Source organism: Roseobacter weihaiensis, from assembly GCF_020622345.1.
In the GTDB taxonomy this organism is placed as follows: domain Bacteria; phylum Pseudomonadota; class Alphaproteobacteria; order Rhodobacterales; family Rhodobacteraceae; genus Roseobacter; species Roseobacter weihaiensis.
Genome location: NZ_JACNMO010000012.1, coordinates 1 through 56,851, shown reverse-complemented (window position 1 = coordinate 56,851; position 56,851 = coordinate 1). Strand labels below are relative to the sequence as shown.

Below are 56,851 nucleotides of genomic sequence, written 5' to 3'. Positions count from 1 at the left end.
AGACCAGAAACCGGTTGAAGCCCACCGCGTGGTGATGGGCCAGCCATTCCAGCAGAAAGGCAGCCTCATTGCGCACGGTCAGGACAGCAAGGCAGTTGAGGGGGCTGTCGGCAGCCTGCCAGTCATCGGTTTGTGTCATGAAATGCCCGTGCCTGCCTGCGGCGCTAATGTGCCCGTCAGCATGGCAGTTTCCGGGTTTTTGGTCAATTGAGGTGCGGGTGACGGTGTCATCAACGGTTGACGCCCCGCGCTGAGGGTGCAGTCTGGCTGTCAAAGCGCAGGAGCCAGCATGACCAGACCCGAGACAATCGACGCCGTGCAAGAGATGTTGGCCGGGCAGGGGTATGTCTGCGGGCGCGCGCTCGGCACGGTGGTGTTTCTGGCGTTGCGCCTGGGCCGTCCGCTGTTTCTGGAGGGCGAGGCCGGGGTCGGCAAGACCGAGATTGCCAAGGCGCTGGCCAGTGGCCTGAACCGCCGTCTGATCCGGCTGCAATGCTACGAGGGGCTGGATGCGTCGAGTGCTGTCTATGAGTGGAACTTCCCCGCGCAGATGGTGGCGATCCGCACCGCAGAGGCCACGCAGAGCACGTCGCGCACGGCCTTGCAGGCAGAACTTTTCAGCGATGACTACCTGATCGAACGGCCCTTGCTGCAGGCGATGCGACCGGATGAGCAGGGTGCGCCGGTCCTGCTGATTGACGAGTTGGACCGCACCGATGAACCCTTTGAGGCCTTCCTGCTCGAAGCGCTGAGCGATTTTCAGGTCACCATTCCGGAGCTTGGCACCATCAAGGCACCCGAGCCGCCCATCGTGATCCTGACCTCGAACCGCACCCGCGAGGTGCATGATGCGCTTAAGCGGCGCTGTCTTTATCACTGGGTGGATTATCCTGACTTTGACCGCGAGATGGAGATTCTGACTGCCCGCGCGCCGGAAGCGGCGGCCAGCCTGAGCCGCGAGGTGGTGGCCTTCGTGCAGGCTCTGCGCACGGAGGATCTCTTCAAGAAGCCCGGTGTGGCCGAAACCATCGATTGGGCGAAATGCCTGCTGGCGCTGGATGTGGTCACCCTCAGCCCCGAGGTCATTGCCGATACGCTGGGTGCCATCCTGAAATACCAGGACGACATCCAGAAGCTGCAGGGCTCCGAGGCGAAGCGCATCCTCGATCAGGTCAAAGCATCGTTGGAGCCTGCGTAGACGTGGTCGCACCGCTTATTCATCTTTGCAGTTGGCCGGGGGCGGGGAAGTACACGATTGGCCGGGCTCTTGCAGGGCGGATTGGTGGGCGGCTCTTGCACAATCATCTGGCGCTCGATCCCGCCAATGCGGTTTATGACCGGTCTGATCCGAGGCACGCGCCATTTCGGATTGAGCTGCGCGCGCTGATCTATCGGGAGGCTCAGGATCTGCCTGCCAATGTCCCGATAATTGTTACCGATGCTTTGGAAGAGACGCCCGATGACCGCGCGCTTTTTGCGCCGACGGAGGCATTGGCTGCCGCCCGCAACGCCCCCCTGCGCGCCTTTACGCTAACAATTGCGAAGGACGAAAACCAGCGACGTCTGATGGATCCGGCCCGGGCTGCGCGCAGCAAGCTGATGCGGCCGGAGGTGCTGGAGCGCCTGCGCGCCGATTGCATCCTGTTGCGACCGGCAGGCGCGATATCTGTCGATGTGACGGACCTGTCGCCGGACGCGGCGGCGGTGGAGATTGCCCGACGTCTCGGTCTTGATGCACAGGAATGCGATGCCTGAATACGCCCCCCTCGAACTGCCCGAGAACCCAAAGCTGGCGGGCAATATCACCCATTTTGCCCGCGCCCTGCGCCGGGCGGGGCTGCCCATCGGGCCGGGGCGTGTCATCGATGCCATCCGGGCGGTCGAGGTCGCGGGTTTTACCGAAAGGCGCGACTTTTACTGGATTCTGCATGCCTGCTTTGTGAACAAACCCGAGCAGCGGGCGACCTTTGCCCAGGTCTTTCGGCTCTATTGGCGCGATCCGCGGTATCTGGAGCATATGATGTCGATGATGATCCCGGCAGTGCGCGGCGTGCAGGAAGAACGTAAGGCGCAATCGGCTGAGAAGCGCGCCGCCGAAGCGCTGCTGGATGGCGCCGAAGCCCCTGATATCGCTGAGAAAGAGGGGGACGAGGAGGCGCAGGTTGAGATCGATGCCAGCCTCACGATGTCATCGCAGGAACGTTTGAGAACCCTCGACTTTGAACAGATGAGCACCGCAGAGATGGCGCAGGCCAAGCGGATGATTGCCCGGCTCATGCTGCCGGTGAAACCGATCCCGTCGCGTCGCGGGCAGGCCAGCCTGATCGGCTCGCGGGTTGACGCTGCGCGCACGTTGCGGGCCGCCATGCGGCAGGGCGGAGAGATGCAGCGCATCATGCTCAAAACGCCCCGCCCGCGCTGGCCGAACCTCGTGGTGCTCTGCGATATCTCGGGCTCGATGAGCCAGTACAGCCGCATGGTGCTGCATTTTCTGCATGCGGTGGCAAATGAGAAAGGGGCGGGCTGGGCCCGGGTGCATGCGTTTACCTTTGGCACCCGGTTGACGAACATTACCCGGCATCTGCGCCAGCGGGATGTGGATGCAGCCCTTGCCGCGGCGGGGGCGGAGGCACAGGACTGGGAAGGCGGCACGCGCATCGGGGCCGGTCTGGAGGCGTTCAACCGCACCTGGTCGCGCCGGGTGATGGGGCAGGGCGCGGTCGTGCTGCTGATCACGGATGGGCTCGACCGTGACGACCCGGACCGGCTGGCGCATCAGATGCAGCGGCTGCATCTGTCCTCGCGGCGGCTGATCTGGCTGAACCCGCTCTTGCGCTGGGAAGGCTTTGCGCCCAAGGCGCGCGGGATCGGCGCGATGCTGCCCCATGTGGACAGCTTTCGCGCAGGCCATTCCATCGCCTCGCTCGAAGAGCTGGGGGCCGCGATCTCGCAGCGCGAGGACACAGGCGAAAAGGCGCGCCTGATGCAGATGCTCGGCGCGGCCTGACGGTCAGGCGACCGCGTTGGCAAAGCTTTCACGGAAGGTGGCTGACAGCTCCGCCAGGGGCGCGCTGGCATGGCCCAGCCACACGGTGTCGCCGGTAAATTTGCCCACCGTCTGCAGCGTCACGCCTGCTGTGTTGGCGGCAATCATCAAGGCCTCGGCCTGATCGAAATTGCACGCGATCAGATAACGCCCCTGATCCTCGCCAAAGAGCGTGGCCGTGTCGCCCGCCTCCAGACAGAGCCCGACGCCCGCTGCCTCTGCCATCTCGAAGGCGGCCAGCGCCAGCCCGCCATCGGACAGATCGGTGCAGGCCTTGATATGGGCGCGGTTGGCGCGGATGAAATCCCCATGCGCTTTTTCGAGCGCCAGATCGACCGGCGGGGCGTCCCCTTCGATGCGGTTGTAGACCTCGGCCAGAAGGGCGGATTGGCCCAGATGGCCTGTGGTCTCTCCCAGCACGAGCGCTACGTGGCCGTCGCGCACATCGCACCCGATGATACCCTCCAGACTGTCGATCAGACCGACCGCCCCAATGGTCGGCGTGGGCAGGATCGCGGCCCCGTCCGTTTCGTTGTAAAGTGAGACATTGCCCGACACGATCGGCATGTCCAAAGCGGCCACGGCCTCACCGATGCCTTTGATGGCCCCGACGAACTGGCCCATGATTTCGGGCTTTTCGGGGTTGCCGAAGTTGAGGTTATCCGTCGTCGCCAGAGGTTTGGCCCCGACCGCCGAAAGGTTGCGGTAGGCCTCGGCCACGGCCTGCTTGCCGCCTTCGACGGGGTTGGCCTTGACGTAGCGCGGGGTGACATCCGAGGTGAACGCGAGCGCCTTGTCGGTGCCATGCACCCGGATAATGCCCGCGCCGATGCCGGGAATGCGCACCGTATCGGCCATCACCATGGTGTCGTATTGGGTATATACCCATTCCTTGGCGGCATAATTCGGGCTGGTGATCAGCGCCCGCAGCCCGTCGATGGGATCGACAGCCGGAACCTCCGCCAGCGGCGGCGCGCAGGGCGTCTCAACCCAGGGCCGGTCGTATTCCGGTGCTGTCCCGGCAAGTGTCTTGAGCGGCAGGTCGGCTTTGACCTCACCATTATAGAGGACGAGAAAGCGGTCTTCGGCGACGGTCTCGCCCACGATAGCGAAATCAAGGTCCCATTTGTCAAAGACCGCCTTGGCCTCCGTCTCCAGTTCGGGGCGCAAGACCATGAGCATGCGTTCCTGAGATTCCGACAGCATCATTTCATAGGCGGTCATCGCTTCTTCGCGCACCGGTACGTTTTCCAGATCGAGCCGGACGCCGAGGTTGCCCTTGTCGCCCATCTCCACCGCCGAACAGGTCAGGCCAGCCGCCCCCATGTCCTGAATGGAAATCACCGCCCCGGTCTGCATCAGCTCCAGTGTGGCTTCCATCAGACGTTTTTCGGTGAAGGGGTCGCCGACCTGCACGGTGGGGCGCTTTTCTTCGATTGTGTCGTCGAATTCGGCCGAGGCCATGGTGGCCCCGCCGACGCCATCGCGGCCCGTCTTGGCCCCCAGATAGACCACCGGCATGCCGACACCGGAGGCGGCAGAATAGAAAATCTTGTCCGCATCCGCGAGGCCTGCGGCGAAGGCATTGACCAGGCAGTTGCCGTTATAGGCGGGATCAAAGCGCACCTCACCCCCCACGGTCGGCACGCCAAAGCAGTTGCCATAGCCGCCGATGCCCTCGACCACGCCGTTGACCAATTGCCGGGTCTTGGGGTGGGAGGGTTCCCCAAAGCTCAGGGAGTTCATGGCTGCCACGGGACGCGCGCCCATGGTAAACACATCCCGCAGGATGCCGCCCATGCCGGTGGCCGCTCCCTGATAGGGTTCGATGTAGGAGGGGTGGTTGTGGCTTTCCATCTTGAAGACCACCGCCTGCCCGTCGCCGATATCGACCACGCCCGCGTTTTCACCGGGGCCGCAGATGACCTGCGGGCCCGTCGTGGGCAGGGTGCGCAGCCACTTCTTGGAGGATTTGTACGAGCAATGCTCGTTCCACATGGCCGAAAAGATACCCAGTTCGGTAAAGCTCGGCTCCCGGCCCACGATCTGCAGAATACGCGCGTATTCATCCGGGCTCAGCCCGTGGCTGGCGATCAGGTCTGGTGTGATGGCAGGCTCTTGCATAGGCCTTTACGTCCCCCGGGCTGGCAATTGGTGCCGTCCTCTTACAGGGGGGAGCGCTTGGGGAAAAGGGGGCGCTTGGATGTTCAGCCCAAGAACACAGTCACGGTGTGGGGCGTTCACCGCAATCCGCAGCAGATTATAGGCGTTGGGCCCGTAACAGGGCGGTTGGCAGCCCGTTGCCAAAAGTCGTCACGGGGGGTGTTGTGAAGAGGCGCGAGCGGATGAGCCCTTTCATGTATGCCAAGGGCGGCCTGCCTTTGCCCTGACACATCCTGAGGGGAGGGCGACGGGCCCCGTAGGTTGCCCGCCTTTTGGCCAGTGCGCTGATCCTTTTTGCCAGATTTTTTGACCTTTCAAAAAGGGGTGACCCGAGCGGGGAATGCGGCTCCTCGTGCCTGGCGCATGGAACGGCTGGTTCGAGCTGATTTTGTTGAAAAACTCTGGTTATCGTGGAAATAGCTGAAAAACTTGCCCATAGAAAGCCGTTCTGGAAATTCGTCGAGGGGGTCGGCCTAAGACCAGAGTTGGCAATATCTGAGGCTCTCAGAGGCCTAACCGGACACTCAGTTCCAATTTGGCTGCTGCAACGGATTCTGGCAGAAAAATATCATTGTTAGACTTACGAGTTTTTCAACAGAATCGGCCCAGAATGACCGATGCTGCATCTTGCACAGGTATCGGCTCATCTGGGATCTTGCCGAAGCTCCGCAGGGTTTTCCAGAAGCATGAGCCGGACCCCCACAGCAACAATCAACAATCCAGCCGCACGCTCCAAAGAGGCGCGTGCGCGGCGCGACCGTCTCAGGAACATACCGATCGTGCCAGAGAACGCAGCCAAGCTCACTTCAACAGCGAGTGCCACCGTCCGCATCACCAGGCCGAGGATTATGAACTGCATCGACACCGATCCGGCCCCCGGATCAACAAACTGCGGAAGAAAAGCCAGCATGAAGACATGGCCCTTGGGGTTTGCGAGGCTGGCGATGAAACCTTCTCTGATTGCAGTGCCGGGGGATACGGCTGATCCTTCCCCTGTCGGGGTATAGACCGATCCGAAGAGCATTTTGAGGCCGCGCCAAATAAGGTAGGCACCGCCAGCGTAGCGGATCAGATCAAAGACCAGCGGGCTGTTGGCCACAAGGGTCGCCAAACCGAAAGCAAGCAGCGGCACTTGCACTGCGCCAGCAAGAAAAAAACCCAACGCGGTGTAAATCGCAGCACCGCGTCCCTGAGACAATCCGCGGCCAACAATCAAAAAAAGATCCGGGCCAGGCGTTATTGCCAACAGGACCACTGCAAGTGAAAACGCAGCAAGGGTCAAAGGGTCGATCATCATATGCGGATGCTAACCTGATTGCGGCATGGCGGGCAACGCCGGAACCGGACCTTCGCGTCAGCGCTTCGGAGGTCCGCCCTGATCCGCAATATGTCAGTTTCTGCGCCGCGCGGCGAAGTCCGGGCGCGTCCATATTGCCAATTGTCGCACGACAAACGAAAGTCTGCTCTTGTTGAATGCCGGCACGAAAGCATCTGGATGAAATTGCTCAAACCCCACGTTACTTATATCCCGGCTTATGTTGACGCTCTGCAGCGGGGGTGGTCACCAGACAATTTGAGATCCGAAGCCGCACAAGAACAACTTGCAAAAATCTCGGAAGATGCGGTGTCTTTCGTCTCGGATCTGGATGATCCTGCGGCCAGTGCAGGCCCGGTAACCTTGCCGGATGGGTCCCAGGTGCCTCGCTTGCCGAGTATCCGACGCTGGATCTGGGAAGATGGGTTTTGCGGTCATATTGGCCTGAGATGGAAGCCGGGGACCCAAGAGCTGCCAGCCACATGTTCTGGTCATATTGGTTATGCCGTAGTGCCGTGGCGGCAAGGCGAAGGACTGGCCACCGCTGCGTTGAGTGCGATTCTACCCGAGGCGAAAGCCATTGGCCTGAATTACGTCGAGATCACGACCAGCCCTGAGAATCCCGCTTCGGTACGGGTAATTGAAAAGGCAGGTGGTGTTCTGGTGAAAAGCTATATGGCCGAAGAGGCCCTGGGGGGACATGAAACACTTCAGTTTCAAATCCCGCTGGCGAAATGATAGCATATTTTCAGTTGCGTTGTCTGAAGAGCAGCAACTCTTGCACTTGCGAAGCTACCGTTGGTTGTTCGAACAACCGAATGCAAAAGCGGCCATTGAGACCCCCGCCACAAACAGCTGGTTTTCCAAGGTAGACCGATAGCTGAAACGGCGCTGGTGAATGCCGAAGTCAAGAACTTTCCAAAACGGGTTGGCGCCCATTGTGGAGGTCTGGGTTCGCCGTGACAGGGGGCTCCCTCGTGGCCTTTCGGATATCACGAAGAAAGCCCTGCGTCCGGCGCTGGATTGGTGACGTCAGGTGACGGCGATCTGCCGTTTGCGCGGCATGCACCACACCACATAGACCCTCTGATGTACAAATAGGAAGGTCCGAGCGCTGCCAACACGGTCAAAATGAACCCTGCGATGTTGCGCAACTTCGCCATCAAGCATCCCTAAGGCGAGCAGACCTCCGGTCGGGCCGAATTCACAGACCGGCGGACGGAGAAGTCAGAGTGCCATCACAGGTGGAGCTCTGAAGAGATCAGGCCCTTTCCGGGTTGTCACCGGCCTGCGACGAAGGCGCAGGTGGGGCTGGCGTCATCCTTTGGCGCAGGGGCATCCCGCCAAGATGCCACCCGGATGCGGTCACGGGCAGGGCGGTGGTTTGAATGCCCATGGCGGTCGCTCCTTTCCGGCCGGGCATGGGCGTGAAGCCTCAACGCCGCACTTTGCGCCAGCGTGACATCTGCGGGATCGCGACTGTCGGTGCATCCGCCGGAATGAAACGGCTGAAGCCCCAAGTCGTCAGGTTGCTGAAAGACTCGCATCCCAGGGTCTGTCCCAAGGTTGCAGATCGCGACGACAGAAAGGACGAGACATGACCGAAACATCAAGCGCAACGTCGCCCTCCCCAATGCTCGATGACCTCTATGGCGAGTTCGACGAGTGGTCCGAGATGCCCGATGAGATCCGCGCGGACGAAGAAGAGAAATTTCAGAAGACCCTGCTGTCCCAATCCATGGCCGACGTTCAGATCATCTTCATGGCCGGCTTGTCGAGCACCAGCGAATGGGAAGGCAAGGTCGTCTGATCCCGGACGCCCAGATATCGAAAACAAGGAGAGAGAACATGACGGAGATACTCCCGGTCGTAAACATCGAAGGCAATGAAGTGCAGCTCAACCAATCCGCTGCCGAAGACTTGATAGAGGTCGGAGTCCGGCTGCAAAACGCGGCCAATGCCGATCCTGACGGCGTGATCCACACCGGCGATGCCGGGTTTGAAGAGCTGACGGACGCGCAGTACTTCTTCACGACGTCGACGCAGAATTTCAACTCGCGGGGGATTTACGGAAACGCGAACATGTCCGACTTTCTGCACGGTGCCGAATATAACATCACCAAGATGCACTTCGACGCGATGCGGACGGGTGTTTCGGCTCCTCACGTCGGCAGCTTCGGCGCGGCGCTTCAGGACGCCGGAGAGCGGGTGATGAATGCCTATACCGGCACATCCGGCCCCGACGGCGAAACACCCGACAGCGGCGGCGCGGATGGCGATAGTGTCGACATCGACAATGCCGAATTCAGCGAGATTATCGCGGCTTTCGACGATCTCGACGAGATCACCGACCCCTCTCAAAAGTCCGTAGCGCTCGACGATATCCTCGATGCAATTCTCGGGCTCGTTGATGAGGACGGTGACGGGGGAACGTCAGATGATGGTGGATCCGACGTTCCCCCAATAGACAACGAGATCGCGCCGGGCGATGATGTGATCGGCGACGATCCGGTGGACTTCGATGGTGTCTGGACCGACGCAGGGGTCGCTATCGTGCTGGGCGAGTTCGACCAGGCCAAGCAAGCCTTGCTGGACGTCGCCATCGCCCAATATGGCGAGGATTTCAGCACCCAGATCGAAGGCATGTCGATGAACGACCTCCTGGCCTCAGGCGACCCGTTCCTTAAGGCCGCAGGTGGCATGGAGTCGGCCAAATTGGACTTCGTCATTCGGGGCGGTAACCTCGGCGATGGTGCCGTCGATCAGGGCCGTCAGGAGGTTGGCGACAGGGTTGATGAGATCATCCTCGACATCGCAAACGACATTCTGAATGCCGACGGCACCGAAGACATCACGGAGATCGGTCAAATCGTGAATGACAGTCCCGAGGAACTGAAGGCCTCGGGCGATCCGATCCTTGTGGCACTCGGTGAGTTGATGGACGTCTCTGACAACATCGACAACGGCGGTCTGGGTGAGCGTGTGTCATTTCCTCCGGATTTCGGAACGACACCTCTCCCGGAATTCAGACCGACGCCACAGCCGGACCCGCTTCCTGATGTCATCCGGCTTCCTGATAACATGCGGCCTGAGCCAATCTTCGAACAGGTCACCTATTCGGCAGAGCAACTGCAAGACATGATGAGTGTCGAGAACGGATCTTTCGGCCTCCACGAGGACGGCAGCCTCATCACGGTTGGTCTCGACAAGTCGGATGAGTTCAACGCGGAAAACGGCACGCTGAAGATCAACCTTGAAGAGGGTGCCCTGCGGGCCGGGATGGTCTTTCAGGATCTCTTCACCGGCGAAAGCGATGGTGATGAGACCGTTACGGTTCAGGCGCTTGACATCGACGGGAACGTGCTCGACGAGATCACCGTGACCGGCGCCGAAAGCGGTGAGCAGTTCGCCGAGTTTGACGGTGGCGGCGTGGAAATCGCCGCGCTGTCGATTGATGCGGCCGACGATGGCTTTTCGGATTACTCGATTTCCGGCGTCGCCGTGATGCAGGAAGCCGAGATCGTTCCGAATGATCCGACCTCGGCCATCGGGGCTATCGACCCGAACGGCAGTTACCAGATGGACATCAACGACCTCATCGTGCTGCTCCGGATGCTCGAGCAGATGAACGAGAACGTCACCACGGTCGGATTGTCGAACCAGGCCGAAACGGCCGCCATTGACGGGATGGTCAACATCGGTCGGGATGCAAGCAATCTTCTCGAGGCCGGGTTCAGCGGTGAGAGCGTCTCGGGCCAAGATATCATCTCCTTCGCGCTCAAAGCGGGCGAGCTGAACGATACGGCGCAGGCAATCCTTGCCAACACTGACGCCACCTCGGACAGCCTCGGATTTGCCGACGATATCGTAAACCTCGCCACCCAGGCGACCGGTATCGTGATCCAGGCCGCGCAGGGCGCGAACACCTGATACCTCGGGGTCGCCCATTGTGGGGCCCCTTTTCATCATCACCATCGTAAAAGGAGGAACCCAACGATGAGCGGAGACAGTGGAGTAACCGGAAGCAATAACATGACTTACGAAGTTCACGACCAACAGGTCTTTGCCAATGGCCAGGGCTCTTCGATAACCGAGAACCAGAGCACGAATGATCTTGGTAACGGAAATGCCACCGGAGAGGTCAGCTTCAACAACATGAACAAAGACTTCAGCTGGACCAACATCAGCGATGACCAAGAAACGTCCGAGACGACCAAGGGTTTCGAGCACTATATGGACAAGTTCAAAGAGATGACCGAACTGGCGTCATCGCGGAACCTTGAGATGATGATCGCGCAAACCGACTATGGCACCATGCTGTCGGCGGCCAAGATGCGGGTCAACCCGGTCTAAGCCCGGACGCAAACCAAGCAGCGTGGCCCCCGGCGGGGCCACGTTTCGGCTTTGGCCGGACACACCACCACCACACCACCAACACCAAATTCTCAAGAGGTTCAACATGGTTGCCGTGCACCATCTTCACGTGCGCTCGGGCTGTCACGCGGGGGCGTCGGTCGCGCTCGACAAACCGCGCTATGTGCTTGGCCGGGACGCGGGCTGCGACATTGTTCTGTGCGATCCCGCCGTTGCCGACCGGCATTTGGAGATCGCGCGCGACGGGCGCTGCCTTTATGTCAGCGCGTATGACGCAGGTGTCGGCGTTGATGACGGCGACCGGATCGAACCGGGCTATCGCGCCCGCCTGACCGACACATCGGAATTGGACCTTGGCGGCGTCGCCCTGACGCTCGACATACCCGCGCGCAGGTTCCGGACCCTGCTGCCTCAAGCGGGTGGTCTTGGTCTCGCGCTCGTTGCTGGGCTGGGCGCTCTGGCGCTCTGGCCCGAGGTCTCGGTCGAGCCCCAGGCGGCGGCCCTGCCGGCGGCGCCTGTCATGGTCGCACCGGAGGCGAACACCGCTACCGCCCTACAGACCGCCACCGCCCTGCAGGACGTCGCGGCGGCCTCGGACCTGAGCGGACAGCTGACCGCGCTTGGACTCGACACGCTCGATGTCCGGCTGGACGACAACCGCTTCGTGCTGACCGGACGCCTCGGCGTCGAGGCCCTGGCGTCCTTCGAAGAGTTTCATCACTGGTTCGACACACGCTTTCCCGGCTACGTGCTCGAAGCCGCGCGGGTCGATATCGACCGGTCGCCCACCGCGCCGCCGCGCACGCCGATGATTGAATCGGCTTGGCACATCGACCGGGCCTATCTCGTTGTCGAGGGCCTGCGGTACTATACCGGCGATACCCTGCCCGGCGGCTGGGTGATCAAATCCATCGAACCGCATCACACCAAGCTTGAGCACGGCGGCAAGACCTATGCCGTCGCGCTTGCCACGGCGCAGCAGACCGCTGCGACGAAGCGATGAAGGTCGTGCCACTCGAGGGCTTCGAACGCGCCTCCGGGCTCGCGTCGCCCGTTGACGGCGGGAACCGGCCGGACGGCCCGGCGTCTGTCGAAAAAGCCGGACGGCGGTTCGACAAGGCGCTCGATCAAGAGGCAGAGCACCGCAAGGACGCGGCGCGCACCGCCGCCCCGCCGCGCGTTGACAGTTTGCCCGGCACCGCGCGCCTCAGCTCGGGGGTCATCCTGCAAGAGCTCACCGATCTTCATGCAGCGCTGCAAAGCATCGAGACACCCTCGCGGGCGGAGCGGGTTGCGCGCTGGGCCATCGCGGCAGAGATCAAGCGGTTCGGGGCGCTTGACGAATACATGACCGGCTTTCTGAGGGGCTGAAAGTGACACCGACCCAACGCAATATCATCGTGATGCTGGCCACAACCTATGCCGAGCTCGGGCGCGCGCGCCATGCGTTGTTCCTGCTTCTGGCGCTCGGAGAAGACGACGCCGACGACGCAACTGTCCAGAGGCTTCGGGCGCGGTGTCTGGTCGATCTTGGCGATTATGGGCGCGCGCTTGCGTTGATCGAAGCGCTGGTTGACCGCGCAGCCACGCCCCGCGATCTGGCCAGGCTTCTGTCGCTGCGGGCGCGGGCGCTCTCGGGTCTCGGTCGTGGCGACGCGGCGCGTGACATCTGGGTTGCGTGTTTTGCAACATGCCGGGCGAACGGGCTCGATATCATGGAGTTCGCATCATGAAAAAGGCACTCGCATCGCTGCCGTTCAGCAAGGACATGGCCATCGGTGTGCTGTTGTTCGTTATCATTCTTCTGATGATCCTGCCCATGCCGACGCTTCTGGTCGATGCGCTCATCGGTCTGAATTTCGGCTTTGCCATCCTGCTTTTGATGACCGGCATATATCTCTCCACGCCGCTGTCGCTGTCGTCCTTGCCGGGTATCATTCTGATCGCGACAATCTTCCGTTTGGGCCTGTCCATCACCACGACCCGGTTGATCCTTGCCAAGGGCGATGCAGGCGCGACGGTCGAGACCTTTGGTTCGATTGTCGTGGCAGGCAATGTCGTGGTCGGCCTCGTGGTGTTCTTCATCATCACCGTCGTGCAGTTCATCGTCATCGCAAAGGGTGCCGAGCGGATTGCCGAGGTTAGCGCACGGTTCACGCTCGATGCGCTGCCGGGTAAGCAAATGGCCATCGACGCGGAGTTGCGCAACGGCGATATCGACAACGTCGAGGCCGGAAAACGCCGTAAGTTGCTTGAACGCGAAAGCCAGTTCTATGGCGCCATGGACGGTGCTATGAAATTCGTCAAGGGCGATGCCATCGCAGGTCTCATCATCATCTTCGTGAATCTCATCGGCGGTTTGGTCATCGGTATCGCGCAATTCTCGATGCCCTTCGACGAAGCCGTGCATAAATACTCGCTGCTGACGGTGGGCGATGCGCTCATCTCGCAGATACCGGCACTTCTGGTGTCGGTGACGGCCGCGGTGATCGTCACGCGGGTAAAGGGGGAAGAACAAAGGAACCTCGGTTCCGACATCATCTCGCAGATCGTCGCCGATCCGCGTGCTATCGGACTGGCCGGGGTTTCTCTCATCGGAATGGGGTTGTTGCCGGGTTTTCCGACGCTGATCCTGGTGGGTCTCGGGGCCGCATTCTTCGCGGTCGGTTTCGTAAGCCGCCGGGTGCGCCTTGGTGCGGATGCAGGTGCGCAGACCGGCCCCGCCGATGGTGATGAAGCTGGCGACAGCGACGAGGTTGCGCTCTTGCCCCGTGCCGAGGCGCGCGTGGTTCTCGAGCTTTCGGAGGCGCATCATGCGCGTTTCACGCCCGCTGATCTCGCCCGTCGGGCCGAGCGGCTGGGCCAGGATGCAGGCACAGCGGCCGGTCTGAACGCGCCTTCAGTGACGGTTGCCGTGGCGCCCGCACTTGCCGACGATCAACTCCGGCTGGTCATTGACGAGGAACCTGTCCTCTGGGCACGCGTGACAGATGGGGTCGTGACCCTTTCCGATGTCCGGGACGTGCTGGCGGCGCATGACATTCCGTATACGGACAAGGCCACCGGGCTCTGGACACGCAGTCTCGAGGTCGAGGTGGCGCATAAGGCGCGCCTCGATGAAATCGGTCTGCCCTATGCGGCGGTCGAAGATGTCGTCTTCACCGTGGCAACCGACGGTCTGATCGCGAATGCGGCCAACCTCGTCGGTTTGCAGGAAACCCGCGAATTGCTGACCGAAGCCGAGGGGGAGGCGCCGGTGCTGGTCGCCGAACTGATGCGCGCGCTGCCGATCCAGCGGATTGCCGACGTGTTCCGCAGGCTGCTCGAAGAGCGCGTCTCGCTTCGCCATCGCCGGAAGATCATGGAGGCGCTTGTCGAATGGTCGGCGACCGATGCCAGTCCGGTGGCATTGACGGAATACTGCCGGATTGCCCTGCAAAAGCAGATCTGCGCGCGCGTCGCCCACGGCGACCGGCAGATCTCCAGCATCGTGGTCGAGCGCGACAGCGAGGAAATTCTCCGCGCCAGCCTGCGCGACACCAACATCGGCAGCTATCTGGTTTTGTCCGAAGAGCAGTCGCAGGGCCTGTTGAAAGCCGTTCGCGATCAGATCAGGGTTCTGTCACCGAAGGGGATCCGCCCGGTGATCGTGACCTCGATGGACGTCCGGCGGCACCTCAAGACGTTCATGATCCGTAATTCGATCGAGATCGATGTGGTGTCCTTTCAGGAGTTGAGCGACGACTACACCATCATTCCGTGCAGCACGCTGTCGCTGAAGCCTGCGCGCGCCCGAACCACGCCGCGTCTGCGCAAGTTTGCAGAAGGAGCTGAAAGCGAATGAAACTTCATCATGTCCTGACCACGGTCGCCTTCCTGCTGGGGCTGGCACCCAACGTTGGCGGTGGCACCCCGATCACCGCGGTGCGTATCACCCAGTCCGAAGGCGTCGTCATCACGCTGCCGGCGGATATGGGATCTGTTCTGATCGCCGATGCCACGGTTGCCAATGTGCAGCCGATCTCGGACCGGTCGTTCTTTCTCTACGGCAAGCAGGTCGGTGCAACGGTACTGTTTGTGCTCGATGCCTCCGACAAGATCACCTGGCAGCGGCGCGTTGTTGTCACCCGCTCGCTCAGCCAGCTTCAGATGAGCCTACGCGGAAACTCAGGCGCCGCGATCCCGTAAGTCTGGCGCAAGTCGGCAGCTGCAGAATTGCCATGGCTATTTTTTGGAGGTGCCTCATGTCCGTAAATGCTATCGACCCATCCGTCGCTCAAGCCAGCATGGCGACCGACGACCCGGAAATGACCATGACAGTTGCGTCCCGATCCTCGTTCCGCGAGATCGACGAATCCCGCCTTTCAGAGCGCGAAAGGGACGGGTTCAAGGGGTACGCGCTCGTCGTATTTGTCGAGCAAACGGCCTCGGGCATCGACGAGGTTCGTGTGTCGGTGCCGGTTTTTCAGCGTGACGGGGAGCAAGGCTTTCACGTCCTGGCGAGCGACGGCACGGAGGTTGCGCTTGCGGCCACAACGCTGGAGGCCGCAAAGGCCGAGGCTGCCGCGCTGATCTCATCGAACGGCGGCAACACCGACTTCCGGCTGCAACCGCATCATTTCAGTGCGCGCCAGACCCATGAGAGCGTCGTCGTCGGCGCAGGCAACGCACTTATCCCGACCGCGCGAACAACCGAGGCCGACGGTGCCGCCTATTACGACGCCATCAAGATGGCCAGTGAGAACATGAAATCCGTCGGGGATTTTCAGCTTGGCGATCCGACTTTCGAGGATTCCAATACGTTGATCCCAGAAGATGCGACAGACAGCTTTCGTGAAGGATTCCAGGCCCGGCAGGGGCAGGATCGGGCCGGGTTCTGGACCCTGAGCGCGCCGAATGGCGCGATGTTCTACGCGGGGGCCCTGCAGGTGCCCCTGTTCTTGCGTGCGGGACGACAATCGGCCCAGAACTTCGGGCGGCAGCCGCCGTCAGGTACATCGGGTACATCGGGTACATCAAATGACACCTCGGGTGCACATACCACCATCGACCTGACCAAACGCACGCTGCCCGACGGCACGTCTGTCTATGTCCCGAGCCAGGTTTCGCCCGGGCTGGCACTGGCGCGCACACAGTCGCTTCGCCCCACGGTGCCGCCGCAGTCGCAGGACGCATCTGCGGGTCTGAGCCGAAACGGCCAGAGCGGCGCGTCGACCCTCCGACCGCCCACCATCACACAGCCAGGGCAATTCGCCTCGCCGATGACGACCTCGCAACTGGTCTCGCTTGCCACGCAAGGCTACACGGCGCCTCAGAGGATGCTTATTCAGCCCGCGCTGGAACAGCAGCTCCACGAGCTGTCGCCGGAGGCACAGCTTGCGTTCGTCCAGAACCTGGCGCGCAATCCCGAAGCACTGGCCGATTTCGCGGCAAACGTCTCGCGCGGTGCCGTCGCTGATCAGGCCGATGCCCACCCGAAACTGCGTGATTTGCAGATCACCGCATATTCAAAGTTTGACGAGTCTGCCGCGGTCGAGGCAAGTTTCGCCCAAAACGCAGCCGTTTCGCTCAACGATGGGGAGGCGATGCACAGCCTGCCGCTGCGGATAGCGACACCAACGGGTGACGCCATTGTGGTGGTCTCCGGCACGACCCCGGAGCTGGTCTCTCTCCTTCAGTCGGAAACGGCGAAGGCGGATAGAGGGGAGCAGACGGTCTATTATGACGAAACACTCGCGCGGCGCGGCGGCAGAACCCTGGGCGGGCTTGTCAGCACGCTGACATCGCGACCCGGCGAAACCCAAGGCGGTACCGGGATCGAAAGCCGCAGCGGCGCGGGCATCACATCTCAGCATACCCCGCCCGATGTGCAGGCAACGATGTCGTCGAACACGCCTCCGGGCGGCGGCTACCTCGGCTGGACATGGTCAGCCGCCTTGACGCCAGAGGCCCGGAGCACTCTGCAGGACATCCAGACACGGTTGGACATCCGCTCGGGCGGCGCGATGGACCGGATTGCGGCGCTCGTCGGCAGCGGCACCATTTCGGTGGCAGAGGCCGAGGCGGCGCTTACCGCCTTCGTCGAAACCGGCACGCTGTCCCTGAACGGCGCGTCGCTGGTGCCCACAGGCCCTACCGCCGCCAACATGCTCGATGTGGTGAACCCGCAATACCCTGCGGGCGTGACCGCCGAGCCGGTGCCGGCAACCGGGGGAAGCGTCCCGCTCGCGGAAGCTTTCAAGAGCGTCAGGCGGTCCAACGTGGGCGTCAGCACCGATGCGGGCTACACGATGATCGTGCCGCGCGCGGATATGAGCCTTGTCAAACTGGAGAACTTGACGCTCTTGCAGGCTGTTGAACTGGCCGATCAGGCGGCGTTGGCGTTCCCCGACGTGTCGGCGCGGGATATTCTCATCAGTGGCAATGGCATCGTGCCGCCCGCGCTCGAAGGGGCTCTGAACACGCGCCAGTCGGAGGTCGTCAATCTGAACCCCTCCGACGTGCAGATCGGGCCGCCCGATGCAACCCTGCCAACAGACGGTCTGCCCGCGTGGATGACAGGTGACAAGGCGCTGACACAGGCCCGGATCGACAACGTCATTCAGGCGCTCAATAATGAGCGTGGGTTCCGTGCAAGTCTTGTTGAACCGATCGAAGCGCAGCTCCAGGACATCGCAACCGGCGACTACAACACTGCGCTCTACCGCAAGAACCCGGCCTTCTTCAACGCGAAACAGGGCCGGGGTCTTGACAGGCGCGTCAACGGAGCCGGCACAGCGCTCTCCAATATCGAGCCCCAAGCCAATGGCAGTTATTCCAAGGAGAACCTCGATGCGGCCGGCGAAGCCCTTGCGGTGATCTACCGGGACGGGGGCGTTCTCAGTTCGCAGGCCCAGAACCGTTTCGGCCAGTATCGCGCGGGCGACGAAGGATCTTTTCCCGACAACACGACCGTGATCGGCTCATATGTGCTGGGTGAAAATCAAACGACAGTCCTTGACGGACCCTACAAGACGATCTTCGATTCCATCGACGGCAGCATCGAGGCCTACGGTGTGGTCGAAAGGGCGCGCGACGGCAGCTGGCAGCCCGTGACCTTTGCCACCGATGCCGAGCGGATCGAGGCGGCGGAGGCGGTGCTCGACGGCACCGACAGCACGCGCGGCATTCAGCTACAGAAGGGCGGCGAAAACACTTGGATCTATACCTGGGGGCCGATGACGCGGCGGGACGACATGCGCCTCGGCGTGTTCCGGGGCAATCCTGACATCAATGCGAAAGGCTGGACGCCCCCCTTTGAGGCCCGCGCCTTCATCGGCATTGCGCCCGCGGTGACCGATGCGGTCACGACCGAGAACCTTCAGGTTGTGCAGGATCTCATCAACCACGGTGGCATGAACTACGACAATGGTGCCGCCGAGAATGGCGTCATCGCGCTTCTGGCTGCCAACGTGCGCGCGCTGCCGATGATCACGGACCGGTCGCAGGCCTCGAATACCATCACGAATGCGGTCGTGCTGGCCGCATCGCGTGAGGTCGTGCTTGGGAACTCCGCTTATCCAGCGGCCGAAGGCGCAGACCCCAAACCGTTCGATCTGAATGTGCCGCCGATCACGATGCCACCTGAAGACGCGCTGCGACTCCAACTCGAACGGACGCCGGTCAAAGACGCGCGCACTGATCGCACTGGTCAGGCGTACAGCGACACCGAAAAGGAAGCGGCGCTGGTTCAGGTCATGCAGGACCTCTTTCATCAGGCGCCGGAGGTCTACCGCTATATATTCGGCGATCAGCCACCGCCAACAGGAGGCGCGTCCCCGACACCGACATCAACGCCCCCGACAGACGGCGGAGACGGTGGAACGACAGGCGGCGACGACGGTGCAACGGGTGTAACACCCCAGAGCGACCCAACGGGCGAGCTGTCGTCGCAACGCCTGACGGACATGGGGTTCTCGCCCGAAATCCTCGGGCAGAACACACTTGGCAATCCATCGGCCCTGCGGGCCTCGACCGACGCCGTTCTGTCCTTTGCCGCGAGCTACGCAGACATGACGTTCGCGGTCCGTGCGCTGCGCAGCGTCAACCGGCAGCCGGTCGCGACGGCGGCGGCGCTCGACGCGCTGCCGGAGAGCCTGCGCGCCAGGCTCGACGATGCGGGGACCCTGTCGAACGCCGAGGTTCTTGCCCGCACCGACGTCTGGCTGCGCGATGTTTTCGGCGTCGGTGCCATGGACGTGATGCCAATGTTTCGGCTGACGGACATGGACGCCTTTCTCGCCCGTGTGTCGCGGCTCCCAGTGCTCGCCCAGGCCAACCCGAGTATCCTGGGATGGACTGATCCACTTTCGAGCCCGGCCTCGCTCGACGAGGTCCTGCCGCAGGATGAGAGCCTGCGGCGGCTTGCGACGGCCGCGCTCGGTGACCTCGAAGATGTGGACGACGGGCCCGCGACGCTCGATATCTATCTGACGCTCGATCAGTTCCTGCTGGAAACACAAGGCGTCTCGGTCACCGCAACCGCCGCCGTTGACCGCCGCATGACCGTCGCCGAGCTGGTGCAGCGCGCCGCCGGCCTGCGCCCGGCAACACTTCCCCCCGAGCCGAGTACGGAGGATGCCGGGGACGTGCCCGCCGAGGTCGCCTACATCGGGCCGAATGGCGAACCGATTGCGCTGTCGCTCAGGACGCTCAACGCCTCCGAGATCACCGAGAGCCGCGTCGATGCAGAGCTTGGGGGTCTGGAGGCCAGCGCATTCGAGAAGGCAATCGTCGCGGCGACGCTGGAAAAGGGGGCTGTCACGGCGACGAACGCAACTCGGCTGTCCTACTATGGCGAACAACTTCCATCCTCCATTGCAGAAGCACAGGTGGCACTGGATCGACTTGTCGACGCAGGTGTGCTCGTTCCGAAGTCAACAAGGTCCGTAACCCGCTATGTGCCCGCCTCCCTCAATTCCGATTTCCTGCCCCTCGCGGCGCAGACCCGTAAGATACTCTCGGTGTTGGCCATCGCGCCGGAGAACGTGCCAATTTCGATGTACCGTATCTCCCAGGCGATTGGCTATCAACCGGGCAACAGCGCCCTCGTGCCCAGAGAGGCGGTCGAGCAGGGCCTTGTCACCGTGACAGAGAGCGGCGTCGTCTCCAATCTCTCTATCGAGGTTCCGGACGAACCTCTGTCGACGGAGGTCAGGGGCAAGCCCATTCCCTACGAGGACATCAACTTGATCCCCCTTTATACGACGCCGCGCGGGGCGTCGGCGCGAGAGGGCGAGATCATCCGCGCGCTGCACCTCAACGGCGAGATGTCGCGGCGTGAGATTGCGGCACGCGACGAGATTCAGCGCGCCCACCTGACGACCGATCTGGAGGGGTTGATCGAACGCGGCATCGTCATTGCGCTGGGCGACGGTGCGGGAACAGCGCGGGGCGAGGCGACCTACGCGCTGGCGGCGAATGTCGATGTGTTGATCGACACCGCCTTGCCGCGCGGGACGCGCCAGCTTCTTCGCTTCATTGCCGACAACGGCCCGATCAATTCGTCCGAAATCCAGCGCGCCTTCAGTGGACGCAGCGCGCAGCAAACCGTCCAGCGTCATATCAAACGACTGCGCGACAGCAATGCGATTGTCCGGGACGCCTCCGGCGGCTGGGTGCCAAGCAGCACGGAAACCACCGCCGCGCGCGAAGTGACCTTGGGCGATACCGATCGCCAGATCCTGACCGCCCTCGAAAGCGGTGGCAAGAGCCGGCCCGAACTGGCGCAAATGATCCTCGGCGGCAGCGACGATCACGATCAGATCCGCTATCATCTCGACAAGCTTCAGGACGCCGGCCTGATCGAAAAGGCCGCGCGAGGGCGGACATATTACCTCGCGAACTCGAGCGCCGAAGCCCAGCTGTCCGACAATCAGGCTGCAGCGCTCAGTATCGTGCGGGAAACCGGCTCGACGACAGTTCCCGAGTTGGCGCAGGAGACGGGGCTGACCAAGACCCAGATCCGGCTCATTACCGATATTCTCGAAGAACGGGGCCTGATCGACCGACACGGTGCGGGACGCGGCCTCTACTTTGTTCCACAGGGCGAGATGGCGTTAAACCCCAGCCAGCTTGCGATTTACAGCACCTTGCAGGACGCCCCCAAGACAATGATGGGCATCCGCGAGGCGACGGGGCTGTCGCGCGCGGGCGCTGCAAAGATCGTCGCATCGATGCTCGAAGCCGGCACCATCGAGCGCGTCAGAAGCGGTGGCGACACAACCTACCGCATCGCCGAAGACTGAGCGCGGCGCGCGCCGGACGCGGTACGCGCGGTCTCTCCAAACCGTTTGTCCGCGTCCGACTAGCCGTCTCCGACCACGCCGATGAATGGTGGCCCATCGACCCCCATAGTTTCCGCCGCCCACGCCGCGCGCGCGCCCCCCACCTCGACCGTGTTATGTTAAATGGCGGGTCTTCGCTGACGCTTGCCATCCATGTGCTACCTTAGGTTGACCCAATTCTTTTAATCTGACAGCCATTTCTAGGTACGCATGGGAGAATGCCATGTCGAAACAACGAACTCCGACACTGTCCAACTTGCCAGCCGAAATCTTCGTCGACGCGCTGCCGGAACTTGCCCAGCTCGAAGTTGACCTGCTCGATACCACGGGTGGCATGGCGGTACACCACGTCGAAATGGAAATCTCGCACGGCGCGCAACGCTGGCGGCATCTGCCGCAGATGCCCGGCATCTCCGACATCGACCGCTCTTATCTTTTCGAAGACACAGAGTTGAGAGTACATGACTTGCGCTTTATCCGGCTACTCGAACGCCCCCTTGGCCCGTGGTACGGCACATCGGATGTGTTCACTGACGACGACATTGCTTGGAATCCGTTTTACCGGGAATTCCTGCATGCACAGGGGATCGAGAACTTTGCGGTTAAGTCGCGTTTCTTTCCGTGCGGACGCTGCTTCACTACCTATATGACGTTCCCGCGCGGCTTCGTGCCGGCAAAGGAAGCCCCGCGCGCGATCATGGCCTACGAGCTTCTTGCCTACCAGATCGCGCGGCGCCAGGACGCGCTGCACACCGCCGGCATTGCAGATCCAACGTCACTGTCTGACGGCACGTTGCCACAGGTCGGCGTGGTGGAGCTGGACCGCTTCGGTCGCATTCTCGATTTGGACAGGCTTGGGCAGGACATATTCGCCTTCGCCGACACGCTCCAGGTCATCGACGGCCAGGTTGCCGCGTTTCATCCAGCGTCCGACGTACAGATCGCGCAGATATTGACCGCCGCCCAATCTGGAAAAGGCCTCCTCGCGCCCGTCCGACTGCGTGACCGCAATGGACGTCATCGCCTCAGGGCGACCGCTATCCCGCCGGACAAGGTCGGCACGGGCACGAAAAGCATCATGCTTTTGCTCGAGGACCTCATGGATGCAACGCCGGTGTCGCTTTCGGTTGAGATCCTGAAACAGGATTTCGGGTTTACGGGCGCGGAATGCGACTTGGGCGAGTTGCTCGTTGAAGGTCGAATCCCCGCAGAAATCCGTCTGATTCTCGGTATTTCGTCAGACACCTTGCGCAAGCGCCGCGCCGTGATGCGCGACAAGCTGGGTATCGCTCCGGCACAGTCGCTGGATGAAACGTTACACCGTTTGGCATTCCGGCCATGAAAGATGTCGGGGCCGACGGTAGCACGGACGCCTCGCTGGAGCTTCTGGACCTGCTGCAGCAGACACCTGCGGTCGGCGGCTTCGCGCTCGTTAAAGGTGAAGGCACGCAGGCCTCGGAAGTGCGGTTGTTTGGTGCCGGCACCACCGCAGTGGCCGCCTTGATCCCGAAAGCCTTGTCTCGGGAGCGTCAACGTGTCGACCTTTCGAACTGCCACAGCGTCTTTCGGGACGCGACAGCACATCCCACGTGGTCGGCAGTCATCGGCTGGCGCGGGCAAGCAGGGTTGTCGCGGCGCGTCGCCGCCCAGGTCATCCGGGAGTTGCTGGTATTGCTCTCTTGGCGGGATCAGCAGGCGCGGGCCATGGTCCGGCAACGACTTCGAATCCTATCGCCTGCGGTCCCCGAAACACATTACGCATTGGTTGGTGAAAAAGGCCGGGTGACGGCGACGACGGGTCTGGCGCAGGAGTTTCTGCGTCGGGCCAATGCGTTGACGGAAACCGGCGGAATGCTGCGCGTGGCGTCGCTCGGCGGTCTTGACTGGTCGGACCGGACGCGTTCGACGACGCAGCTTCTTTGTGCCGACAGCGCGCCTTTTGCGGCCTGCAAGATCAAAGCCGTCCGGGTGCCCCTGTCGCTCGACCTGTCTCCCACGCGGATCGGAACGCTGATCGAAATCAAGCTTCTCGTCGAGGAAGTCGCGTCAGCGAAATGATGTCCACTGCCGGCAGACCCGCGAGCCGCGACAAACGGGCCGCCGCGATCTTCTCAGGCCCGCAGAACACCGAGACCTGTGACCGTGAAAGACAGCGCCGTAAATCATATTCGAACCCGTCGCGATCCCCGCGCAGCGCATGGAGCGGGATGGCAACGGGCGCGAACCTCAGGCTGATCCGCCGGTCGTCACATGCGATGTCGGGCAGGGGCGTCTCCTTGCTTTCAAATCGCGCGATCCCGTCCTCTACCACGATGTCGAAGACGGTCTGCCCGACGATCAAGGCGCCGCGCCAGTTGAGCATGTCGTCCAGACCAGGCAGGATGACGGCCCCTTCGCAGAGGGCCTCGCGCTCACCACGGCTGAGCTCGAACGCCGCGAACTCGAATGCGGCGGGGCAGGGCAGCACGCGATGAACCTTCTCAACCGGATGCAACACGTCGAGAAGCGCCCCCGCCAACGGCAGGCTTGCCGCATCGAACGACACAACCACATCGCCCCATTCGGTACCGAAGCGCCGCCTGAAATCATACGTGACCGCCGCACTGGCATTGTCGACGAAAACAGCCTTTCCCAGGGCCCCTTCGAGTTGTTCAAGCTGCTGTTCCAGCGTCAGTTCAACAAGAAACGCCATTGAGACATCTTCGAGGTCCGGTTGAACGAGGGCGCGGCGTGCGGCATTGGGTGCGTGAACGCCGACCGCCCAGGCATCCGTGCGGATTACAAGCGTTTCCACCGCGCTGTTGTCGCTCTGTGGGTCGGTGTCCGATGTCAGAACGGTGCCGTCGGCCAGTTTCTCATAGGCTGCAAGCACCCGGTTGAGTGGCACGATGTCGCTGCGGCGGATTGGCAGCGCTGGCGCGACAAAAGGACTAGTCTGCGACATCTGACATCTCGTTTTCACGGTCCGCGAAAAGCCGGTCGGTGACCGAAACAAAGAGATCCGCCAGCGCGCGGGTGTCGTCCTCGGTCTGCATGCGTGTCAGGTCAGCCGCGTCAAAACGGATCGCGAGCACCCGCCGTTCGGCATCGGGCCGACTGTCCAGCCACGCGCCGAGCGCAAGCCAGCCCGCGCCGATCCCGGCGATATCGCGCGCGTGCCGGACGCGCGGCAGATCGGACCAGGATTGCACGAAAGCAAAGGCCGCATCGCCAAAGCGCTCGCGGAGCGGTTGCGCGGCCTCCGGCGTGATGGCCTGCCGGACCGGGTCACCACAAAGCGCCGCCGCCGTTGCGGAGATCCCAAAAAGGAGATCGTCCGTCCGGTCGTCGTGCAACATGCGGCGGCGCGGACAATCTGGCAAAGCCGGGTGCGAGGGAATATCTGCGACCTTTGAAATCGCGCGTGCTGCGCGCTGCGAGAGCCGCGGGCTATCGGCGATGCGCGCGCGGAGGGCGGCGTTGATCGGTTCGTCCAGCGCCGCGCTCAGGGTGTCGAGCGATGTGATCGAGATGAGATCCGAAAGACGGAGCGTGATCGTCTTTTGCGCGTCGGACGCCGGAGCCGCGGACGGCTCATCGCCGCTCGGTGTCCAGGCTTTCATGTCATGCCTCTCGCCTCAGAACCGGGAGGTGAAGCCCGACAACGCTCCCGCCGCCGCGCCGCGTGAGGTGAAAGAGTCCGCCGCCGTGGCCACGCAAAACGTCATGCGCAACGAAGAGACCGAGACCCGACCCCTTGGCGCCCTCCGCCGCAGTGCCGCGGGTGAAGGGTTTTTGCAGCCGCGCCCATTCGTCGGGGTGCAGGCCGGGGCCGCGATCCATGACAAGCGTCGCACCGCTGGCGAGCACGACGACGTCGACGTGACTGCGGGCCGGCGCGTATTTGAGGGCGTTCTCGATCACGTTCTGAAACGCGTTGATAACGAGGTCCGGGTGCACAGTGCAGACCGCCTTTGCCGACAGGTCGCGGAGCGAGATGATCTGTTCCTTCTGCGCAGCGAGCGGGGCCAGTTCTGCACAGACCGCCCGGGGCAGGTCGGTCAGCGGCATGCGCGTTCGTTCGTCATCCGGCACCGCCCGTGCACGCCCCAGAAGCTGTATCTGATCGATGAGCCGGGAAAGCCGCGCGATGTCACTGCGCAGCGGTCGCGTGTCCACCGCCTCGGCCCCGGCAAGCCGCGCATTCAGCGCGGCGAGCGGCGTTTTGAGCTGATGGGCGACGATGGCGTTCCAGTCGAGGGCGGCGGCGCGTGGCTTGTCGGTGTCAAGGGGCTGGGCCATCAGACAGTCTCCTCGACCATATATCCGATGCCACGCACCGTCACGATTGCGATCCGCGCACCCGCGTCCACCAGCGCCTTGCGCAGCCGGTGCAGCGAAACATCGATGGCGTTCACCGAAACCTCGTCGTCGAAGCCATAACAATTCCGCTCGATCGCTTCGCGCGGGACGATACGCCCCCGCGCCCCCAGCAGTTGCTCCAGAAGGCTCAGCTCGCGCCGCGCCACGCGGATCGCGGTGCCTCCGACGATGAGGCTGCGGGCCTCGATATCCATCACGACATTGGCAATTTCGATCACGCGGCGTGACATGGCGGCGGGTCGCCTCAGGATGCTTCTGGCCCGCGATATCAACTCGTCGCGGTCGAAGGGTTTGGTAATGTAATCGTCGGCCCCCCGGTCGAGCCCGCTGATCCGCTCGGCGACCGAGTGCCGTATCGAGGACATCAGGATTACCGGTGTCGCATCCTTTGCGCGGCGCAGCGCTGCCAGAAGATCGAGACCGTCGCCATCGGGCAGGACGCGGTCCAGCAGGATCAGGTCGTAGTCATACACGCTGAGCGCCGCCTCGGCGTCTCTGACCGTCTCGACGTGATCGACCGGAAAACCCTGTTTTTGAAACGCGGGAATGGTTGTCTCGGCAATGGTCGCCTCGTCTTCCACAAACAATATCTTCATCGGAACCTCTCCAATTCTGCCAAACCGAGCCGTGCCCGATATCGGCCCAACGCCGCACAAGAGTTGGAGAGAGGTCTCCCGTGGCGATCCATCTTTCCACAAACCATTGCGGCCCTGCTCGATTCCCGCAAGGTCCAAATTCAGCGGCCCGAAACGATCAGCGATTTCCCGCTTCAAGATGGATAAGCATACCCTCCAACAGATGGACCAGCCCCGTCCGCCGGACTTTCTGGCAGCCGGTGTGCAACTGCCCTTTGCGAATTCACTGGCAAACCCTTACCCCGTTCTCCCAACGGCCGGAAACCTCCTGCGGTGATAAAGAACGGTCGGCATGCGGCTTATATGATCTCAAAAATATCATTATAAAACAGTGTATAAGAGATGTCTTTCTGCCAGGCTGCAAAAGAATCCACCGGTGTCGGGGCGTGTAAGGTTTGTGTAAGTAACCCTTCCTATCGTCCGGATGAAACCACCAACCCGTTCTCATTTCTGGAGCATTAAAATGACGGTTGAACCGACCGCAGGCTTGTCTGCAACGCTACCTGTTGAACAGTCATCCCAGGATTTGGCCCCCAATTCCGAAGCGGCAAACGAGATACAACTGGCCCCCGCAGAGCAGGCGGATCAAGGTGCAGTCGGAATGCTCGTCGACCGGATGGAAAAGGTCTCGACCGGCTTCGACCCGCAGCTCTCGACCGAGGCCCAGGGCGGCGTTGCAATTGTCGGAGAAGCAACGGCAGGCGAAGGCAGCCAAGCCTTCGCCGAGGTTGGCATCCCTCAGACCGAGATCCCGAGTTACCGCGAGTTGATGCAGAACTTTCGCGCCGCCACCGATCATGCGGTCGAGGTCACGCTGGTCGGATCGGCTGGCACCAGCATGGCCGGCTCGATGAGCAAGCTGATGTCGGGGCAATAGCCATGCGCAGAACCGGTAAAATGGCGCGCATTGCCCTGATCGCGATGCTGGCGCTGACAGCCTGTAAAACCGAGCTTTACACCGGGCTTTCCGAGGTTGAGGCCAACGAGATCGTGGCCATTCTCGCCCTCAACGGCATCACCGGCAGCAGGCAGGTGACGGACGGCGGCGGCGTCACGGTTTTCGTCGAGGAGAAGGCCTTTCCACAGGCGGTCCAGGCACTCCGCAACGAAGGCTACCCCAAGGAGCGTCACGCCACCCTCGGCGACATTTTCGAAGGCGACGGATTCGTGGTCTCGCAAACCGAGGAGCGTGCCCGCTTCATCTTTGCAATGAGCGAAGAATTGTCGCGCACGATATCCGGGATCGACGGTGTGCTTTCAGCACGCACGCATGTGGTGCTGCCCACGGCAGCCCCCCTGGCCCGCGACAGTATGCCATCGTCGGCATCGGTGGTCATCCGACACGCGGAGGCCGCCTCGGTCGAGGCGTTGCTGCCGCAGATCAAGATGCTGGTCGCGAACTCGATCGAGGGCCTCGAATACCGGAATGTTTCGGTCGTGTTCCTGCCCGTCAAGCCACGCGCATTGTCCGCCGCAGCGCCGGTCAGGACCGACGCGGTCACGCTCGATATGTGGATGATCTACGGCGGGGCAGCGGTCGCCATGGCGGTGAGCCTGGTCGGTGCGCTTCTGGCCCGGCTCAGACGTCCCGGCGGGCGGCGGCGAATGCTTCGGACGGAGCGGATGGAATGAGCGGCGCTTTCGCAGCAGACCGCGCCGCTCTTGGTGTGGAGCTTGCCGCGCGGGGGCCGTGCCTCCTGTCCTCTGACGAGGTCGCGCACCACCGCAGCGCCGCCCGGATGCTCGACAGGGCCGAGCGGATGGCGCGCCGCTGGGAGGCGGGCGGGCGCGCGGCATTCCGGCAGGCGCGCCGCGAGGGCCACCAGCAGGGGTTGGACCAGGCAGCAGAAACGATTGCCGGCACGCTGCGCGATTTCGAGATCGAAATCAGTCGGCTGCGCGCCGCCTACACAGCGTCGATTGGCGACATCCTGTCAGCGGCGCTGGCGCATTTTATCGGCGCGGCTCCGTCAACGGACCTTCTTGCGCAATCCGTGCACCACGCGCTCGACGGGCTGGCGCCCGGGTCCGTCGTCGGTGTTTTCGCAGCACCGGGGGATCTTGTCGCCGTGTCGGAGACCATCGACGGAAACGCCGTCAAAATCCAGATTGCGCCGGATGCATCGCTCGCCGAGGGGACGGTCGCGATCCGAACGGCCTCGGGTGAGATCCGGGTGTCGCTGTCGGCCCATGTCGCTGCGATCAAGGCGCTGGCCGACGAGGTTCAGCAGGACATGCTGCCATGACCGATCAAGCGGCCACAAACGTCTTCGAAGCGCTTCGCGCGAGCATCTCGCGCATGCCGGTCCATACGCTGTCCGGGCGCGCGCAGTCCGTGCAGGGCGGCAGCATCCTCGTGGACCTGCCCGGCGTGCGCATCGGCGAGATCTGCAGGCTCAGTGACCCGCAGACCGGCTGGAGCGCCGAGGCCGAGGTCGCGGGCTTCGACGGCGATCAGGCCCGCCTGACCGCGAGCGGCAGCCTGCGCGGGTTTTCACTGGCCACAGAGATCCGCCCGCTGGGCCGGGCCAAGGCGCTCGGCATTTCGGATGGCCTTCTTGGGCGCGTGATCGACAGTGAGGGACACGCGCTCGATGGCGCGGGCACGCGCGTCGTGGCTGGTGATATGCGGTCGCTCCACGCCGCTCCGGTTCCTGCGATGTCGCGCCGACCGATCACCCGGCCGCTGACCGTCGGGCTGCGTGTGATCGACGGGCTTCTGACCTGCGGCGAGGGTCAGCGCGTCGGGATTTTCGGCGCACCGGGCGCTGGGAAATCCACACTTCTGACGTCGCTTGTGCGCGGTGCCGAGGCGGATGTCTGCGTCGTCGGTCTGATAGGCGAACGCGGGCGCGAGGTCGGTGAATTCGTCGAACGGTTGCGCGCCGAGGGGCGGGGACCGAGCAGCGTTGTTGTGGCCGAGACCTCTGATCGCGCACCCATCGCGCGCGTCAACGCAGGTTATGCAGCCATGACCGTCGCCGAGCATTTTCGCGATCAGGGCAAATCGGTGCTTCTGGTCATCGACAGCCTGACCCGTTTTGCCAGATCGCTGCGCGACATTGCCCTGACATCCGGTGAACTGCCCGCCAGGCGCGGATTTCCAACCTCGGTCTTCGCGGCTCTGCCACAGCTTCTGGAGCGCGCGGGGCAGGGGACAAGAGGTGCCATCACAGCTTTCTTTACGGTCCTGACCGAAGGCGACGCTGACGACGATCCACTGGCCGAAGAGGTGCTCGGCCTGCTTGACGGGCATATCTCCTTGTCGGGCGAGTTGGCTGCGCAGGGGCATTACCCCGCGATTGATATCCTGAAAAGCCGAAGCCGCGTCATGCCCGCGATCACAAGCGACGCGCATCAGCGCATCTCCGAAGCCGTTCTGGCGCAATACGCCAAGTACCGCGAAGTCGAGTTTCTGCTCCAGATCGGCGAATACGAACCCGGTGCGGATGCGATGGCAGACAGGGCCATCGCATCCCACGATGCCATTGCGGCATTTCTCCGTCAGCGTCCGAACGAAATGGCCGATTTCGACACCGCCTGGACGACCCTGCGGGAGGCAGTCACATGACCTGCCGACCCCCGGACGCACTTAAGCGGATCGCTGAGACCCGGATGATCCGCACCGCGCGCGACACCATCGCCGCGAAAAAGGCAATGCAGGCCGCCGAAACTGAGGTGCGCCGCCTCGTCACGCTCAAATCCGAACACAGCGCTGACTGGGAGGCGGCCTGCACTGCGGCCTATTCGGACATGATGAACCGCCCCCTTGCGCCGGCGTTCTTCGTCGGCCTGCACCACGATCTCGACACCCGGCTGGAGTGGCGCCGTGAGATCACCGCCGAGCTTGAGACAGCAGAAGCAGGTGTCGCAGAATGTCACGTGGCCCAGCAGGCGGCCAAGGCGCGTTTGAGGGGCGCCGCTGCCCGGCTGCGCGCTGCGGAAACACTGTCCGAGCGGGACCTGCAGGAGCGCCGGAAAGACGCGCGGCGGGCTGCGGCCGCCCGCGAAGCGGCGCTGCTGGACACGGCGCTTTCACAGCGCCCAGGAGGGTAATCGCCATGTCTGACAGCACGTCTCAGCCAATCCGTCTCGACGCCTTTGCGCGCTGCACCGTGCCGGAGATCACCGACCGGATGTTCATGGCGCTGGCCAAAGGTCAGGTCCTGCCCCTGTGCGAGCGCCCCGAGGCGTTTCTCCTGACACTCGACCTGAACGGACGGCCGATGGCAACCGTGCGCCTCGTCACGGTCGAAGGCAACATGGCGCTCGAGGTCATGGCGGTGCACGCCGATGACTGAGAACGCCCCCGCCATCATCGGCATTCTGGGGATTGTCGTGGGCCTCGGGCTCTTGACGTTCTTTGTGGTGGCAACCACGTCCTTCATCAAGATCGCGGTCGTGCTCTTTATCGTCCGCAACGCCCTCGGAATCCAGCAGACACCGCCGAACATCGTCATCTACGGGATCGCGCTGGCGCTGACAGTCTTTGTGATGTCGCCGGTTCTGTCCGAGGTCAGTGCCGCCGTGATGCACGATCTCGACAACCTGCAATCCTTCGACGACTGGATCGCCGCCTTCGACCGTGCCAAGGAGCCGATCCGCGCATTTCTGATCCGCTTCACACCAGAGCCGCAGCGCGAATTCTTTTTGGCCGCCGCCGGGCGGGTCTGGCCCGAAGGCACCGTGAGCCCTTTCGCCGCCGACGATCTGAGCGTGCTCATTCCGGGCTTTCTCGTGGTCGAACTGGAGCGCGCCTTTGCCATCGGGTTCCTGCTCTATCTACCGCTCATTGTGGTCGACCTGGTCGTGACCACGGTTCTGATGGCGATGGGCATGTCGATGGTGACGCCGACGATCATCTCGACGCCGGTGAAACTTTTCCTGTTCGTCACGATCAGCGGCTGGACCAATCTCGTGCAGGGTCTCGTGCTGACCTACGCAACCTGAGGAGAACCGGATGTCCCTTGATGTTGCCTATTCGCTGGCAAGTGCGCTCACCATTTTCTTGACGATGGTGCTCGCGCCGTTGGGGGCCGCGCTGGTCTCGGGGTTTCTGGTCGCAGTGCTGCAGGCGGCCACGCAGATCCAGGATCAAACGCTGCCACAGACGGTGAAACTGCTGGTTGTCGTTATTGTATTCGCGGCACTGGCCGGCGCGCTGTTTCGCCCATTGGTGGCCTATGCCTCTGAGATATATAGCACATTTCATGTCATCGTCCGATGACCGAGACCGAGTTGCCCTTCGTCTCGACGTTGTTCCCGATCATGGCGGCGGCCAAACAGACGATGATCGACCTGGCATTGGCCTCGGCGCGGTTCCTGGGTCTCGTGACGGTGTTTCCAGTCTTTCGCAAAACCGAGCTGGGTCGCATGTTTCTTGCAGTCCTGGCGCTGGCCTTCGCCTTGCCGGCCTACCGGGCCATCGGTCTTGGGCTCGATTCCCTGCCGGTCGAAGACGAGTTCTTTCTCGTGCTGCTCTTTTGCAAGGAGGTGGCGATCGGGGTGGCACTGGGGCTGGTCTTTGGCGTCGGGTTCTGGGCAGTCCAGGCGGTTGGCGAGTTGATCGATCACCAGCGCAGCATCGGCGAAGCCGCGGTGCTGCAGTCTGAAACCGGCGACAACAGCGCCGTATTGTCGTCGCTTCTCAGCTTTGCCTTCGTCACGCTTTTCGTGGTTTCGGGTGGTCTGCAACAGACGGTTGCGGCGGTGTTCGCGAGCTATGGCATCTGGCCCATTGACGGTTTTTTGCCCCATTTTGACAGCGCCTCCCTCGCAGTGGCTGCAAGCCTGCTCGGTGACGTGTTGCGGATCGGGCTGTTGCTGGCGGGGCCGCTTCTTTTGATGTTCTTTTTGATGGACCTTGCCACGATCCTTCTGGGACGGCTGGCGGGGAACGTCGACGTGTCGATGCTGTTGCCCGCTGTAAAGAACCTCTGGTTCGGGGTCATCATCCTGATCTACGTGGGCGTTTTCGTCGACGACCTCGCAGCGCTCATGCCTGATCCCGCGCGTGTGCTTGATCTTCTGGAACGGATCGCGCCACGATGAGCGGGACAGAGGAGAAATCCGAGGCGGCCTCACCGCGAAAGCTCCGCAAGGCACGCGAGCGCGGGCAGATACCGATGCAGCGCGACGCGCGCCTCTTTACCGTGACGCTGGCCGGGCTGATATATCTTTGGCTCGCCGCCCCGTCGTTCATCGAATTCTTTCAGGACGCGATGACGGCGGCGATTGCGGCCATCCACGCGCCGGAGGTTTCCGCAGACCTGCACCTGGCGCAGGCGCTGACCGAGACCCAGCGGCTCATCGGGCTTCTCGTCGCGGTGCTCTTCGGTGTGACGCTTGTCACCTCGATCGTGCTGAACAAGGGCTTTGTGTTCTCGCCCCAGACGCTGGCGCCAAAGATGTCGAATCTCGATCCGGTCTCCGGTATCAAGAAGATCTTTGGCGTCCGTGCGCTGGTTGAGGTCGCCAAGTCGCTGCTGAAGATCGGCCTTGGCGGGGGGGCGGTCTATCTCGTTCTGGCCGGAGCCGTGGGGTCGGTCGTCAACGCCGCGCAATGCGGCGTGACCTGCCTTCTGGAGCTGACGGTCGTGCTCGGTCTTATGATCGTCTGCGTGATCCTGATCCTGGCGCTCGCCTTCGCGGCGGTGGATATTCCCATACAGACCTGGCTGTTTCAACGCCAGGTCAAGATGACCCATTCCGAGGTCAAGCGCGAACAGAAAGATCAGCACGGCACCCCGGAGGTGCGGCGCGAGCGGCACAGACTCCGGCGCGAGGCGGCGCGGTCATCGGCGCGGACCGGGCTCAAATACGCCAACTTCGTCGTCTTTTCCCAAGAGCGCGCCATCGCACTGCGCTATGTGAAATCCGAAAGCCGGGTGCCCATCATCGTGGCGCGCGGGTCTGGCGAAACACTCGATGGTTTTCTGGAGACGGCGCGGCAGATAGGCGCGCGACACTACCGCGATGATCGTCTGACAGCCCAGCTCTACGAGGCGGGGCGGCCCGGCAAACCGATCCCCGAACATGTTTTCCCAGACGTTGCCAGTGTCTTGCTTGCGCTCAACATGTCGTGAAGCGTCAGTCGAAGTCGTCGGCGAATTCGAGAAGCTGCGCCACAAGCGCCAGCGTCTCGGGCGGCACCTGTCCGGATGCCGCGACGGCCGCCTGCGCCGTCTCTGCCGTGAACCCGCGTTTGAGGAACATGTCGATCAGCGCGAGCGCCGATTGCGCGGCCTCGTCCTGCATCACATGGCCCAGGATCGCCATACCGAGCGCCTCGACGTCGTCCTGCGCGCGCTTGCCGTTCGGAAGATTCGGGATCGCATCGGCGTCGATGCCGAGCGTTTCCGCCGCAAGCGCGCCGACGACCGTTTCCAGCGCCGGCGTCTCGCCGGATGCAATCGTATCACCCACCGCGTTGGCAACGTCCGCGCTGTATAGCCCGACCTCGAAGGCGACCGCATTCGACAGCGCCAGAACGTCATCGCCGTCCAGACCGGTTTCGGCGGCGGAGGCACCATAATAGACGATGCGGGCAGCGTCCTCGTCGATCAGCCCCGTTGCGGAACCGATGGCACCGAAGGAGGCGATGATATCGCTGGCCTCACCGCCCGACCCGGCATCGACGGCCATACCGAGCGCATCACGGGTGCCTGCGTCGTAAACGCCGAGCGCCGCCAGCGTTTCGTTGCCGACATCGAGATAATCCCCAAGCGCCTTGAGGTCGCCATTGGCGGCACCGGACAGAAGGCCAACGATCTGTGCCATATCTTGTTCGCCGTGCTGCTTGGCGACGTCTTCGATGAATTTGGCCACGTTCTGAACGCTTCTGGACAGCGTGCTCCAATCCATTGTGGCACCACCGACGGCGAGGTTCGCATATGCACCGAACTCGCCCATATCGACGACCTTGTTCAGGATCTGCGTTGCGAACTGGACCTGTGCCGTCGTTGTGGCAAGCGCGCCGCCAGTTCCGGCGGTCATCGCCGTGGCATAGAGTGCTGCGGTCTCGAATGCCATGCCCTTTAGCTCGGCTGCGGTGATTTCGCCGTCACTTGCCTTGGCCATCCCGTCCATCGCAGCCATGGAGCCCGCGGCCATCAGGGCCCCGGTGCCGCCGGACGCGGCGCCGGCGGCGACGATGATGGCGGTTTTCATCCACGGATACTGGTCGAGCAGATCGTCGAGTACCGTGGCGATCTCGCCATAGGTCAGGCCGGTGAACGGAATGATCTCTGTTTGGGCCAGCATGACCAGCTGGTCCTCGAAGTCGAACGTCACGATGTCTTCGAGGAAATCGAACTTCGCATCGAAATCGAACGGATTCAAAACGTCGAACAGGCCCATTTTCGCCTCCTTTTGCTGACTTCTTTCTGGCGAACGAGGCTTACAGGCGACTTACAAGTCAGGCGGTGTTCCGGCGTCTTCGGCAAGCGGGGCAGGCGGCGCATCGATGGCGTTCTTGCCGCGCCACACCTGAGTGGAATCGCCTCTGACGATCAAAATGCTGCTCGTGGGCGACAGCCGCCGCCCCGGTCCCTCGCGGGCAGGCGCCCGTGCCTCCAGAAGCGCAAAGGCATTCTCGACCAGTTCGACGTAGCGCGGCGGCGCGGTGATGATCCCGATGCGCCCGTCGCCGTTCGCGCGTGTGGGAAATCTGCTGTCGGCAAGCCCGATGGCGTCCAGTGTCTCGGTCAGGTCCTGCGGCGACACCTTGGCAAAGTTCACCACGACAGAGCGCTGCGCCGAGGTTGGCGTCACGTGCAGCGTGGTGCCGTCGTAGTACCAGTCGATGCTGTTCTCGCGCGACAGCGCATCCAGAAACCCCTTTGGCGTGTAGTCGCCGTGCATGTTGCGGACCTCGCCGCGGATACTTTCGTCGATGCTGATCGGAATGCCGAAGTTCGCGCCAAACTCGGCCAGAACGCCGCTCAGGGATTGCGACATGATCGTGAAGGTTTGCCGCTCGGTCGAGTTGATGTCCGCGTAGCCCTTTGTCGCCCCGAGAACCGGCAAAAATGTCACAAGCGCCACAAGGAGAATCCGCGTCATAGCTCCGACCGATCCTTCGACGCCACCTCTTGTGCGCGGGTGCGGGTTTTCTGCCTTGCACGCGCCTGCAGGGGGCGCGTGATCCCGCCGGGTGACGCCTCGATGCTGTCGTCGCTGTCGGCCTCCCGGATCGGCGGCAGCGGCATTGGTAAGGGTGGGTCAATATCATGTGATGGCATGGGGAAACCCCCTTTCGCTGGATCAGCGCGACCGTTGCCCGCGAACCTTACCACAATCTTACGAGGTCGGTTCGATCAGATCTGCCGCAGTCGGGCTGCGGGGGTGCCGCCCAATGCGCCTCGCCGCGCGCAGCAAGGGTACCCATCCTCCCGATTTATCGCTGCGACATCCCGCTCAGGGGCAGGATCGGGGTGGTGCAGCGAAAATCCCCAACGGCGCGAGCTGCCCCTCGCCGCGGGCGCCGGGAGTTCCGACTACAACGCTGAAAATGGGCATTCAGGTAATCCAGTGCGGGCTTTCTCTTTGCATCGCCGCAAGCCTTGCATGGCGTCGCATGAGCCGATGCTTTGCGCTCTTCTGGGAAATGAAAATAGCAGGAATACCCCCCCCAGGGGATACCAAGAGTATGGTCCAGAAGAGCATCAGATGTTTTCATGAAAAGACATGGCGAAGCGGGTGGTCTTGCTGTCTTTGGTTTCGGGCCAAATGTCACACGATGCCACCTCCGGCGCCCCTCACAGCAGGTCTCTCGCCGGCCGCCCTGGCGCGATACCCGGACGCGCGGTAGGCCGCGACAGGGTCAATTGCGCCGCCCTGTTCCAGGCGTGCCATCGCGAGGATCGGTTCAACATCTGTACGAAACCCATGCTTTAGCATGGTCGTCGCCATCAGCGCATCATTGGCCTCTTGGCACGCAAAAAGGGCGCTGCGATCCACCAGCAAAGCCTGCGCGTATGCCCGTTGCACTTCGGTTGCGGACACCATCAGGCTTTCAATCGGATCCGTCACGTTGTGGCTTTGATCCAACATATGCATCGGATCGAAATCTGGATCGCTCTCAGCCTCAACCAGTTCATTGAAGACAAGAAACAGCCGGTAGGGGGCGATGCTGCCTGTGTCGAGATCATCGTCACCGTATTTGCTGTCATTGAAATGAAAGCCGCCGAGCTTGCCGAACTGGGTCAGCCGCGCCACGATCATCTCGATATTCACATTGGGTGCGTGGTGGCCAAGATCCACCAGGCATTTGGCCTTGTCGCCCATTTGCTGCGCGATCAGCAGGTTCGTGCCCCAGTCCTGCACGACGGTAGAATAGAACGCGGGTTCATACATCTTGTGCTCGGTCAGCAGCGTCCAGTCATCTGGGAGCGCGTTGTAGACCTGTTTGGTGGCGTCCAGATACCGTTCAAACTGGCGCGTGAAACTGGTCTGACCCGGGAAGTTGGACCCATCCCCAACCCAGATCGTCAGCGCCTTTGATCCGATTTGCGCACCCAATTCGATACAGGCGATGTTGTGATCAACCGCCTGCTGGCGCGTTGCCTTGTCCGTATGGGAGAGCGATCCAAACTTGTAGCTGTGTGCCTGATCGGGTTGGTCCTGAAAGGTGTTTGAATTCATTGCATCAAAGGTCAGCCCGACCTCTTCGGCCTTGCCGTTGAGGTCTGCTGCTGGCTGCGCGTCCCATGGGATATGCAGCGACACGGACGGGGTAGCGCGGGTCAGTTGCTGGATCACGCCGCAATCGTCGAGCTTGTCAAAGACATCGCGCGGCTCTCCCGCACCGGGAAACCGGGCAAAACGCGTGCCACCGGTACCGACACCCCAACTCGGAATCGCCACGCCGTATCTTGCGACCTTCGCCTTGATCGCGGTGATGTCGATGCCGCGCCGATCAAGGTGTTCCCCAAGGGCATCGTAATCCGCCTTGAGCTTGGCTTCGGCCTTGCCGTTCGCCGCTTCAATCGCATCTGATTTGATCATTGCGCCCCCTCTACCTTGTGAACGCCTGGACGTTGCCGGCGTCCACGTTGATGATGTTGCCTGTCGATTTCGACGACAGATCAGAGGCGAGGTAATAGGCAGCCTCCGCGATGTCTTCAGGCAGGACGGAGCGTTTCAGCATGGACCGGTCACGGTACATCGCTTCCAGCCCGTCCTTGTCCGTGCCGTAGGTCCCCGCGCGCTGGTCGAGCCATTCCCCCTGCCAGATCTTGCTGCCCTTCAGCACCGCGTCCGGGTTCACGACATTGACCCGTACACCCATTGGCGCCCCCTCCAGCGCCAGACACCGCGCAAGGTGAATTTCTGACGCCTTTGCGGTGCAGTAGGCGGCGGCATTCGGCGATGCGGCGAGGCCGTTTTTGGAGGCCACGAAGACTACCGATCCACCCATGTCCTGCACCTTGAACAGCTTGAACGCCTCGCGGCTGACGAGGAAATAGCCCGTCGACAAGATGGCCATGTTTTTGTTCCACAAGTCCAAAGATGTCTCTTCAACCGGCGCGGCGCTTGCGATGCCTGCGTTTGAGACGAGGATATCGACGCCCCCAAATTCGGCAGCGATGTCGGCATAAGATGCGATCACGGCATTTTCGTCGGTGACGTTCATCTTCACAGTACGCACCACATCGGCCGAGTACCGCGCCGCCAGATTTGCCGCTGTTTTCACCAAAGCTTCATCATCGATATCGGCCAACATCACGCAGGCACCTTCCCGCAGGTAACGTTCTGCGGTGGCGGAGCCGATGCCGCCAGCGCCGCCCGTGACAAGTGCGACACGACCGGCCATGGATTTGGGTGCAGGCATCCGTTGGAGCTTTGCCTCTTCCAGCAACCAGTATTCGATGTCGAAGGCTTCTTGTTCCGGCAGCCCCTGGTATTGCGACACCGCATCCGCGCCGCGCATGACATTGATCGCATTCACATAAAATTCACCGGATATTCGTGCGGTCGCCTTGTCCTTGGCAAAGGTGATCATTCCGACACCGGGCACGAGGTAAACCACCGCATTCGGATCGCGCAGTGCCGGGCTGTCGGCGCGCTTGCAGCGTTCGTAATAGGCCTTGTACCCCTCGCGATAGGCCGCTACCGCGTCAGCCAATCCGGCCAAGGTTGCATCGACATCGGGTTTGGCGGGGTCAAAGTTCACCACCAGCGGGCAGATTTTCGTGCGCAGAAAATGGTCCGGGCAGGATGTGCCGAGAGCGGCCAGCCGCTTCATGTCTTTCGCATTCACAAATTCCAGCACAGCGTCGTTGTCCTCAAAATGGCCAACCATGTGCTGCTGCCCGGACACCATGCCGCGAATGGCGGGCATCAGCCGTGCAGCGGTCGCGCGGCGTGCCTGCGCGGGCAGGCTGGTGTGAACTGCCCCGCCAAAGGCAGATTTTCCCGCCGTTTCCCTGGCAAACCAGTCCATCGCTTTCTGAATGACCGCAAGCGTCAGATCATAGCATTCCTGCGCATCGTCAGCCCAGGTAAACAAGCCGTGGCTTTCCAGGACAACACCCTTCGCGTTCGGATTCCTTTCGCAAAATTCGGACAGCCAGAGGCCCAGCTCATATCCCGGCCGCTTCCACGGCAGCCAGCCAATCGTGTCCCCGAAAATCTCTTGCGTCAGCGCCTTGCTGTCCTTGGCTGCGGCAATCGCAATAATCGCGTCGGGATGCATGTGATCGACGTGTTTGACGGGCACATAGGCATGCAGCGGTGTATCGATGCTGGCCGCGCGGGGGTTCAGGTTAAAGGTGCAATGCGGCAGGAAGCCCACCATTTCATCCTCGAATTCAGGCCCCCGATAAACACCGCGCAGGGCGTTCAGCTTGTCCATGTAGAGCGTCGCGAAGCCGTCCATCTTGATGGAACCCACGTCCCCGCCAGAGCCCTTGACCCAGAGCACTTCAACCATGTCCCCGGTCAGCGGATCTTTTTCCATCACTTTGGCCGAAGTATTGCCGCCGCCGTAGTTTGTGATTCTTTTGTCCGACCCCAAAAGGTTAGATCGGTAGAGCAGCTTCTCTGAGTCGGTCATCTTGTCGGCATGAGAAGCATCCCATTTGTTTTCAAGGTATTGCGTGGCGGGTGCTGTGGTCATTGGTGTCTCCATGGACGACAGAAGAATTTGAATTTCTGATGCGCAGGCTGGCCATGGCTGCAGGGTAAGTCAATCAATTTCAGTCACAAGCAATCATGCTGCATTGCAGAATGATTGAAGTTGACAATTTGTGATTGACAGGTCGCGACGAGTCACGGCACGGTGCGGACCAAGAAGGGGGAGATATGCACGAAAAGGACCGTCACCGCGTTATCTTATCGGCCGTTCAGGATCGGGCGCTGGTCACCGTTCTTGACCTCTGCACTCTCACCGGCGCGTCCGAAGCGACCGTGCGCCGGGACATCAACACGCTCGACGAGCAAAAGCGTCTGCGCCGGGTTCGCGGGGGGGCCGAAGCCTTGACCACCAAACCGTTCGTTGGCCTTGCCGGTCGTCCCTTTAGCGTCAACGAAACCATGAACAGTGCCGAAAAACAGGCCATCGCGGCCGCCGCTGTCGAGCTTTGCGAAGATGGTGAACCGATCATAATCAATGGCGGCACAACAACATTTCAGATGGTCCATCCGCTTGCGTCAAGACGTCTACAGGTGTTCACAAACTCTTTTCCGATCGCCGCGCATTTGCTGAAAAACACGTCAAACACCATCATGCTGTCCGGCGGGATCATCTACCGGGAGCAGAACATCATTCTGTCGCCTTTCGACAATGACGTGACGCGCAATTTCTATGCCAAGCGCATGTTCATGGGCGCTCAGGGTATCGGTCCACTCGGACTGATGGAGCAGGACCCGCTGCTGATCCAGGCGGAACAGAAACTGATCGGTCAGGCTGAAGAACTGATCGTTCTCGTCGATAGCACAAAATTCCAGAACCGCTCCAGCCTTGTGCTCTGCCCGCTGGACCGGATCAATACCATCATCACCGACGATGGCGTTGATGACCGCACCGCGACCATGCTTGAGGCGGCGGATGTCACGCTGATCGTTGTCTCGTCAGGGGCCGCACAGAAAGAGGGCGTGGCGTCCTAGCCGGCCTGATCCAAACCACTCGTTAGGGAGGAAACCATGAGTGTATTCAAGAGACTGATCGCATCGGCCACTATGGCGACAGCGATATTTGCTACCCCTGCACTTGCGCAGGATGATGTGCGTATCGCGCTTGTCGTCAAAGCGCTTGGCATCGGCTTTTTCGAGGCCGCCGCGGAAGGCGCCGAGGAAGCCGCCGCAGAGCTGGGCAATGTCGAGATCATCTATACAGGCCCGACCGACACCACTGCGGAAGGCCAGATCGAGGTCATCAACTCCCTGATTGCGCAAAACGTGGATGCAATAGCCATCTCAGCCAATGACACGGATGCCTTGGTTCCTGCCCTCAAGCGGGCCATGCAGCGCGGCATTACCGTCATCAGCTGGGATTCCGGCGTTGCCCCGGAAGGCCGCCAGCTGCACCTCAATCCGTCGTCGAACGCGCTGATCGGCAATATGATCATCAAGCTGGCCGCCGACCATCTGCCAGAGGGCGGCGATGTCGCCGTTCTGTCCGCGACAACAACGTCAACGAACCAGAACATCTGGATCGAAGAGATGAACAAGGTCATCGGTGACTATCCTGGTATTAATGTTGTTTCGACCGTCTACGGTGATGATCTGGCGGACAAATCCTACCGTGAAGCCACGGGCCTGATGCAGTCGTTCCCTGATCTGGACGCCATCATCGCGCCAACATCCGTCGGGATCGTGGCCGCCGCACAGGCTGTCGTCGACGCGGGCAAAGTCGGTGAGGTCAATGTCACAGGTCTTGGCCTGCCATCTGAAATGGCCGGTGCTATCGAATCCGGCGCATCTCAGTCCTTCGCGATCTGGAACCCGATTGACCTGGGATATTCGGCAACCATGCTGGCCTATGAGCTCAGCCAGAACGGCGTCGAAGCCGCCCCGGGTGCCGAGGTGCCAATGGGCCGCATGGGCACGCTGACCCTCGATGACAACAACGAAGGTGCGATGGCTGACCCGTTCGTTTACGACGCCAGCAACATTGATCAGTTCAAGTCGATCTTCTAGGGTTTTCTCCCGGATTGGTCCGGCACGGGTTTTCGTGTCGGGCCAAACCCTCCATCCCCCGCAGTTGGAAAGAGTGTCTACATGGCAGAGCGTGCAGCACCGGTCGATGCGCCCGTTGTATCGATGGATGCAATCACCAAGACCTTCCCCGGCGTGAAGGCGCTGGATCAGGTAAAACTGGATCTCTACCCCGGTCAAGTGACTGCCCTTGTTGGCGAAAACGGGGCTGGAAAATCCACGACCGTAAAGATTCTGACAGGCATCTATGCGCCCGATGGCGGCACGATTCGCATCGGTGGCGCGCCCGTCACGCTCAATACACCGAATGACGCATCCCGCGTCGGGATTACCGCGATCCATCAGGAAACCGTGCTTTTTGATGAGCTTTCGGTCGCTGAGAACATCTTTATCGGCCATGCGCCCCGCACCAGATGGGGCCTGATCGACAGGGCCGAGATGCACCGCGCGGCCAAGGTCTTGCTGGACGAGATCGGCGCGCCCTTTGCCACGCATGCCCTGTTGCGGGATCTTGGCATCGCCAGCAAACACCTTGTCGCGATTGCACGCGCCCTGTCAGTCGACGCCCGCGTGGTGATCATGGATGAACCCACCGCAGCCCTGTCACACAAGGAAATCGAAGAGCTTTATGAACTGATCGAAACCCTCAAATCCCAAGGCAAGGCGATCCTGTTTATCAGCCACAAGTTCGATGAGATCTTCCGCATCGCGGACCGATACACCGTCTTTCGGGACGGGGCGTTTGTCGGCGAGGGGCTGATCGCCGATATCGATGAGGATGCGCTGGTCAGGATGATGGTTGGCCGCGCCGTTGATCACATCTTCCCGGACCGTGAGCAAGCCGTTGGGGAAGACATTCTGCAGGTGGCCGGCTACGATCATCCCACCGAATTTGCCGATATTGGCTTTACGCTCAAACGCGGCGAAATCCTGGGTTTCTATGGCCTTGTGGGTGCGGGCCGGTCTGAATTCATGCAAGCGCTGTTCGGTATCACCAGGCCCAGCAAAGGTGTGACCCTGATCAACGGCGACATCAAGGTGATCCGTTCGCCTGCCGATGCCGTTGCCGCCGGCATCGTCTACGTCCCGGAGGATCGCGGCAAGCAAGGGGCCGTGATCGGTCTGCCGATCTTTCAGAACATCACCCTGCCGTCGCTGAAACGGACGTCGAAATCCGGTTTTCTGCAGTTGGCAGAGGAATTCAAGCTTGCCCGTGAATACGCTGAACGCCTTGATCTGCGGGCCGCTGCATTGGATCAGGATGTGGGCAATCTGTCCGGCGGTAACCAGCAAAAGGTGGTCATCGCCAAATGGCTCGCCACCCAGCCGCAGGTGATCATCCTGGATGAACCGACCAAGGGGATCGATATCGGGTCCAAGGCGGCAGTGCATGAATTCATGGCGGAACTGGCCAGCCAGGGCCTGTCTGTCATCATGGTCAGCTCCGAAATTCCTGAAGTCATCGGCATGTCTGACCGGGTGATCGTGATGCGCGACGGGCGGATCGTGGCCGAAGTTGCGGGCGACGAACTGACCCCGGAAACCCTTGTACGTCATGCCGCGGGCATCACCGCGGCCCAACTGCAGGAGGCCTGAGCGTTGCTGTCCCGGACCTTCCCCATACGCGAAACCATTCTGGCGGGCGCCATTGTCGTGCTTCTCGCCCTGATCGCATCGCGTTTTGCGGGGTTCATTGCCCCGTCGAACCTCGCCAGGGTATTCAATGATACGGCCCCGTTGATCATCCTGGCCCTGGGTCAGATGGTCGTCATCCTGACCCGCTGCATCGATCTGTCGGTTGCGGCCAATCTTGCCCTCACCGGCATGGCAGTGGCGATGATCAACGTCGCCATGCCGGGTCTGCCGATCCCGATTATCATTGCCATCGCCATCATGTTGGGTGCAGTGATGGGGGCGATCAACGGCGTCCTTGTGTGGAAGCTCTCGATCCCGCCCATCGTGGTCACCCTGGGCACCATGACGATCTTTCGGGGCATCATCTTCCTGATCTCCGATGGCAAATGGGTGAACTCCCATGAAATGAGCCCCGCCTTCACCGGCTTCCCGCGGGCCGAGATCTTGGGCCTTCCGGTCCTGTCATGGGTGGCAATCGTCACCACCCTGATCTTTGCCGTCATGATGTCGCGCACCCCGCTGGGCCGATCAATCTTTGCCGTCGGCGGCAACCCGCATGCGGCGGTCTACACGGGCATCGATGTCGGCAGGACACAGTTTCAGGCCTTCGTGATTTCCGGCGCTCTTGCCGGGCTGACAGGCTACCTCTGGGTCGCGCGCTATGCCGTGGCCTATGTGGACATCGCGGGCGGCTTTGAACTCGAAGTCGTGGCGGCCTGCGTGATCGGCGGCATCTCCATTGCCGGCGGGGTTGGCTCCGTGGGCGGTGCAGTGCTTGGCGCGATCTTCCTCGGCGTGGTCAAGAACGCCTTGCCCGTCGTGAACATCTCGCCGTTCTGGCAGCTGGCGATTTCCGGCAGCGCGATCCTGATCGCCGTCGCCTTCAACGCCAGCGCGGGCCGCAAGAAAGGCCGGATCATCCTGAAATCCGCCGAGGTGACCTCATGACCGACATTTCCACCGACCGGAGTGTTCCCGACCGCCTCAACAGCCGCACCTATCGCACCTTGCGCAGTTGGGAAGCGCTGCTTCTGGCCGTCGCCATTGCGATCTTTGTTGTCAACAGTTTCGCGTCGCCATACTTCCTGAATGCCTGGAACCTCAGCGATGCGACCTTCAATTTCACCGAAAAAGCGATGATCGCTTTCGCCATGGCGCTGCTGATCATAGCCGGTGAAATCGACCTGTCCGTTGCGTCCATCATTGCGCTGGCCAGCACGGCCATGGGCCTTGCAGCGCAGTACGGGGCGGGCACGCCGGAGCTGGTGCTTATCGGTCTGACTGTGGGGTTGCTCTGTGGTGCTTTCAATGCGGTCTTCGTGACAGTTCTGGGGCTGCCCTCCATCGTCGTCACCATTGGCACCATGAGCCTGTTTCGCGGTATCAGCTTCATCATCCTCGGCGATGATGCGTTTCGCGGCTATCCCGCCAGCTTTGCGTGGTTCGGACAGGGCTACATCTACTGGGTGTTCACGGTTGAGATGCTGCTCTTCGTGATCATAGCGGTGATCTACGGCGTCCTGCTGCACAAAACCAATTTCGGGCGCGCGGTCTATGCCATCGGCAATAACCCCACCGGCGCGCTTTTCAGCGGCATTCGTGTGCAACGGGTCAAGTTCATCCTGTTTCTGCTCACTGGCTTGATGTCCGGGGTCGCGGCGATTTGCCTGACCTCGCGTCTCGGATCGACCCGCCCCAGCATCGCCATGGGGATGGAGCTGGAAGTGGTCACCATGGTTGTGCTGGGCGGCGTGAACATCCTTGGCGGGTCCGGATCTATCCCCGGTGTGGTGATTGCGGCCTTTGTAATGGGGCTTGTGACCTTTGGTCTTGGCCTGCTCAACGTACCGGGCATCGTGATGTCGATCTTTATCGGCCTGCTGCTGATCGGCGTTATCGCCTTGCCGCGGCTGTGGGCGATGATCGCCGCAAGGAACAAGGCATGACTGAGCGCTACGTTTTTCGGATGCAATTGAACCCCGGTATGGAGGCGGAATACCAACGCCGTCACGATGCAATCTGGCCGGAACTGGTTGAGCTGCTTCGAGGTGCCGGGGTCCGCGATTACGGCATTTACCTGGATACGGAGACGCACCACTTGATCGGCGTGCTGATCCGCGAAGACGATCATGGGATGGACGGGTTGCCCGACCACCCTGTGATGCAGAAATGGTGGGCGCATATGGCCGATATCATGGAAACCGGACCCGACAACGAACCAGTCGCCGTGCCCCTGAAGCGCGTCTTTCACATGCCATGATCACACCGCGCCATATCGCGGTCATTGATATCGGCAAGACCAACGCAAAACTGGCACTTGTTGATCTGGAAGCGCGCGCCGAAGTTGCGGTTGTGACGCGCCCAAACACCGTGTTGCCGGGTCCGCCCTGGGGGCATTTCGACACCGAGGGGCACTGGGCTTTCCTGCTTGAGGCTCTCAAGACGTTGCACCGTAACCATGGCATCGACGCCATTTCCGTCACGACCCATGGGGCGAGCATCGTGCTGCTCGACCAAGGGGGGAACCTCGCTGCGCCCATTCTTGATTATGAACATCCGATCCCCGCCGATATTGCCCAATGCTACGACGCTATGCGCCCGGATTTCGCGCAAACCGGGTCACCGCGCCTTGCGGGGGGACTGAATGTCGGCGCGCAGCTGCACTATCAGTTCAACCAGGACCCCACGCTGCATGACCGAACAGATACCATTCTGGGATACCCGCAATACTGGGGATTCCGGCTGACCGGTGAGGTGGCCTATGATGTGACCTCGATTGGCTGCCACACGGATCTCTGGCACCCGCAGGCAGGTGACTTCTCTGATCTTGCGGACAAGATGAACATCGCTGACAAAATCGCGCCCGTGCGCAAACCCGACGACATTCTGGGCACCCTATTGCCGGAAATAGCGGGGGCCACCGACCTGCCCAAGAACACGCCTGTGGCCGTGGGCATCCACGATTCCAACGCGTCGCTTTATCCGCACATCCTCGCACAAAACACACCGTTTTCTGTCGTTTCAACCGGCACATGGGTCATTGCGATGGCCGTTGGAGGCAAAGCCAACGGCCTTGATCCCAACCGCGATACGCTCGTGAATGTGAACGCCCTGGGCGATCCGGTCCCATCTGCGCGGTTCATGGGCGGGCGCGAGTATGAGCTGATCCAGGCGGGGCGCGTGGCGATACCAGCAACCGATGATGTTGCAGATGTCCTTGCATCGCGATTGATGCTGCTGCCCGCGGTCGAACCTCTGACGGGACCATTTCAAGGACATCACATGCGATGGACCGGACAGGAACCCGCAATCGGCACCGGGCTCCGCGCGGCGGCCTTGTCGTTCTATCTCGCGATGATGACGGACACCTGCCTGTCGTTGACGGGGGCGGATGGTCCGACAATCGTCGAAGGCCCTTTTGCACGTAACCCGGGATTCAAAACGATGCTTGCCGCGGCAACAGGTCGGCCGGTTTTGCAGAGCGATGCGGCGACAGGCACTGCCATCGGTGCCGCGCTCCTGTTCGAAAGAAATAGTGCGCTTGCAAACCCGGCCCATGCCGATCTTCGAGCCATGTCGCCGGACCATGGTACGTACGCCTCCGAATGGCGCCACCTTGCCAATTCCGCTGGTTGAGAGGTGGATTGCACCCAGAAGGCCCTGCAACAGGGTACAAGGGCGGTCCGGCACGCCTTGGAAGCGGATTGACACGGTGAACTGTGGAGGAGAAGATCCCGGCCTTGGCCGTGCGCGTCTCACCTGTTGACGGCTTCATCGACTTGATGAGGGTACCTTTCTGCGAATGCCAGCAATGGCTAGTCATTCCGGCCGATATCGGTGCCGTCCATCATGTCTTTGAGCCGATCGAGAACCATCTCCCAATGTTGAAAGAACAGCAGATAGCCCGCGCCCTTGATCCGTTCGAAGCGGATGTGGGGCCACTCCAACTCCCATTCGTTTACGGTCTGCGGCGGGGCGTGCTGGTCCTGGTTGCCTGTCAGGAAGTGCGTCGGGATCGAGCGACAGGCGCGGACCGTGTGTTTCCAGTTGAGCGTCTTTGCGAACACCTCGCGGGCAAAGGCGTTGTGGGCGCTGTGCGCTTTTGAAAGAGCAATCTCGGACCCCGACAGGATCGCCTCCAAAATCTCCGGCTGTTCGATTGTTGCGAGGTCGGCGGGGCTGTCACCGTAGACCGCCTGCAGAAAGCTGCGACGACCGATACGGCGCGCAAGACTGAAACCGGCTTTCACCATGAAGGGAAAGACCGTCGGGGCATAGCGTGCGTTGGCCGTGATGAAACGATGCCACTTGCCCATACGCTCGTACTGTTTCGCTTCCGTCATCGGCAGCGTTCCGGCAGCCATGAGAATCGCGGTGATGCGGTCGGGGTGAAGGGCTGCAATGTGATGCGCATACCAACTGTCGTTTCCAAGTGAGATGATTGGGCACGACCTGATGTCGAGATGGTCGAGAAGGGCATGCACGTCGGCTGCCAAGGTCGGGCCATAGCTGGCGGCTCCAACCTCGCGGGGCAGAGATGTCGAGCTGCCAAACCCTGCTCTGATGGGGACCACAACCTGCAATCCACGTCGTGCGGCCTCGGCCTCGGCCCCGGCAGGCCAGCGTATCAACCCGTAGTCGAGCGGCAGGAAAAGAACAGGTCGCCCGCCGGTATCGCCAAGGATGAGGTAATCGAAGCGACGTCCGTCCGGTCTCTTTATTGTCCGAAACGGACGTGGCTCAAGCCGGGCGCTGCCGTTGCTCGACCGCAGGACGAGCTCATTGGTGGCCCCGGTGACGGCGACGATGTTCATCAGCGACAGGCAGACCCGGATCAATTCGGCTTGCCCGTGTGTCTGGGTCTTCTGAAAAATTGCCTTGAGCTGGGTGCGCACCGTTTCAACCGAGCGACCGCGCTGTTCGGCGATCTCTTTGATGGTCGATGTTTCAACCAGTCCGCGGATCACGATAAGTTCCGACGGCGTCAAGCCGAAAGCCTCGGACAGTATTGTGTCGAGCGTGGCTGGCCATTCGAATTCGGGTGTCACGACCAGGGCGAATGGATCGGCCCCCGGCAGGATGCGGATCTGAAGAAGCGCCATGCGGTTGGATCTTGTCGACCGGACCCGCATCTGAAGCGTCTGCGGCCCGCGCCCCGCGAACGCTCTTTCAAGATCATGCTCAAGATGTTCGTGGGCTTCGGTGTCGAATGGCAACGCCGACAGCGGCATTCCCGACCGCACGCCCAGCCAGATTTCGGCGGTGGGGTTGACACGGCTCACCCTGAGCGAAGGGTCGATAATGAAAGCGGCTGCCGTCCGGAACTCGGCCAAGAGTGCGTCGCGGGGATCGCTGGATGCCTCCACGCGATCAAGAAACACATTGGCTCTTTCACAATGAGCTTCAATCTCGTGGTCGGTGAATATCTGGCCCTGAGCAACCGACCCCGGGCGTATGTCACCGACCCGTTTCTCCCACACATCAAGCAGTTCCTCGTAGCGTGTAGGGTCTAACGCGACATCATAGAGGCGGCTGATAATTTCGGAACGGGCGGCGCCAGGCGGCGGGCTCTTCTTCATCTTACAATACTCCAAACACTCGTGAAAACGCGTGGCATCGCACACGCCATTCAACCAAATCCATCTCGAAAGATGGAAAAGCATACCGCTTTTCCCAAAAGCTCGAAGCTCGCCCAGCACTGTGATGTCGCCTTGCGTCGCCGAGTGGCGAATTGCCGCTTTTCGACCGGCCCAGTCGGCGGGTTGCCGCTGAAACTCCGGGTGCAACCGGATGTTCCAGGGCCGCATTCACCCGTTTGGGTGACGCGGGGCTGACCTGCGGCGTCCTAGTGTCTTGCCACGTGTGGTGCGCTCCATGGCCGGACGGAATGCCGTCCCGTCAATGACGGTGTGTGAGATGGGTAAATGTTACATTAGATGGAGATTTGTCATGAAAACTGTTTTGGTCTCGGTCGTGTTTTCGATGTTTGCGGCGGCCGCTTCGGCGGCCAATGTGACCATGGAAAACGGTCGTATCCTTGTAAGCGGCGAATTCATCTGGACGGCTGGCGCAGGGTACATTGATCCCGTGCGCTCCGCTGCCACATACACCTTTGAGCTGCCAATGGCAGGAACGCCGTTCGATCCGGCATTCGCACCACCCCCCGGTGCAAGGCAGCAGCTCCCTCCAACGATCGGGCACGGATTGCCTGTTTCGGTCGGTGATCCCCAGACCCGCGACACCCAGCGCGAGGGCGAAGTGTCAGCGTATCTATTCAACTGGCAAAGTCCGCGTGTTCAGATCCTGCGCCCCGACAATGCGGCCATTGATCCGCAGCCGGTGCTGACGGATCAGTACATCGGCTTAGGGGGTCTTCGCTACGTCACAGATGGCGCGAATGGGACCAGCAACGTCAGCTACATGAACTTTTTCCTCAATTTCAACGAGGACTACAGCCAACTTCTTTCAATTTCGGCGACACAGGTTATCGAATCGTCAATTTTCGTTCCGCTCCCCGGTGGTGATTCCGTCAGCGAACTTGGTGTCCTGGTGGCTCTGGCCGTCGACGAGTTCGATCCCATCAATGTCGCGGATATCTACCAAGAGGAATAGTCCCGCGGCGCGCATCGGCAACAAAAGATCGTCTCGTTTTGCCGTGTAATTGAGCATGGCGAACGATCCCTTGGTCACTCGACAAGCCGATGCCACCGCCACTGGTGACGCTCATTCAAAAGGAAAAACCATGGCTCGGCCAATGTATCATCTTGCCCGCGTTCGGGCGTCCCTCTCATCAAATGCCCGGCGTCATAAACAGAGTTTGCGGGCCTTGCGGCCGCCAAAGCCCTCGGGTCCCGCCCGATCACTGGATGTGCTGCCTGACAAACTGGTCTTTGACCGGTCTGACTGGGTGTCGGCCTGGATCGACCCGCGCAACATGACCGTTAGCCCCTGCGGGACGGTCACGGCCTGTCGAGCGATCTCGACCGCAGGGCGCCTGCTGTGGGTCGTGCGCAAATCCGGGTTGAAGCGGGCCTATCACTCTCGCGAAAAAGACGCGCAGGCGGCGATCGCAGATGCCGAAAACGCCTGGCAAAGACGGCACGATCAAAAGGTTTTCAAACCGCAGGTGCGGGCCATCGTCTCGGATCTGCGCTGGCTGCGCGTTCGGCATCCGGTGCTGATCGATGATGCCTATCGCTCCCCGCTCTGCGATGAAGGTATCGATTGCTTTTTGCGCGCCCTTCGAATTTCGGGGTTCCGGTCCTATCCGGGATGGCTGGTGGGGTGGTTGTTCGCCATCGACAGGCAAGTTGGTTTCGTTTTGTGGGAAGCGCATTTGCGCGTGTCCGCGGCGGCAGGCGACAACAAGGTGACAGACCTGCAGGACCTTTCTTGTCCCGCGAAAAAGCACGGGTCGATCTGATAGCCCGCCTTTTCCGCGAGGCTCATCTGACCGGCTCTTCGACCCGAAGCGTCCCGACCTAAAGGTGACCCGGGCCCTGCCCATAAACTGTCTTTATCTCCTTGGGCATTTCTTGAGAGGCACATTCGATGCCGTGTCTCGCTCATCCTCTTCACCCCCATCAGGGCAACCATCGTCCCGAGGGAACACAGGCCAATGACGCAGGACCATGCAAAGTGAACGACCGACGTGGTGCTGATCGGAAGTCGGCTGGTCTCGTGCATCGGACTGCTGTCGGCGCTGGACGATGATCCTGCCAGTACCGCAAATCATAGGCCAATTTGCGGGTGAGGGGCTTTGGAAATAGCGCTCGGACGACCCTGGGCAGTTGACGGTGCCCTGAAAGAGCCCAATCGTTGAATCTCGCCGGTAAGCAGGCAGGTCGAACGAGGGGATGGCACAGGATCCCAGAAACCCTTGCCTCGAAATCCTGATGCAGCGGGAGGCGGCGAATGCCAGTCAATGGAATCCGCAACGTGATGCCGGAGATAGCAACTGGATTTTCCCGCCGGTTTTGCTTGTTGCATGTTCAAAAACAGCGGCAGATTGTGGTCTTGCAGGGAGAGTAATCTTGCCGATTTTGCGCTCCGAAGGCGGCGAAACCTCGCCTAGGCCATGCGCTGTATTTGGACTCTCCTGCTATGCATATCAAAACAAAAATTAAATCGGATTCTAGGTGGGATATGCCACGGTGGCACCGAGATGTTGAGAGTGGGCCGGGCTGAGATAAACTGTGTGCGGGTCGTTAAACGATTCCTCTATTTAACTGTAAAAAAAGGAAATCTTATGCCTGCCAGCGCGAATTATTTATTAGGTAGCAATCAGGGAAACGATCCCATCAGTGACATCAACAAGGCCCGCATTTTCAAATGGCTGTCCGGTGGCAAGGACTGGGTCAAGACCCTCTCGGAAGATGCGGTGGCCAGGGAGGTACAGAACGAATTTCCCGAGCTTGACGAAAAACACGGCGAACTGGCATTGCGCGCTGCGATTGCAGAATGGGCACAGAAGGCAACCATCAATTTCCCGGCGATCTCGGACCCTGTGCATCCGGCCGATCTACCCAAAATAGGCCTGTCGGATCGCGGAAAATCGCCCAGGCTGTTAAAAGGCCTGGAATTGACCCTTTCAAAGGGCCTCCAGATGACGCCGGGTGAGTCGATGGTGGTGGTGAAGATGAGTGGCGCGTCATTTCGGCCGTTCATGCGCAGCAATTTAGACCCGACGTTGACGCATAATTTTCCCAATCCGCTCGACTGCTCCGACTACGAACCCGAAACGAATCTCAAGATGAATATCGACAAGAGCGCGTTGTCGAGCAGCTACAATTGGAGCAAACAGAAGGCGGCGCTGGACTGGTCGTCTGAAAAAGCATTCCGCAACAGTAAGTTTGGCGCGGGTGTAACCCATGATTTCAAGGAAAAGATTACCGAAGTGAAGCTCAGTGGGCAGGTCGACAAATTCCATCTCAAAGCGGTGTTGTCGGAAAAAACCCAGAGCTTCTCGCTCATCTATCCGACATCCAAGGCCCACAGGTTGTCGCGGTGGGATGTCGTGCATAACGTCGCCAGGATGCATGAAGCAAGCAACAGTATTTTCGAAAAGGCACGGAACCAGGATGTTCGGCGCGATCCCAAGGGTTTTTACGACGACATCTGCAAAGAGGTGAAAACCGTGCGAGGGGTTGTGACATCCATGAACGAGGCGATGAAGTTCTACAGTCAGGATCGCCCGCAATTGTCAGTGTCGTTTGATGTCAAACTGGGCGATTTCAACACCCCGGATTACGCTAGGCAGCCAGTCAACGTCGGGTTTATGCCAGAATACAACATGCCATCGGTCGGAACCGGTGCGGGGGTGACCAATGGGTGGCTTGTCGGGTTCAATTTGCACCTCACCTTCTGACTAGGAGGTGCGGCTTGCGTGGCGGGCCAACGCCGGGGTGGACACCAGCCGTTTGACGGGCCGGATGGTTCAGAGCGTTTGTTGTCTGCGAAATCTCCCGATACGGTACATCTGTCGCATTTTTCTGTCCACCCGGACCGGCTGCAGATCCCTGGCATCTTGATTAAATGACTTTTGATCGCATTGAGCTATCGAGAGTCGCTTTGGTCAATTGCACGTCAGGGCTGCATATTTCAGCGCTAGCACAGAAAAAACAGCTCTCCGCCATCTCGGCTTGTGCCGCTTGAACGGTCATATTGAAAGATGGATGTATGGCGATACTCTCCACCCGATATCTGATGTTGGTGACAAGGCAGAGACAACGCACACTGCGGTTCGGCAGTTTGTTGCCATCTGAGAAGGGATCGTTTTTCCGGCCGGGATCCCTGTGGTATTTTGGATCTCATGTAGCTCAAAAAATCAGTATAGGTGCCCCATGACAAGTCCACATTCGCTTGGTGATTTCGAACTGAAACTGCGGTCCATACTTCCGCCGCCTGCCTCGTTTCAACGGCCCAACTGGAAGCTCTTGCAGGAAAGCCAACTCCGACAGTTGATCCGCAGCCCGTCCGCCCGGCCTTTTGGGAGCATGCAGCAGCCTGCTGGTCGTGCGCCTGTCAAGACTGCACCACTGCAGTCGCCTTTTTACAAACCAGGTGGACCCAGCGCCCCGGATGCAGCACCGCTTCGTCCGGGGGACCTGACCGATTTCCTGGATGCTTCTTGGAAGCTACCGCAAGTTCAGGCGTCTGTGAAACGACTTCAGCAGGAGGCCGAAAAACGCCTGCGTCAATCAATGGCCGGCCTGAGTAGGGGTGACCTTGCCGTGGTCTCTGTCGGGCTTGGAATGATCATGGGCGGCGCGCTCGCTGGGGCGGCCAGCCACGAGACAACGCGCCTCGAAGCGCTAAAACTTGTTTCGGGCAAGAAAATAACGGTGCCCCATCCCGCCCCGGAGGGTCTGCAGATTGAGTTCATCTTGAAGAGGGGCGATGATCTGAAACGCACCGAGATCGGTGGGGCCGTCTATTTTGACCTGATGCCGCACCTGCGCAAGCTCCGCCCCTAGCTAGCAGGGGGCCAAGGCGCGCTGTGTGTCATCTGTGGCGGACCGCGCGCGGGGGGTTACCATGAACATGATTGTCAGATTTTGGTCACGGCTGCCCTTATCCCTGATCTGGACAAGCTCGGCGTTCCCAGAACTACCTTTTATCGCCGCCTCTCGGTGAATGCTTACATTCACCTGTCGGTCAACGGGATATGACCGGTATCTGGCTGGAGGCCCCGAGGCACTCGAGGATCGCAGTCCCAAACCGTCACTGGTTTGGAACCGCATCCCTGAACCGATCCGAGAGAAGATCAAGGACTTGGCGCTGAAGGAAAGCGATCTGTCGCCGCGCGAGTTGGCCGTGTGCTTTACCGACACAGAAAAGTATTTTGTGTCAGAGGGTAAGGAGAATCAGTAATCCGTCCAGTGGACGGATCACTCGACGAACGGGTATCGTATCCTCAAATCCTATGACCTCATCACCAGGCCGGCTTACGTCGTTCTGTCCGCTGCCGACGAGTTCAGGGACAAGACTTCACGCCCGAACCAGCTCCCCCTCTCTTCGCCGCAAGCGGCGACTGCCGGGCAGCGGGCAAACCGACTTCACCTATCTCAAAGTCATCGGCTGGGGTTGGTTCTATCTCTCTACGATCCTCGACGATTACAGCCGGTACATCATCGCCTGGAAGCTCTGCACGACAATGAAGGCCGAAGATGTGACTGATAAGCTGGACGTGGCACTGCGGGCTTCGGGCTGCGATCACCTTCGGTGACACGCGTCTGGCGCAGTGCGGCGCGAAGAATTTTGCCGTCTCGCACCAGCAGGACAGGGGCATTTTGAACTGCAGTGTCCAAACGATCTGATCTTTGACGCGCATACGCGACGCTGAACTGAATCGCAAAAAGCGCAGCCATTGCCGTCACCGTTTGCAAGAGATCGACCCATTTGCCGGCTTGGGCAGCACCCGCCGGCAGCGACCCCATCAACCCCGATGGCGTCGCGGTGCTCCTCGATAAAGGCAATCATGTCCTGGACCGGCGGTCGAGCTCCGTCTCGCTGCGCGGCAGTCGCCGCTTGCGGCGATGAGAGCGGGGGCAAAATATGCCGATGCCTTTCGAAGGATCTCATTGGCCTGCTTCATCCAAGGCCTTCGTTTGGGCCTTCAAATGATCCCCCGGATCATTTGATCGCTACGCGACCGCCCCGCACTCTCGGCCATCGCCGTCGTGATGCCGGCACGATCACCCCGATCAACCTCGGCCTTCTTGACCCACTCGTTCAGAGTCTGCGGCGCGCAACCGATCTTCGAAGAAATCGACAGGATCGCCGACCAGCGGCTCTCATGCTGCCCTGCGTTGTGCACGACCATGCGAACAGCTCGTTCGCGGACTTCGAGGGAATACTTGTTCGTTGTCTTGCTCATGATGCTCCATCCTACTCAGGAGTTGGAGCCTCCGGAAAACCCGGCGCGGTTCATTCCCTCCGTCAGCTTGACTTACACCGAAGATACGGCCTCAACTTAAGTTGAGGTCAAGCGTGAAGGAGCAAAACTTTGACAGCAGAAATGACGATAGTAGAGGTGTCCAACTGCACTGGCGTGTCCGTTTCAGCGCTCCATTTTTACGAACGCAGAAATCTAATCCAGTCTGAACGTAGCGCATCAAATCATCGGGTTTAATCGATAAATATTGCGATCCGTGATCGGAATGATGCACCAGTTGGTCCTGCGCTTGTTTGCGTTGATGAATGGCCCGTTCCAAAGCATCCAGAACAAACCCTGCATGTGCCGTGCAGCTTGCTCGTCAAACTACAATCCGCCGCGCAAACACATCAATGACAAAGGCCACATAACCTAATCGTCAAGCCGCGCCCTGTCGCGAGCAAAATCTACGAGCATGTCAATGAAGACGCGAACCGCCGGAACGCTTGCTCGCTTTGGAGGAAAGCACGCGAAGATCTCGACATCCGGACCAGACAGATCCGGACGGACCCTCACGAGGTCACCACTTTTTTCCAGCGGCTTTGCAAAGATTTCCGGCAGGAATGACACGCCTTGTCCGGGTTTGATGATGCCCAATGCGACTGAAGGGTCTCCAACCGTCGATTTCGGCGCCTCAGTTATGCCCTGTTCTTTCCCGACAAGACACCGGCAGCCACTGCGTTTTCTACCACCGCTATCACATTGTCTGGTCAACTAAGTATCGCTATAAGGTGCTAACCGGCTGTATCCGGCTGCGGGTCCGTGACATCTGCCGCCAAGTCTGCCGAGAAAGGGGCGTGGATATTATCTGCGGTGTGCTGTCGGTCGATCACGTCCACATGTTCGTATCGGTGCCGCCAAAGCTGGCGGTGAGGGACTTGGTGCGGCTGCTTAAAGGCAGATCGTCCCACAAAGTGCAGCGCGCGTTCCCGCAGCTCAAAAAGCGCTACTGGGGCAGGCGCTTTTGGGGACGTGGGTATTTCTCACCGACCAACGTGCCATCAAGGAAGACATTGTACTTCAGTACTTGGCGCAGCATATCGCAAATCCCACCAGCGCAAGCCCGTAGGTGGGTTATTTTTTGGTTTTCATCGATGAGAAGACGCTGTCCATCGCGGCAGTGTCCCAAACGTTGCCAGAGCGGCTCATCGCGCATGTGATGCCGTGGTCTGCCATCAGCCGTTGGAATGGGGCGCGGGTATATTGGCTGCCCTGGTCCGCGTGATGGAGCAGCTCCTTTGGTCGAGCTTTGCGCCAGATCGCCCTTATCAAGGCGTCCGTGACCATCTGAGACGTCATTTGATCGCTTATCCATTGCCCGGCAGGCGATTGCGCAGCAATCTGCCGGGAGGGGTCAGCCGACGGTGAGCCATTGATGCGCCATTGGTTCAAGCCCAATGGCGCACCCGCGAGAACAGATCGATGACGGCCGCACCATAGAGCCAACCGTCCGCGGTCCAAACACATGTGAAGTCTGCCCCCTATTCCCTGACAGGCGATGCTTGCATCGCCGAGAGGGCATGTCTGGTTCGGGCCATCTGCCTCGAACTCTCGCGCAAGCACGTTTGCAAGCGACCGACCTCGTGCCGTCGGGTGACAAGCCACGCCCCGGACGATCATGTGGATGTGAGGATGGTGCGTGAGCGCGGATCCCGTCGCGCCATGGGCGCGCCAAATAAGAATAGAAGACGCACCTCTGGTGCGATGTGCGCAGCACGCTGGTGATGCCCCCCTTTGCGCCGAGGTGCTTTGGACGGGCTCTGAAGGCCGCTTGCCGCATCAATTGCTCAACGCAATGCAGACCACAGGAATAACCTTCTTCGAGAAGATCGTGCCAAACCCGCCGCGCCCCATAGGTTCGATCCGAGCGTAGAAAGCTTGCCCGGATCGCCGCAGATAACT

The 56,851-nt window shown here is 61.0% G+C and carries 52 protein-coding genes and 5 pseudogenes (1 of these 57 cut by a window edge); 39 read left to right on the top strand and 18 right to left on the bottom strand.

The window, feature by feature from the left end; genetic code table 11:
• Positions 1–139: the start of a glycosyltransferase family 2 protein gene (locus H7847_RS14870; protein ID WP_227270267.1), read on the bottom strand. Its footprint begins 956 nt before the window's first position; 139 of the gene's 1,095 nt are visible here — the first part of the coding sequence; the start codon lies at positions 137–139; its stop codon lies off the left edge, out of view.
• 150 nt (positions 140–289) lie between these two features.
• Between H7847_RS14870 and H7847_RS14865 the strand changes: the two genes are divergently transcribed.
• The 3 genes from H7847_RS14865 to H7847_RS14855 are packed head-to-tail and all read left to right on the top strand — an operon-like array spanning position 290 to position 3,007.
• Complete coding sequence (locus tag H7847_RS14865; protein WP_227270266.1) at positions 290–1,198, top strand: AAA family ATPase; 909 nt, start codon at positions 290–292, stop codon at positions 1,196–1,198.
• Between the two features lie 2 nt (positions 1,199–1,200).
• Positions 1,201–1,755: a hypothetical protein gene (locus H7847_RS14860; RefSeq protein ID WP_227270265.1), complete on the top strand. Its 555-nt coding sequence runs from the start codon at positions 1,201–1,203 to the stop codon at positions 1,753–1,755.
• Positions 1,748–3,007 (top strand): vWA domain-containing protein, encoded by a 1,260-nt coding sequence (locus H7847_RS14855; protein WP_227270264.1) that lies wholly within the window; start codon positions 1,748–1,750, stop codon positions 3,005–3,007. The genes H7847_RS14860 and H7847_RS14855 overlap by 8 nt, the downstream gene beginning before the upstream one ends.
• 3 nt (positions 3,008–3,010) lie before the next feature.
• Here the strand turns inward: H7847_RS14855 and purL are convergent, their stop codons facing one another.
• Entirely contained in the window at positions 3,011–5,170 is a 2,160-nt protein-coding gene (gene purL, locus H7847_RS14850; RefSeq protein ID WP_227270263.1) for a phosphoribosylformylglycinamidine synthase subunit PurL, read from the bottom strand.
• A gap of 682 nt (positions 5,171–5,852) precedes the next feature.
• Positions 5,853–6,503, bottom strand: coding sequence for a LysE family translocator (locus H7847_RS14845; RefSeq protein WP_227270361.1), 651 nt, complete (start codon positions 6,501–6,503; stop codon positions 5,853–5,855).
• Positions 6,504–6,704: 201 nt separating this feature from the next.
• Between H7847_RS14845 and H7847_RS14840 the strand changes: the two genes are divergently transcribed.
• Positions 6,705–7,262, top strand: a complete 558-nt coding sequence (locus tag H7847_RS14840; RefSeq protein WP_227270262.1) for a GNAT family N-acetyltransferase — start codon at positions 6,705–6,707, stop codon at positions 7,260–7,262.
• A gap of 523 nt (positions 7,263–7,785) precedes the next feature.
• On the opposite strand, the gene H7847_RS26765 is transcribed toward H7847_RS14840, so the two are convergent.
• The gene (locus H7847_RS26765; protein WP_264479582.1) at positions 7,786–7,920 is read right to left on the bottom strand and encodes a hypothetical protein; all 135 of its coding nucleotides are present in this window, start codon (positions 7,918–7,920) and stop codon (positions 7,786–7,788) included.
• Positions 7,921–8,121: 201 nt separating this feature from the next.
• On the opposite strand from H7847_RS26765, the gene H7847_RS14835 reads away from it, so the two are divergent.
• From H7847_RS14835 to H7847_RS14785, 11 genes are all read left to right on the top strand, one after another.
• Positions 8,122–8,334 (top strand): hypothetical protein, encoded by a 213-nt coding sequence (locus H7847_RS14835; RefSeq protein WP_227270261.1) that lies wholly within the window; start codon positions 8,122–8,124, stop codon positions 8,332–8,334.
• A 38-nt stretch (positions 8,335–8,372) separates the two neighbouring features.
• Positions 8,373–10,454: a hypothetical protein gene (locus H7847_RS14830; RefSeq protein WP_227270260.1), complete on the top strand. Its 2,082-nt coding sequence runs from the start codon at positions 8,373–8,375 to the stop codon at positions 10,452–10,454.
• A 102-nt stretch (positions 10,455–10,556) separates the two neighbouring features.
• Positions 10,557–10,877: a hypothetical protein gene (locus H7847_RS14825; protein WP_227270259.1), complete on the top strand. Its 321-nt coding sequence runs from the start codon at positions 10,557–10,559 to the stop codon at positions 10,875–10,877.
• 106 nt (positions 10,878–10,983) lie between these two features.
• Positions 10,984–11,901, top strand: a complete 918-nt coding sequence (locus H7847_RS14820) for an FHA domain-containing protein (protein ID WP_227270258.1) — start codon at positions 10,984–10,986, stop codon at positions 11,899–11,901.
• Positions 11,898–12,269, top strand: coding sequence for a hypothetical protein (locus H7847_RS14815; RefSeq protein WP_227270257.1), 372 nt, complete (start codon positions 11,898–11,900; stop codon positions 12,267–12,269). The genes H7847_RS14820 and H7847_RS14815 overlap by 4 nt, the downstream gene beginning before the upstream one ends.
• 2 nt (positions 12,270–12,271) lie before the next feature.
• Positions 12,272–12,631 (top strand): tetratricopeptide repeat protein, encoded by a 360-nt coding sequence (locus H7847_RS14810; protein ID WP_319799771.1) that lies wholly within the window; start codon positions 12,272–12,274, stop codon positions 12,629–12,631.
• Entirely contained in the window at positions 12,628–14,742 is a 2,115-nt protein-coding gene (gene sctV, locus H7847_RS14805) for a type III secretion system export apparatus subunit SctV (RefSeq protein WP_227270256.1), read from the top strand. Before H7847_RS14810 ends, sctV begins: the two co-directional genes overlap by 4 nt.
• On the top strand, positions 14,739–15,086 hold the full coding sequence (locus H7847_RS14800) for a pilus assembly protein N-terminal domain-containing protein (protein ID WP_227270255.1): 348 nt from the start codon (positions 14,739–14,741) through the stop codon (positions 15,084–15,086). The genes sctV and H7847_RS14800 overlap by 4 nt, the downstream gene beginning before the upstream one ends.
• Before the next feature lie 56 nt (positions 15,087–15,142).
• Positions 15,143–21,184, top strand: a complete 6,042-nt coding sequence (locus H7847_RS14795; protein ID WP_227270254.1) for a hypothetical protein — start codon at positions 15,143–15,145, stop codon at positions 21,182–21,184.
• A 262-nt stretch (positions 21,185–21,446) separates the two neighbouring features.
• The gene (locus H7847_RS14790) at positions 21,447–22,565 is read left to right on the top strand and encodes a helix-turn-helix transcriptional regulator (RefSeq protein ID WP_227270253.1); all 1,119 of its coding nucleotides are present in this window, start codon (positions 21,447–21,449) and stop codon (positions 22,563–22,565) included.
• Entirely contained in the window at positions 22,562–23,281 is a 720-nt protein-coding gene (locus tag H7847_RS14785; RefSeq protein ID WP_227270252.1) for a hypothetical protein, read from the top strand. Before H7847_RS14790 ends, H7847_RS14785 begins: the two co-directional genes overlap by 4 nt.
• Here H7847_RS14785 and H7847_RS14780 read toward each other — a convergent pair.
• The 4 genes from H7847_RS14780 to H7847_RS14765 are packed head-to-tail and all read right to left on the bottom strand — an operon-like array spanning position 23,244 to position 26,181.
• The gene (locus H7847_RS14780; RefSeq protein WP_227270251.1) at positions 23,244–24,167 is read right to left on the bottom strand and encodes a hypothetical protein; all 924 of its coding nucleotides are present in this window, start codon (positions 24,165–24,167) and stop codon (positions 23,244–23,246) included. The two genes, H7847_RS14785 and H7847_RS14780, sit on opposite strands and share 38 nt — an antisense overlap.
• On the bottom strand, positions 24,154–24,825 hold the full coding sequence (locus H7847_RS14775; RefSeq protein WP_227270250.1) for a hypothetical protein: 672 nt from the start codon (positions 24,823–24,825) through the stop codon (positions 24,154–24,156). Before H7847_RS14775 ends, H7847_RS14780 begins: the two co-directional genes overlap by 14 nt.
• Before the next feature lies 1 nt (position 24,826).
• Positions 24,827–25,504 (bottom strand): sensor histidine kinase, encoded by a 678-nt coding sequence (locus tag H7847_RS14770; protein WP_227270249.1) that lies wholly within the window; start codon positions 25,502–25,504, stop codon positions 24,827–24,829.
• Complete coding sequence (locus H7847_RS14765; RefSeq protein ID WP_227270248.1) at positions 25,504–26,181, bottom strand: response regulator; 678 nt, start codon at positions 26,179–26,181, stop codon at positions 25,504–25,506. The genes H7847_RS14770 and H7847_RS14765 overlap by 1 nt, the downstream gene beginning before the upstream one ends.
• 502 nt (positions 26,182–26,683) lie before the next feature.
• Here H7847_RS14765 and H7847_RS14760 point away from each other — a divergent pair.
• Genes H7847_RS14760 through H7847_RS14715 form a run of 10 tightly spaced genes read left to right on the top strand, consistent with a single transcriptional unit; the run spans position 26,684 to position 33,305 of the window.
• Complete coding sequence (locus H7847_RS14760; RefSeq protein ID WP_227270247.1) at positions 26,684–27,097, top strand: hypothetical protein; 414 nt, start codon at positions 26,684–26,686, stop codon at positions 27,095–27,097.
• A 20-nt stretch (positions 27,098–27,117) separates the two neighbouring features.
• Positions 27,118–27,852, top strand: coding sequence for a type III secretion system inner membrane ring lipoprotein SctJ (sctJ, locus tag H7847_RS14755; RefSeq protein ID WP_227270246.1), 735 nt, complete (start codon positions 27,118–27,120; stop codon positions 27,850–27,852).
• The gene (locus H7847_RS14750; RefSeq protein ID WP_227270245.1) at positions 27,849–28,466 is read left to right on the top strand and encodes an HrpE/YscL family type III secretion apparatus protein; all 618 of its coding nucleotides are present in this window, start codon (positions 27,849–27,851) and stop codon (positions 28,464–28,466) included. Before sctJ ends, H7847_RS14750 begins: the two co-directional genes overlap by 4 nt.
• On the top strand, positions 28,463–29,791 hold the full coding sequence (locus H7847_RS14745; protein ID WP_227270244.1) for a FliI/YscN family ATPase: 1,329 nt from the start codon (positions 28,463–28,465) through the stop codon (positions 29,789–29,791). Before H7847_RS14750 ends, H7847_RS14745 begins: the two co-directional genes overlap by 4 nt.
• The gene (locus tag H7847_RS14740; RefSeq protein ID WP_227270243.1) at positions 29,788–30,276 is read left to right on the top strand and encodes a hypothetical protein; all 489 of its coding nucleotides are present in this window, start codon (positions 29,788–29,790) and stop codon (positions 30,274–30,276) included. The genes H7847_RS14745 and H7847_RS14740 overlap by 4 nt, the downstream gene beginning before the upstream one ends.
• Positions 30,277–30,281: 5 nt before the next feature.
• A complete protein-coding gene (locus H7847_RS14735) occupies positions 30,282–30,521 on the top strand; it encodes a FliM/FliN family flagellar motor C-terminal domain-containing protein (protein WP_227270242.1) in 240 nt (79 codons plus the stop codon).
• Positions 30,514–31,170 carry a type III secretion system export apparatus subunit SctR gene (gene sctR, locus H7847_RS14730; RefSeq protein ID WP_227270241.1) on the top strand — a complete coding sequence of 219 codons (657 nt, stop codon included), beginning with the start codon at positions 30,514–30,516 and terminating at the stop codon, positions 31,168–31,170. The genes H7847_RS14735 and sctR overlap by 8 nt, the downstream gene beginning before the upstream one ends.
• A gap of 10 nt (positions 31,171–31,180) precedes the next feature.
• Positions 31,181–31,447 carry an EscS/YscS/HrcS family type III secretion system export apparatus protein gene (locus H7847_RS14725; protein ID WP_227270240.1) on the top strand — a complete coding sequence of 89 codons (267 nt, stop codon included), beginning with the start codon at positions 31,181–31,183 and terminating at the stop codon, positions 31,445–31,447.
• On the top strand, positions 31,444–32,271 hold the full coding sequence (locus H7847_RS14720) for an EscT/YscT/HrcT family type III secretion system export apparatus protein (RefSeq protein ID WP_227270239.1): 828 nt from the start codon (positions 31,444–31,446) through the stop codon (positions 32,269–32,271). The genes H7847_RS14725 and H7847_RS14720 overlap by 4 nt, the downstream gene beginning before the upstream one ends.
• Complete coding sequence (locus H7847_RS14715; RefSeq protein ID WP_227270238.1) at positions 32,268–33,305, top strand: EscU/YscU/HrcU family type III secretion system export apparatus switch protein; 1,038 nt, start codon at positions 32,268–32,270, stop codon at positions 33,303–33,305. Before H7847_RS14720 ends, H7847_RS14715 begins: the two co-directional genes overlap by 4 nt.
• A gap of 4 nt (positions 33,306–33,309) precedes the next feature.
• Here H7847_RS14715 and H7847_RS14710 read toward each other — a convergent pair whose 3' ends face one another.
• From H7847_RS14710 to H7847_RS14690, 5 genes are all read right to left on the bottom strand, one after another.
• Entirely contained in the window at positions 33,310–34,578 is a 1,269-nt protein-coding gene (locus H7847_RS14710) for a hypothetical protein (protein WP_227270237.1), read from the bottom strand.
• Between the two features lie 51 nt (positions 34,579–34,629).
• On the bottom strand, positions 34,630–35,283 hold the full coding sequence (locus H7847_RS14705; RefSeq protein WP_227270236.1) for a hypothetical protein: 654 nt from the start codon (positions 35,281–35,283) through the stop codon (positions 34,630–34,632).
• Complete coding sequence (locus H7847_RS14700) at positions 35,280–35,462, bottom strand: hypothetical protein (protein ID WP_227270235.1); 183 nt, start codon at positions 35,460–35,462, stop codon at positions 35,280–35,282. The genes H7847_RS14705 and H7847_RS14700 overlap by 4 nt, the downstream gene beginning before the upstream one ends.
• A 490-nt stretch (positions 35,463–35,952) precedes the next feature.
• Positions 35,953–37,227, bottom strand: coding sequence for an L-rhamnose catabolism isomerase (gene rhaI, locus H7847_RS14695; protein ID WP_227270234.1), 1,275 nt, complete (start codon positions 37,225–37,227; stop codon positions 35,953–35,955).
• 10 nt (positions 37,228–37,237) lie between these two features.
• On the bottom strand, positions 37,238–39,340 hold the full coding sequence (locus tag H7847_RS14690) for a bifunctional rhamnulose-1-phosphate aldolase/short-chain dehydrogenase (protein ID WP_227270233.1): 2,103 nt from the start codon (positions 39,338–39,340) through the stop codon (positions 37,238–37,240).
• A gap of 185 nt (positions 39,341–39,525) precedes the next feature.
• Between H7847_RS14690 and H7847_RS14685 the strand changes: the two genes are divergently transcribed.
• From H7847_RS14685 to H7847_RS14655, 7 genes are all read left to right on the top strand, one after another.
• Positions 39,526–40,329: a DeoR/GlpR family DNA-binding transcription regulator gene (locus H7847_RS14685; RefSeq protein ID WP_227270232.1), complete on the top strand. Its 804-nt coding sequence runs from the start codon at positions 39,526–39,528 to the stop codon at positions 40,327–40,329.
• 36 nt (positions 40,330–40,365) lie between these two features.
• Positions 40,366–41,361, top strand: coding sequence for a rhamnose ABC transporter substrate-binding protein (gene rhaS, locus H7847_RS14680; RefSeq protein WP_227270231.1), 996 nt, complete (start codon positions 40,366–40,368; stop codon positions 41,359–41,361).
• A gap of 81 nt (positions 41,362–41,442) precedes the next feature.
• Positions 41,443–42,975, top strand: a complete 1,533-nt coding sequence (locus H7847_RS14675; protein WP_227270230.1) for a sugar ABC transporter ATP-binding protein — start codon at positions 41,443–41,445, stop codon at positions 42,973–42,975.
• Between the two features lie 6 nt (positions 42,976–42,981).
• Positions 42,982–43,962, top strand: a complete 981-nt coding sequence (locus H7847_RS14670) for an ABC transporter permease (RefSeq protein WP_227270359.1) — start codon at positions 42,982–42,984, stop codon at positions 43,960–43,962.
• Complete coding sequence (locus H7847_RS14665) at positions 43,959–44,960, top strand: ABC transporter permease (RefSeq protein ID WP_227270229.1); 1,002 nt, start codon at positions 43,959–43,961, stop codon at positions 44,958–44,960. The genes H7847_RS14670 and H7847_RS14665 overlap by 4 nt, the downstream gene beginning before the upstream one ends.
• On the top strand, positions 44,957–45,274 hold the full coding sequence (gene rhaM / locus H7847_RS14660) for an L-rhamnose mutarotase (RefSeq protein ID WP_227270228.1): 318 nt from the start codon (positions 44,957–44,959) through the stop codon (positions 45,272–45,274). The genes H7847_RS14665 and rhaM overlap by 4 nt, the downstream gene beginning before the upstream one ends.
• Entirely contained in the window at positions 45,271–46,650 is a 1,380-nt protein-coding gene (locus H7847_RS14655) for an FGGY-family carbohydrate kinase (RefSeq protein ID WP_227270227.1), read from the top strand. Before rhaM ends, H7847_RS14655 begins: the two co-directional genes overlap by 4 nt.
• Positions 46,651–46,829: 179 nt before the next feature.
• Here the strand turns inward: H7847_RS14655 and H7847_RS14650 are convergent, their stop codons facing one another.
• Entirely contained in the window at positions 46,830–48,593 is a 1,764-nt protein-coding gene (locus tag H7847_RS14650; RefSeq protein WP_227270226.1) for an alpha/beta fold hydrolase, read from the bottom strand.
• A gap of 370 nt (positions 48,594–48,963) precedes the next feature.
• On the opposite strand from H7847_RS14650, the gene H7847_RS14645 reads away from it, so the two are divergent.
• The 5 genes and pseudogenes from H7847_RS14645 to H7847_RS14625 form a co-directional block, all read left to right on the top strand.
• A complete protein-coding gene (locus H7847_RS14645; RefSeq protein ID WP_227270225.1) occupies positions 48,964–49,626 on the top strand; it encodes a hypothetical protein in 663 nt (220 codons plus the stop codon).
• Between the two features lie 130 nt (positions 49,627–49,756).
• Positions 49,757–50,437, top strand: a complete 681-nt coding sequence (locus tag H7847_RS14640; RefSeq protein WP_227270224.1) for a hypothetical protein — start codon at positions 49,757–49,759, stop codon at positions 50,435–50,437.
• Positions 50,438–51,262: 825 nt separating this feature from the next.
• Positions 51,263–52,381: a hypothetical protein gene (locus H7847_RS14635; protein WP_227270223.1), complete on the top strand. Its 1,119-nt coding sequence runs from the start codon at positions 51,263–51,265 to the stop codon at positions 52,379–52,381.
• A gap of 790 nt (positions 52,382–53,171) precedes the next feature.
• Positions 53,172–53,489: a hypothetical protein gene (locus H7847_RS14630; protein WP_227270222.1), complete on the top strand. Its 318-nt coding sequence runs from the start codon at positions 53,172–53,174 to the stop codon at positions 53,487–53,489.
• A gap of 108 nt (positions 53,490–53,597) precedes the next feature.
• A pseudogene (locus tag H7847_RS14625) lies at positions 53,598–54,235 on the top strand (DDE-type integrase/transposase/recombinase); the annotation flags it as partial.
• 245 nt (positions 54,236–54,480) lie between these two features.
• Here H7847_RS14625 and H7847_RS14620 read toward each other — a convergent pair.
• Positions 54,481–54,892 (bottom strand): annotated as a pseudogene (locus H7847_RS14620) (transposase); the annotation flags it as partial.
• Positions 54,893–55,033: 141 nt separating this feature from the next.
• Between H7847_RS14620 and H7847_RS27180 the strand changes: the two are divergent.
• On the top strand, positions 55,034–55,147 hold the full coding sequence (locus H7847_RS27180; RefSeq protein ID WP_227270358.1) for a MerR family DNA-binding transcriptional regulator: 114 nt from the start codon (positions 55,034–55,036) through the stop codon (positions 55,145–55,147).
• Here H7847_RS27180 and H7847_RS14610 read toward each other — a convergent pair.
• Both H7847_RS14610 and H7847_RS27175 read right to left on the bottom strand, forming a co-directional pair.
• A pseudogene (locus H7847_RS14610) lies at positions 55,104–55,319 on the bottom strand (DDE-type integrase/transposase/recombinase); the annotation flags it as partial. The gene H7847_RS27180 and the pseudogene H7847_RS14610 sit on opposite strands and share 44 nt — an antisense overlap.
• A 2-nt stretch (positions 55,320–55,321) precedes the next feature.
• Entirely contained in the window at positions 55,322–55,546 is a 225-nt protein-coding gene (locus tag H7847_RS27175; RefSeq protein ID WP_406676005.1) for a LysR substrate-binding domain-containing protein, read from the bottom strand.
• On the opposite strand from H7847_RS27175, the pseudogene tnpA reads away from it, so the two are divergent.
• A pseudogene (tnpA, locus tag H7847_RS14600) lies at positions 55,546–56,018 on the top strand (IS200/IS605 family transposase). The gene H7847_RS27175 and the pseudogene tnpA sit on opposite strands and share 1 nt — an antisense overlap.
• Before the next feature lie 8 nt (positions 56,019–56,026).
• Here tnpA and H7847_RS27170 read toward each other — a convergent pair.
• Positions 56,027–56,851, bottom strand: a pseudogene (locus H7847_RS27170) (IS3 family transposase); the annotation flags it as partial.

What these genes read in the sequence shown, in the direction of transcription:
- H7847_RS14715 (WP_227270238.1), top strand. Translation starts at nt 32,268, where the DNA reads ATGAGCGGGACAGAGGAGAAATCCGAGGCGGCCTCACCGCGAAAGCTC.
- H7847_RS14760 (WP_227270247.1), top strand. Translation starts at nt 26,684, where the DNA reads ATGACGGTTGAACCGACCGCAGGCTTGTCTGCAACGCTACCTGTTGAA.
- sctJ (WP_227270246.1), top strand. Translation starts at nt 27,118, where the DNA reads ATGGCGCGCATTGCCCTGATCGCGATGCTGGCGCTGACAGCCTGTAAA.
- H7847_RS14790 (WP_227270253.1), top strand. Translation starts at nt 21,447, where the DNA reads ATGTCGAAACAACGAACTCCGACACTGTCCAACTTGCCAGCCGAAATC.
- H7847_RS14655 (WP_227270227.1), top strand. Translation starts at nt 45,271, where the DNA reads ATGATCACACCGCGCCATATCGCGGTCATTGATATCGGCAAGACCAAC.
- H7847_RS14835 (WP_227270261.1), top strand. Translation starts at nt 8,122, where the DNA reads ATGACCGAAACATCAAGCGCAACGTCGCCCTCCCCAATGCTCGATGAC.
- H7847_RS14690 (WP_227270233.1), bottom strand. Translation starts at nt 39,340, where the DNA reads ATGACCACAGCACCCGCCACGCAATACCTTGAAAACAAATGGGATGCT.
- H7847_RS14635 (WP_227270223.1), top strand. Translation starts at nt 51,263, where the DNA reads ATGCCTGCCAGCGCGAATTATTTATTAGGTAGCAATCAGGGAAACGAT.
- H7847_RS14735 (WP_227270242.1), top strand. Translation starts at nt 30,282, where the DNA reads ATGTCTGACAGCACGTCTCAGCCAATCCGTCTCGACGCCTTTGCGCGC.
- H7847_RS14685 (WP_227270232.1), top strand. Translation starts at nt 39,526, where the DNA reads ATGCACGAAAAGGACCGTCACCGCGTTATCTTATCGGCCGTTCAGGAT.
- H7847_RS14725 (WP_227270240.1), top strand. Translation starts at nt 31,181, where the DNA reads ATGTCCCTTGATGTTGCCTATTCGCTGGCAAGTGCGCTCACCATTTTC.
- H7847_RS14830 (WP_227270260.1), top strand. Translation starts at nt 8,373, where the DNA reads ATGACGGAGATACTCCCGGTCGTAAACATCGAAGGCAATGAAGTGCAG.
- H7847_RS14750 (WP_227270245.1), top strand. Translation starts at nt 27,849, where the DNA reads ATGAGCGGCGCTTTCGCAGCAGACCGCGCCGCTCTTGGTGTGGAGCTT.
- H7847_RS14710 (WP_227270237.1), bottom strand. Translation starts at nt 34,578, where the DNA reads ATGGGCCTGTTCGACGTTTTGAATCCGTTCGATTTCGATGCGAAGTTC.
- H7847_RS14815 (WP_227270257.1), top strand. Translation starts at nt 11,898, where the DNA reads ATGAAGGTCGTGCCACTCGAGGGCTTCGAACGCGCCTCCGGGCTCGCG.
- H7847_RS14785 (WP_227270252.1), top strand. Translation starts at nt 22,562, where the DNA reads ATGAAAGATGTCGGGGCCGACGGTAGCACGGACGCCTCGCTGGAGCTT.
- H7847_RS14770 (WP_227270249.1), bottom strand. Translation starts at nt 25,504, where the DNA reads ATGGCCCAGCCCCTTGACACCGACAAGCCACGCGCCGCCGCCCTCGAC.
- H7847_RS14865 (WP_227270266.1), top strand. Translation starts at nt 290, where the DNA reads ATGACCAGACCCGAGACAATCGACGCCGTGCAAGAGATGTTGGCCGGG.
- H7847_RS14745 (WP_227270244.1), top strand. Translation starts at nt 28,463, where the DNA reads ATGACCGATCAAGCGGCCACAAACGTCTTCGAAGCGCTTCGCGCGAGC.
- H7847_RS14800 (WP_227270255.1), top strand. Translation starts at nt 14,739, where the DNA reads ATGAAACTTCATCATGTCCTGACCACGGTCGCCTTCCTGCTGGGGCTG.
- rhaI (WP_227270234.1), bottom strand. Translation starts at nt 37,227, where the DNA reads ATGATCAAATCAGATGCGATTGAAGCGGCGAACGGCAAGGCCGAAGCC.
- H7847_RS14845 (WP_227270361.1), bottom strand. Translation starts at nt 6,503, where the DNA reads ATGATCGACCCTTTGACCCTTGCTGCGTTTTCACTTGCAGTGGTCCTG.
- H7847_RS14740 (WP_227270243.1), top strand. Translation starts at nt 29,788, where the DNA reads ATGACCTGCCGACCCCCGGACGCACTTAAGCGGATCGCTGAGACCCGG.
- H7847_RS14775 (WP_227270250.1), bottom strand. Translation starts at nt 24,825, where the DNA reads ATGAAAGCCTGGACACCGAGCGGCGATGAGCCGTCCGCGGCTCCGGCG.
- H7847_RS14825 (WP_227270259.1), top strand. Translation starts at nt 10,557, where the DNA reads ATGACTTACGAAGTTCACGACCAACAGGTCTTTGCCAATGGCCAGGGC.
- sctV (WP_227270256.1), top strand. Translation starts at nt 12,628, where the DNA reads ATGAAAAAGGCACTCGCATCGCTGCCGTTCAGCAAGGACATGGCCATC.
- H7847_RS14665 (WP_227270229.1), top strand. Translation starts at nt 43,959, where the DNA reads ATGACCGACATTTCCACCGACCGGAGTGTTCCCGACCGCCTCAACAGC.
- H7847_RS14820 (WP_227270258.1), top strand. Translation starts at nt 10,984, where the DNA reads ATGGTTGCCGTGCACCATCTTCACGTGCGCTCGGGCTGTCACGCGGGG.
- purL (WP_227270263.1), bottom strand. Translation starts at nt 5,170, where the DNA reads ATGCAAGAGCCTGCCATCACACCAGACCTGATCGCCAGCCACGGGCTG.
- H7847_RS14780 (WP_227270251.1), bottom strand. Translation starts at nt 24,167, where the DNA reads ATGTCGCAGACTAGTCCTTTTGTCGCGCCAGCGCTGCCAATCCGCCGC.
- sctR (WP_227270241.1), top strand. Translation starts at nt 30,514, where the DNA reads ATGACTGAGAACGCCCCCGCCATCATCGGCATTCTGGGGATTGTCGTG.
- H7847_RS26765 (WP_264479582.1), bottom strand. Translation starts at nt 7,920, where the DNA reads ATGGGCATTCAAACCACCGCCCTGCCCGTGACCGCATCCGGGTGGCAT.
- H7847_RS14650 (WP_227270226.1), bottom strand. Translation starts at nt 48,593, where the DNA reads ATGAAGAAGAGCCCGCCGCCTGGCGCCGCCCGTTCCGAAATTATCAGC.
- H7847_RS14795 (WP_227270254.1), top strand. Translation starts at nt 15,143, where the DNA reads ATGTCCGTAAATGCTATCGACCCATCCGTCGCTCAAGCCAGCATGGCG.
- H7847_RS27180 (WP_227270358.1), top strand. Translation starts at nt 55,034, where the DNA reads ATGACGATAGTAGAGGTGTCCAACTGCACTGGCGTGTCCGTTTCAGCG.
- H7847_RS14720 (WP_227270239.1), top strand. Translation starts at nt 31,444, where the DNA reads ATGACCGAGACCGAGTTGCCCTTCGTCTCGACGTTGTTCCCGATCATG.
- H7847_RS14765 (WP_227270248.1), bottom strand. Translation starts at nt 26,181, where the DNA reads ATGAAGATATTGTTTGTGGAAGACGAGGCGACCATTGCCGAGACAACC.
- rhaM (WP_227270228.1), top strand. Translation starts at nt 44,957, where the DNA reads ATGACTGAGCGCTACGTTTTTCGGATGCAATTGAACCCCGGTATGGAG.
- H7847_RS14700 (WP_227270235.1), bottom strand. Translation starts at nt 35,462, where the DNA reads ATGCCATCACATGATATTGACCCACCCTTACCAATGCCGCTGCCGCCG.
- H7847_RS14675 (WP_227270230.1), top strand. Translation starts at nt 41,443, where the DNA reads ATGGCAGAGCGTGCAGCACCGGTCGATGCGCCCGTTGTATCGATGGAT.
- H7847_RS14640 (WP_227270224.1), top strand. Translation starts at nt 49,757, where the DNA reads ATGGCTCGGCCAATGTATCATCTTGCCCGCGTTCGGGCGTCCCTCTCA.
- H7847_RS14840 (WP_227270262.1), top strand. Translation starts at nt 6,705, where the DNA reads ATGAAATTGCTCAAACCCCACGTTACTTATATCCCGGCTTATGTTGAC.
- H7847_RS14855 (WP_227270264.1), top strand. Translation starts at nt 1,748, where the DNA reads ATGCCTGAATACGCCCCCCTCGAACTGCCCGAGAACCCAAAGCTGGCG.
- rhaS (WP_227270231.1), top strand. Translation starts at nt 40,366, where the DNA reads ATGAGTGTATTCAAGAGACTGATCGCATCGGCCACTATGGCGACAGCG.
- H7847_RS14645 (WP_227270225.1), top strand. Translation starts at nt 48,964, where the DNA reads ATGAAAACTGTTTTGGTCTCGGTCGTGTTTTCGATGTTTGCGGCGGCC.
- H7847_RS14705 (WP_227270236.1), bottom strand. Translation starts at nt 35,283, where the DNA reads ATGACGCGGATTCTCCTTGTGGCGCTTGTGACATTTTTGCCGGTTCTC.